This window comes from Xanthomonas protegens, assembly GCF_038442435.1.
Taxonomy (GTDB): domain Bacteria; phylum Pseudomonadota; class Gammaproteobacteria; order Xanthomonadales; family Xanthomonadaceae; genus Xanthomonas_A; species Xanthomonas_A sontii.
Genome location: NZ_JAQJCQ010000010.1, coordinates 114,315 through 171,985, shown reverse-complemented (window position 1 = coordinate 171,985; position 57,671 = coordinate 114,315). Strand labels below are relative to the sequence as shown.

At 69.2% G+C, this 57,671-nt stretch carries 45 protein-coding genes, 2 tRNA genes and 2 pseudogenes (1 of these 49 only partly in view); 41 read left to right on the top strand and 8 right to left on the bottom strand.

Annotated features, from left to right (window positions below; translation table 11 throughout):
• From PIQ37_RS13080 to pnp, 22 genes are all read left to right on the top strand, one after another.
• Positions 1-310, top strand: the 3' portion of a protein-coding gene (locus PIQ37_RS13080) for an NADH-quinone oxidoreductase subunit A (protein ID WP_010343005.1). It extends 47 nt beyond the left edge of the window; only the last 310 of its 357 coding nucleotides appear in the window; its start codon lies off the left edge, out of view; its stop codon occupies positions 308-310.
• Complete coding sequence (locus tag PIQ37_RS13075) at positions 301-855, top strand: NuoB/complex I 20 kDa subunit family protein (protein ID WP_010343006.1); 555 nt, start codon at positions 301-303, stop codon at positions 853-855. The genes PIQ37_RS13080 and PIQ37_RS13075 overlap by 10 nt, the downstream gene beginning before the upstream one ends.
• A 32-nt stretch (positions 856-887) precedes the next feature.
• Positions 888-1,637, top strand: a complete 750-nt coding sequence (locus PIQ37_RS13070; RefSeq protein WP_342073811.1) for an NADH-quinone oxidoreductase subunit C — start codon at positions 888-890, stop codon at positions 1,635-1,637.
• On the top strand, positions 1,634-2,941 hold the full coding sequence (locus PIQ37_RS13065; RefSeq protein ID WP_342073810.1) for an NADH-quinone oxidoreductase subunit D: 1,308 nt from the start codon (positions 1,634-1,636) through the stop codon (positions 2,939-2,941). The genes PIQ37_RS13070 and PIQ37_RS13065 overlap by 4 nt, the downstream gene beginning before the upstream one ends.
• A complete protein-coding gene (gene nuoE / locus PIQ37_RS13060; RefSeq protein WP_010343009.1) occupies positions 2,938-3,465 on the top strand; it encodes an NADH-quinone oxidoreductase subunit NuoE in 528 nt (175 codons plus the stop codon). The genes PIQ37_RS13065 and nuoE overlap by 4 nt, the downstream gene beginning before the upstream one ends.
• A 5-nt stretch (positions 3,466-3,470) precedes the next feature.
• Positions 3,471-4,814 carry an NADH-quinone oxidoreductase subunit NuoF gene (gene nuoF / locus PIQ37_RS13055; RefSeq protein WP_342073809.1) on the top strand — a complete coding sequence of 448 codons (1,344 nt, stop codon included), beginning with the start codon at positions 3,471-3,473 and terminating at the stop codon, positions 4,812-4,814.
• Positions 4,811-7,060 (top strand): NADH-quinone oxidoreductase subunit NuoG, encoded by a 2,250-nt coding sequence (gene nuoG / locus PIQ37_RS13050; protein ID WP_342073808.1) that lies wholly within the window; start codon positions 4,811-4,813, stop codon positions 7,058-7,060. The genes nuoF and nuoG overlap by 4 nt, the downstream gene beginning before the upstream one ends.
• Positions 7,057-8,148, top strand: a complete 1,092-nt coding sequence (nuoH, locus tag PIQ37_RS13045; RefSeq protein ID WP_017908129.1) for an NADH-quinone oxidoreductase subunit NuoH — start codon at positions 7,057-7,059, stop codon at positions 8,146-8,148. The genes nuoG and nuoH overlap by 4 nt, the downstream gene beginning before the upstream one ends.
• Positions 8,149-8,151: 3 nt before the next feature.
• Positions 8,152-8,640, top strand: a complete 489-nt coding sequence (nuoI, locus tag PIQ37_RS13040; protein WP_012915532.1) for an NADH-quinone oxidoreductase subunit NuoI — start codon at positions 8,152-8,154, stop codon at positions 8,638-8,640.
• A gap of 9 nt (positions 8,641-8,649) precedes the next feature.
• On the top strand, positions 8,650-9,297 hold the full coding sequence (locus PIQ37_RS13035) for an NADH-quinone oxidoreductase subunit J (RefSeq protein ID WP_017908130.1): 648 nt from the start codon (positions 8,650-8,652) through the stop codon (positions 9,295-9,297).
• Positions 9,294-9,599, top strand: coding sequence for an NADH-quinone oxidoreductase subunit NuoK (nuoK, locus tag PIQ37_RS13030; protein WP_017908131.1), 306 nt, complete (start codon positions 9,294-9,296; stop codon positions 9,597-9,599). The genes PIQ37_RS13035 and nuoK overlap by 4 nt, the downstream gene beginning before the upstream one ends.
• A gap of 7 nt (positions 9,600-9,606) precedes the next feature.
• Positions 9,607-11,778: an NADH-quinone oxidoreductase subunit L gene (gene nuoL / locus PIQ37_RS13025; RefSeq protein ID WP_043092567.1), complete on the top strand. Its 2,172-nt coding sequence runs from the start codon at positions 9,607-9,609 to the stop codon at positions 11,776-11,778.
• 20 nt (positions 11,779-11,798) lie between these two features.
• On the top strand, positions 11,799-13,301 hold the full coding sequence (locus PIQ37_RS13020) for an NADH-quinone oxidoreductase subunit M (protein WP_043092566.1): 1,503 nt from the start codon (positions 11,799-11,801) through the stop codon (positions 13,299-13,301).
• Between the two features lie 36 nt (positions 13,302-13,337).
• Positions 13,338-14,813, top strand: a complete 1,476-nt coding sequence (gene nuoN, locus PIQ37_RS13015; RefSeq protein ID WP_342073827.1) for an NADH-quinone oxidoreductase subunit NuoN — start codon at positions 13,338-13,340, stop codon at positions 14,811-14,813.
• 207 nt (positions 14,814-15,020) lie between these two features.
• Positions 15,021-15,097 (top strand) — tRNA-Met (locus tag PIQ37_RS13010).
• Positions 15,098-15,303: 206 nt separating this feature from the next.
• On the top strand, positions 15,304-15,909 hold the full coding sequence (gene rimP / locus PIQ37_RS13005) for a ribosome maturation factor RimP (RefSeq protein WP_342073807.1): 606 nt from the start codon (positions 15,304-15,306) through the stop codon (positions 15,907-15,909).
• Positions 15,906-17,417, top strand: coding sequence for a transcription termination factor NusA (gene nusA, locus PIQ37_RS13000; protein ID WP_017908136.1), 1,512 nt, complete (start codon positions 15,906-15,908; stop codon positions 17,415-17,417). Before rimP ends, nusA begins: the two co-directional genes overlap by 4 nt.
• 95 nt (positions 17,418-17,512) lie before the next feature.
• A complete protein-coding gene (gene infB, locus PIQ37_RS12995; protein WP_342073806.1) occupies positions 17,513-20,224 on the top strand; it encodes a translation initiation factor IF-2 in 2,712 nt (903 codons plus the stop codon).
• A 114-nt stretch (positions 20,225-20,338) separates the two neighbouring features.
• Positions 20,339-20,752, top strand: a complete 414-nt coding sequence (gene rbfA / locus PIQ37_RS12990; protein WP_342073805.1) for a 30S ribosome-binding factor RbfA — start codon at positions 20,339-20,341, stop codon at positions 20,750-20,752.
• 207 nt (positions 20,753-20,959) lie between these two features.
• Entirely contained in the window at positions 20,960-21,886 is a 927-nt protein-coding gene (truB, locus tag PIQ37_RS12985) for a tRNA pseudouridine(55) synthase TruB (RefSeq protein ID WP_342073804.1), read from the top strand.
• Between the two features lie 203 nt (positions 21,887-22,089).
• Positions 22,090-22,350, top strand: coding sequence for a 30S ribosomal protein S15 (gene rpsO / locus PIQ37_RS12980; protein WP_003467392.1), 261 nt, complete (start codon positions 22,090-22,092; stop codon positions 22,348-22,350).
• 164 nt (positions 22,351-22,514) lie between these two features.
• On the top strand, positions 22,515-24,623 hold the full coding sequence (pnp, locus tag PIQ37_RS12975; RefSeq protein ID WP_342073803.1) for a polyribonucleotide nucleotidyltransferase: 2,109 nt from the start codon (positions 22,515-22,517) through the stop codon (positions 24,621-24,623).
• A 371-nt stretch (positions 24,624-24,994) separates the two neighbouring features.
• Here the strand turns inward: pnp and PIQ37_RS12970 are convergent, their stop codons facing one another.
• On the bottom strand, positions 24,995-26,344 hold the full coding sequence (locus tag PIQ37_RS12970) for a sensor domain-containing phosphodiesterase (RefSeq protein ID WP_342073802.1): 1,350 nt from the start codon (positions 26,342-26,344) through the stop codon (positions 24,995-24,997).
• A gap of 114 nt (positions 26,345-26,458) precedes the next feature.
• Positions 26,459-26,779 (bottom strand): DUF3175 domain-containing protein, encoded by a 321-nt coding sequence (locus PIQ37_RS12965; protein ID WP_342073801.1) that lies wholly within the window; start codon positions 26,777-26,779, stop codon positions 26,459-26,461.
• 545 nt (positions 26,780-27,324) lie between these two features.
• Here PIQ37_RS12965 and PIQ37_RS12960 point away from each other — a divergent pair.
• From PIQ37_RS12960 to PIQ37_RS12940, 6 genes and pseudogenes are all read left to right on the top strand, one after another.
• A complete protein-coding gene (locus PIQ37_RS12960; protein WP_342073800.1) occupies positions 27,325-31,668 on the top strand; it encodes a DEAD/DEAH box helicase in 4,344 nt (1,447 codons plus the stop codon).
• Between the two features lie 441 nt (positions 31,669-32,109).
• Positions 32,110-33,777 carry a methyl-accepting chemotaxis protein gene (locus PIQ37_RS12955; protein WP_342073799.1) on the top strand — a complete coding sequence of 556 codons (1,668 nt, stop codon included), beginning with the start codon at positions 32,110-32,112 and terminating at the stop codon, positions 33,775-33,777.
• Between the two features lie 81 nt (positions 33,778-33,858).
• A pseudogene (locus PIQ37_RS20680) lies at positions 33,859-34,341 on the top strand (CHASE3 domain-containing protein); the annotation flags it as partial.
• 282 nt (positions 34,342-34,623) lie between these two features.
• Positions 34,624-35,541 (top strand): annotated as a pseudogene (locus PIQ37_RS20675) (methyl-accepting chemotaxis protein); the annotation flags it as partial.
• A gap of 11 nt (positions 35,542-35,552) precedes the next feature.
• Positions 35,553-36,074: a chemotaxis protein CheW gene (locus PIQ37_RS12945; protein WP_342073797.1), complete on the top strand. Its 522-nt coding sequence runs from the start codon at positions 35,553-35,555 to the stop codon at positions 36,072-36,074.
• A gap of 84 nt (positions 36,075-36,158) precedes the next feature.
• Entirely contained in the window at positions 36,159-36,344 is a 186-nt protein-coding gene (locus tag PIQ37_RS12940; RefSeq protein ID WP_342073796.1) for a hypothetical protein, read from the top strand.
• 192 nt (positions 36,345-36,536) lie between these two features.
• Here the strand turns inward: PIQ37_RS12940 and PIQ37_RS12935 are convergent.
• Positions 36,537-36,612, bottom strand: a tRNA-Ala gene (locus PIQ37_RS12935).
• 230 nt (positions 36,613-36,842) lie between these two features.
• On the opposite strand from PIQ37_RS12935, the gene PIQ37_RS12930 reads away from it, so the two are divergent.
• Positions 36,843-37,247, top strand: a complete 405-nt coding sequence (locus PIQ37_RS12930; RefSeq protein ID WP_010344215.1) for an H-NS histone family protein — start codon at positions 36,843-36,845, stop codon at positions 37,245-37,247.
• Positions 37,248-37,351: 104 nt separating this feature from the next.
• Here PIQ37_RS12930 and rnd read toward each other — a convergent pair whose 3' ends face one another.
• On the bottom strand, positions 37,352-38,437 hold the full coding sequence (gene rnd, locus PIQ37_RS12925; protein WP_342073795.1) for a ribonuclease D: 1,086 nt from the start codon (positions 38,435-38,437) through the stop codon (positions 37,352-37,354).
• A gap of 151 nt (positions 38,438-38,588) precedes the next feature.
• On the opposite strand from rnd, the gene PIQ37_RS12920 reads away from it, so the two are divergent.
• The 3 genes from PIQ37_RS12920 (at position 38,589) to PIQ37_RS12910 (ending at position 41,985) form a co-directional block, all read left to right on the top strand.
• On the top strand, positions 38,589-40,442 hold the full coding sequence (locus PIQ37_RS12920) for a formylglycine-generating enzyme family protein (RefSeq protein WP_342073794.1): 1,854 nt from the start codon (positions 38,589-38,591) through the stop codon (positions 40,440-40,442).
• A 57-nt stretch (positions 40,443-40,499) separates the two neighbouring features.
• A complete protein-coding gene (locus PIQ37_RS12915) occupies positions 40,500-41,411 on the top strand; it encodes a M48 family metallopeptidase (protein WP_342073793.1) in 912 nt (303 codons plus the stop codon).
• Positions 41,412-41,526: 115 nt separating this feature from the next.
• A complete protein-coding gene (locus PIQ37_RS12910; protein ID WP_342073792.1) occupies positions 41,527-41,985 on the top strand; it encodes a DUF6491 family protein in 459 nt (152 codons plus the stop codon).
• A 313-nt stretch (positions 41,986-42,298) separates the two neighbouring features.
• Here the strand turns inward: PIQ37_RS12910 and PIQ37_RS12905 are convergent, their stop codons facing one another.
• From PIQ37_RS12905 to PIQ37_RS12890, 4 genes are all read right to left on the bottom strand, one after another.
• Complete coding sequence (locus PIQ37_RS12905) at positions 42,299-42,577, bottom strand: oxidative damage protection protein (protein WP_342073791.1); 279 nt, start codon at positions 42,575-42,577, stop codon at positions 42,299-42,301.
• Between the two features lie 41 nt (positions 42,578-42,618).
• On the bottom strand, positions 42,619-43,680 hold the full coding sequence (gene mutY, locus PIQ37_RS12900) for an A/G-specific adenine glycosylase (protein ID WP_342073790.1): 1,062 nt from the start codon (positions 43,678-43,680) through the stop codon (positions 42,619-42,621).
• Positions 43,681-43,845: 165 nt separating this feature from the next.
• Complete coding sequence (gene ftsY / locus PIQ37_RS12895; RefSeq protein WP_342073789.1) at positions 43,846-45,210, bottom strand: signal recognition particle-docking protein FtsY; 1,365 nt, start codon at positions 45,208-45,210, stop codon at positions 43,846-43,848.
• A gap of 347 nt (positions 45,211-45,557) precedes the next feature.
• A complete protein-coding gene (locus PIQ37_RS12890) occupies positions 45,558-46,265 on the bottom strand; it encodes an AraC family transcriptional regulator (protein WP_017911046.1) in 708 nt (235 codons plus the stop codon).
• Positions 46,266-46,437: 172 nt separating this feature from the next.
• On the opposite strand from PIQ37_RS12890, the gene PIQ37_RS12885 reads away from it, so the two are divergent.
• From PIQ37_RS12885 to PIQ37_RS12845, 9 genes are all read left to right on the top strand, one after another.
• Positions 46,438-47,379 carry a 4-hydroxyproline epimerase gene (locus PIQ37_RS12885; protein ID WP_342073788.1) on the top strand — a complete coding sequence of 314 codons (942 nt, stop codon included), beginning with the start codon at positions 46,438-46,440 and terminating at the stop codon, positions 47,377-47,379.
• Positions 47,376-48,476 carry an NAD(P)/FAD-dependent oxidoreductase gene (locus tag PIQ37_RS12880; protein WP_342073787.1) on the top strand — a complete coding sequence of 367 codons (1,101 nt, stop codon included), beginning with the start codon at positions 47,376-47,378 and terminating at the stop codon, positions 48,474-48,476. Before PIQ37_RS12885 ends, PIQ37_RS12880 begins: the two co-directional genes overlap by 4 nt.
• Positions 48,473-48,721, top strand: coding sequence for a (2Fe-2S)-binding protein (locus tag PIQ37_RS12875; protein ID WP_010343411.1), 249 nt, complete (start codon positions 48,473-48,475; stop codon positions 48,719-48,721). Before PIQ37_RS12880 ends, PIQ37_RS12875 begins: the two co-directional genes overlap by 4 nt.
• On the top strand, positions 48,714-50,084 hold the full coding sequence (locus tag PIQ37_RS12870; RefSeq protein ID WP_342073786.1) for an FAD/NAD(P)-binding oxidoreductase: 1,371 nt from the start codon (positions 48,714-48,716) through the stop codon (positions 50,082-50,084). The genes PIQ37_RS12875 and PIQ37_RS12870 overlap by 8 nt, the downstream gene beginning before the upstream one ends.
• Positions 50,081-50,986 (top strand): dihydrodipicolinate synthase family protein, encoded by a 906-nt coding sequence (locus tag PIQ37_RS12865; RefSeq protein WP_342073785.1) that lies wholly within the window; start codon positions 50,081-50,083, stop codon positions 50,984-50,986. The genes PIQ37_RS12870 and PIQ37_RS12865 overlap by 4 nt, the downstream gene beginning before the upstream one ends.
• A gap of 1 nt (position 50,987) precedes the next feature.
• Positions 50,988-52,580 (top strand): aldehyde dehydrogenase family protein, encoded by a 1,593-nt coding sequence (locus PIQ37_RS12860; RefSeq protein WP_342073784.1) that lies wholly within the window; start codon positions 50,988-50,990, stop codon positions 52,578-52,580.
• Positions 52,577-53,785 carry a M24 family metallopeptidase gene (locus PIQ37_RS12855; RefSeq protein WP_342073783.1) on the top strand — a complete coding sequence of 403 codons (1,209 nt, stop codon included), beginning with the start codon at positions 52,577-52,579 and terminating at the stop codon, positions 53,783-53,785. The genes PIQ37_RS12860 and PIQ37_RS12855 overlap by 4 nt, the downstream gene beginning before the upstream one ends.
• An 82-nt stretch (positions 53,786-53,867) precedes the next feature.
• Complete coding sequence (locus tag PIQ37_RS12850) at positions 53,868-55,700, top strand: DUF885 domain-containing protein (RefSeq protein WP_342073782.1); 1,833 nt, start codon at positions 53,868-53,870, stop codon at positions 55,698-55,700.
• On the top strand, positions 55,697-57,529 hold the full coding sequence (locus PIQ37_RS12845) for a DUF885 domain-containing protein (protein WP_342073781.1): 1,833 nt from the start codon (positions 55,697-55,699) through the stop codon (positions 57,527-57,529). Before PIQ37_RS12850 ends, PIQ37_RS12845 begins: the two co-directional genes overlap by 4 nt.
• The last annotated feature ends 142 nt before the right edge of the window (positions 57,530-57,671 follow it).

Below are 57,671 nucleotides of genomic sequence, written 5' to 3'. Positions count from 1 at the left end.
CGGTATCGGCGTCGCGCTGATGCTGGTGGGGCGGTTCCTCGGTCCCCGGCGTCCCGACCTGAAGAAGCTCTCGCCGTACGAGTGCGGCTTCGAGGCCTTCGAGGACGCGCGCATGAAGTTCGATGTGCGCTACTACCTGATCGCCATCCAGTTCATCGTCTTCGATCTGGAAATCATCTTCATCGTGCCGTGGACGCAGGTGTTCATGGACCTGGGTGCTCGCTCCCTGGTCACCATGGGCCTGTTCGTCGGCATGCTGTTCCTCGGTTTTGTTTACGTGTGGAAGAAGGGAGCGCTGGAATGGGAGTGATTCAGACCCTGGATCGCCTGATGACCAACCCGATCCCGGAAGGGCGGGTGGACGACATCCTGCGTCCCGAAGGCGAAAACCCGCTGCTGGAAAAGGGCTACGTCACCACCAGCGTCGACGCGCTGCTGAACTGGGCGCGCACCGGCTCGATGTGGCCGATGACCTTCGGCCTGGCCTGCTGCGCGGTCGAGATGATGCACGCCGGCGCCGCGCGCCTGGACCTGGACCGCTACGGTGTGGTGTTCCGTCCGTCGCCGCGCCAGTCAGACGTGATGATCGTCGCCGGCACCCTGGTCAACAAGATGGCCCCGGCGCTGCGCAAGGTCTACGACCAGATGCCGGACCCGAAGTGGGTCATCTCGATGGGCAGCTGCGCCAACGGCGGCGGCTACTACCATTACTCGTATTCGGTGGTGCGCGGCTGCGACCGCATCGTGCCGGTGGACGTCTACGTCCCGGGCTGCCCGCCGACCGCCGAGGCCCTGGTCTACGGCATCCTGCAGTTGCAGAAGAAGATCTGGCGAACCCAGACCATCGCGCGCTGATTCCTCTTTCCTCGAGAGCACGCCAAGCCCCCATGGCAGAGCAAGCATCTTCCTTTAGCGACCGACTCGGCGCCCGTTTTCCCGGCAGCCAGGTCTTCGTGGCCCTTCCGCGCGGCGAAGTCACCCTGGAAGTGCCGGCCGACGCCTGGCACGCCACCTGCCTGGCGCTGCGCGACGAGTTCGGTTTCGAACAGCTGTCCGACCTGTGCGGCGTCGACTATCTGGGCTACGGCAGCGACGAGTGGGATACCTCGGACGTGTCCTCGCACGGCTTCAGCCGTGGCGTCGAAGGCAAGGCCGTGGGCCGTTTCGCCTGGGGCGAGTTCCCCAGCGCCGAGACCAGCGCCGGCGTGCAGCCGATGCCGGTCCCTCAGCAGCGCTATGCCGTGCTGGCGCAGCTGATCTCCTACCGTCATAACCAGCGCCTGCGCGTGCGCTGCTACGCGCCGAACGAAGACCTGCCGGTGGTGGCCTCGGTCACCGACATCTGGCCGGGCGCGAACTGGTTCGAGCGCGAGGCGTTCGACCTGTTCGGCGTGGTCTTCGCCGGGCACCCGGATCTGCGCCGCATCCTCACCGACTACGGCTTCGTCGGCCATCCGTTCCGCAAGGATTTCCCGCTGATCGGCAACGTCGAGGTGCGCTACGACGAAGAGAAGCAGCGCGTGATCTACGAGCCGGTGACCTCGGTGGAGCCGCGCGTGGGCGTGCCGCGCGTGATCCGCGACGATGCGCGCTACCAGACCGCGGCGGGCGAAGCACAGAAGGAGTCCGCCAAGTGAGCGAGTACCACCAGGCGCACGACGGGTTCGCCAGCAATCCTGCAGAAGCCAAGCAGGAAATCCGCAACTACACGATGAACTTCGGCCCGCAGCATCCGGCCGCGCACGGCGTGCTGCGCCTGATCCTGGAGATGGACGGCGAGACCGTGGTCCGCGCCGATCCGCACATCGGCCTGCTGCACCGTGGCACCGAGAAGCTGGCCGAGTCCAAGCCGTTCAACCAGTCGATCGGCTACATGGATCGCCTGGACTACGTGTCGATGATGTGCAACGAGCACGCCTACGTGCGCGCGATCGAGACCCTGATGGGGATCGAGGCGCCGGAGCGTGCGCAGTACATCCGCACCATGTTCGACGAGATCACCCGCATCCTGAACCACCTGATGTGGGTCGGTTCCAACGGCCTGGATCTGGGCGCGATGGCGGTGATGCTGTACGCGTTCCGCGAGCGCGAAGAGCTGATGGACGTCTACGAGGCGGTGTCGGGCGCGCGCATGCACGCGACCTACTACCGTCCGGGCGGCGTCTACCGCGACCTGCCGGACCGCATGCCGAAGTACCAGGAATCGCGCTGGCACAAGGGCAATGCGCTGAAGCGGCTCAATGCCGCGCGCGAAGGCTCGATGCTGGACTTCCTGGAGGAGTTCACCAATACCTTCCCGGCGCGCGTCGACGAGTACGAGACCCTGCTCACCGACAACCGCATCTGGAAGCAGCGCACCGTCGGCATCGGCGTGGTCACCCCGGAGCAGGCCTATGGCTGGGGCATGACCGGCGTGATGCTGCGCGGCTCGGGCATCGCCTGGGACCTGCGCAAGAAGCAGCCGTACGCCAAGTACGACAGCGTCGATTTCGACATTCCGCTCGGCACCAACGGCGACTGCTACGACCGCTACCTGGTGCGCGTGGCCGAGATGCGCGAGTCCAACCGCATCATCAAGCAGTGCGTGCAGTGGCTGAAGGCCAACCCGGGCCCGGTCATGGTCGAGAACTTCAAGGTGGCGCCGCCCAAGCGCGCCGACATGAAGGACGACATGGAAGCGCTGATCCATCACTTCAAGCTGTTCAGTGAAGGCTACTGCGTGCCGGCCGGCGAGACCTATTGCGCGGTCGAAGCGCCGAAGGGCGAGTTCGGCTGCTACCTGATGTCCGACGGCGCCAACAAGCCGTTCCGCGTGCACCTGCGCGCGCCGGGCTTCGCCCATCTGTCGTCGATGGACGCGATCGTGCGCGGCCACATGCTGGCCGACGTGGTGGCGATGATTGGTACCTATGATCTGGTGTTTGGTGAGGTCGACCGATGAAGGCGACAGGTAATTTCGAAGCGGCGCGCGACGTCGATCCGATGGTGGTGCTGAGCGACAAGACGCGCGCGCACATCGATCACTGGCTGAGCAAGTTCCCGCCGGACCGCAAGCGTTCGGCGGTGCTGCAGGGCCTGCACGCCGCGCAGGAGCAGAACCAGGGCTGGCTGACCGACGAACTGATCGCCGGCGTCGCCAAGTACCTGGAGCTGCCGCCGGTGTGGGCCTACGAGGTCGCCAGCTTTTACTCGATGTTCGAGACCGAGAAGGTCGGCCGCAACAACGTCGCGTTCTGCACCAACATCAGCTGCTGGCTGAACGGCGCCGAGGATCTGGTCGCGCATGCCGAGAAGAAGCTCGGCTGCAAGCTGGGCCAGTCCACCGCCGACGGCCGCGTCTACCTCAAGCGCGAGGAAGAGTGCCTGGCCGGTTGCGCCGGCGCGCCGATGATGGTCATCAACGGCCACTACCATGAGCATCTGACCAAGGACAAGGTCGACGAATTGCTGGACGGGTTGGAGTAACGGCAATGGCACAGCATCCCCACGCTCCCACCGGTCCGGTCGGCCCCGCGCCGCAGCCGCACCAGGTGGTGTACACCACGCTGCACTACGACACCCCGTGGTCCTACGAGAGCTACCTGAAGACCGGTGGCTACGCCGCGCTGCGCAAGATCCTCGAAGAGAAGATCCCGCCGGAGCAGGTGATCGAGATGGTCAAGCAGTCGAACCTGCGCGGCCGTGGCGGCGCAGGCTTCCCGACCGGCCTGAAGTGGTCGTTCATGCCCAAGGGCGCGCCGCAGAAGTACATCCTGTGCAACTCGGACGAGTCCGAGCCGGGCACCTGCAAGGACCGCGACATCCTGCGCTACAACCCGCATTCGGTGGTGGAGGGCATGGCCATCGCCTGCTACGCCACCGGCTCCTCCGTGGGCTACAACTACCTGCGCGGCGAGTTCCACCACGAGCCTTTCGAGCATTTCGAGCAGGCCCTGGCCGATGCCTACGCCAATGGCTGGCTGGGCAAGGACATCCTCGGCAGCGGCATCGACATCGACATCTACGGCGCCCTCGGTGCCGGCGCCTACATCTGCGGCGAAGAGACCGCGCTGATGGAGTCGCTGGAAGGCAAGAAGGGCCAGCCGCGCTACAAGCCGCCGTTCCCGGCCAACTTCGGCCTGTACGGCAAGCCGTCGACGATCAACAACACCGAGACCTACGCGTCGGTGCCGGCGATCATCCGCAACGGCCCGGAATGGTTCCTGGGGCTGAGCAAGACCAAGAACGGCGGCCCGAAGATCTTCTCGGTGTCCGGCTGCGTGCAGAAGGGCGGCAACTTCGAAGTGCCGCTGGGCACCACCTTCGACGAGCTGCTGGAAATGGCCGGCGGGCTGAAGCCGGGCCGCACCCTCAAGGGCGCGATCCCGGGCGGCGTGTCGATGCCGGTGCTGAAGGCCGAGCAGCTCAAAGACCTGCAGATGGACTACGACACCCTGCGCGCGCTGGGCACCGGCCTGGGGTCGGGGGCGATCGTGGTGCTCGACGACAGCGTGTGCTGCGTGAAGTTCGCCTGCCGCATCTCGCAGTTCTTCCACAAGGAGTCCTGCGGCCAGTGCACCCCGTGCCGCGAAGGCACCGGCTGGATGCACCGCGTGCTGGAGCGCATCGTCGCCGGCAAGGCCACGATGGAAGACCTGCACCAGCTGCGCACCGTCGCCGGGCAGATCGAAGGCCACACCATCTGCGCCTTCGGCGAAGCGGCGGCCTGGCCGATCCAGGGCTTCCTGCGCCAGTTCTGGGACGAATTCGAGTACTACATCGTCAACGGTCATTCGATGGTTGACGGCAAGAAGGTGGAGGCAGCCGCCGCATGAGCGCGCAACCCAACAATCCCGGCGCGACCCCCGCGGTCGTGCCGGAAGGCCATGTGACCGTCGAGATCGACGGCCAGTCGCTGGTCGTGCCGAAGGGCTCGATGATCATCCAGGCCGCCGACAAGGCCGGCATCCCGATCCCGCGCTTCTGCTACCACGAGAAGCTGCCGATCGCCGCCAACTGCCGCATGTGCCTGGTCGACGTCGAGAAGTCGCCCAAGCCGTCGCCGGCCTGCGCCACGCCGGTCATGGACGGCATGAAGGTGCAGACGCGCAGCGACAAGGCGCTGAAGTACCAGCGCAGCGTCATGGAATTCCTGCTGATCAACCATCCGCTGGACTGCCCGATCTGCGATCAGGGCGGCGAATGCGAGCTGCAGGACGTGTCGCTGGGCTATGGCCGCTCGGTCAGCCGCTTCAACGAGCGCAAGCGCGTGGTGCCGGACGAGGACATCGGGCCGCTGGTCGCCACCGAGATGACCCGCTGCATCCAGTGCACCCGCTGCGTGCGCTTCACCGCGGACATCGCCGGCACCTACGAGCTGGGCGGCATGTACCGCGGCGAGAACCTGCAGATCGGCACCTACGACGGCAAGCCGCTGACCACCGAGCTGTCCGGCAACGTGGTCGACGTGTGCCCGGTCGGCGCGCTGACCAACAAGGTGTTCCAGTTCCGCGCGCGTCCGTGGGAACTGGTGGCGCGCGAGTCGCTGGGCTACCACGACGCGATGGGCTCCAACCTGTTCCTGCACGTGCGCCGCGGCGAAGTGCTGCGCACCGTGCCGCGCGACAACGAAGCGGTCAACGAGTGCTGGCTGTCCGACCGCGACCGCTACTCGCACCAGGGCCTGTACGCCGAGGACCGCGCACTGCGGCCGATGCGCAAGGTCGACGGGCAGTGGCGCGAGGTGTCGTGGGCGGAAGGGTTGTCCGCCGCGAGCGAGATCCTCAAGGCCAACCGCGGCGACGCGCTGGGCGTGCTCGCGCATCCGTCCACCTCCAACGAGGAGGGCGCGCTGCTGGCGCGCCTGGCCGAGGGCCTGGACAGCGGCAACCTCGATCACCGCGTGTACAACCGCGACTTCTCCGATGCCGCGCTGGCCGAGCCGTTCGCGCTGCCGCTGGCGGAGATCGAGCAGGCCGACGTGGTGGTGATCCTGGGCAGCAACCTGCGCCATGAACTGCCGCTGCTGCATGCACGCCTGCGCAAGGCGCGGATGCAGCGCCAGACCAAGCTGTATTCGATCAACCCGGTCGATTTCGACGTGGCCTTCGACCAGGCCGGCCGCCAGATCGTGGCGCCGTCGAAGTTCGCCGAGGCGCTGGCCGACGGCGCGCTGCGCGCCGCGGTGCAGGGCGCCGGCCGTGCGGTGCTGATCGTCGGCGCGCTGGTCGAGAACCATCCGCAGGCCGCTGCGCTGCGTGCGGCCGCGCGCGACTTCGCCGCCGCCACCGGCGCGGCGCTGTGCCGCATCCCGCAGGGCGCCAACGCGCTCGGACTGGCGCGCTACGGCGTGCTGCCGCGCGGCCGCAACGCCGCGGCGATGCTGGCCGAACCGCGCAGCGCCTACGTGCTGTATGGCCTGGAGCCGGGTCTGGACTTCGCCGACGCCGCCGCCGCGCGCAGCGCGCTGGCCGGCGCCAAGGTGGTGGCGTTCAGCCACTTCGCCTGCGCTTCGACCCGCGACGTGGCCGACGTGATCCTGCCGATCGGCGCGCTGCCGGAAATCGAGGCGACGCTGACCAACCTCAACGGCAGCGACCAGCGCACCCGCGCCGGCGGCAAGCTGCCGGGCGAGGCCCGCGAGGGCTGGCGCGTGCTGCGCGCGCTCGGCGGCGAGCTGGGCCTGCAGGGCTTCGAGTTCATCGACCTGGCCGGGCTGCGCGACGGCCTGCAGCCGCGCGAGGTCGCCGCGGCGAGCTCGGCGCAGCCGGCACGCCAGGACGAGGGCCTGGAACTGGCCGCCAGCCCGGCGATCTACCGCACCGATGCGGTGGTGCGTCGTGCGCAGGCGCTGCAGCAGCATCCGCTGAACCGCGCGCCGGGCATCGCGCTGCATCCGGACGAGGCGGCGCGCCTGGGCCTGAGCGACGGGCAGATGGTCAAGGTCGGCACCGCGGCGGGTAGCGCCACGTTGCCGCTGGCGACGGACAAGCGGGTCGCGCCGGGCGCGGCCTGGATCGAAACGGGCCACGGCGCGACCGCGCCGCTGGGCGCCGGTCGGGTGACGGTGGTGGCTGCATGAACGAGATGCTGTTGAACGTGGTCGACCCGCTGCACCAGTGGTTCCTCGGCCTGGGCGCCCTCGGCGTGGTCCTGTGGATCGTGCTGAAGATCCTGCTGATCGCCATGCCGGTGATCATCGCGGTGGCGTTCTACGTGGTCTGGGAGCGCAAGCTGATCGGCTGGATGCACGTGCGCCACGGGCCGATGTACGTGGGCATGGGCATCTTCCAGGCCTTCGCCGACGTCTTCAAGCTGCTGTTCAAGGAAATCATCCAGCCCAGCAGCTCGCACAAGGCGATGTTCGTGATCGCGCCGCTGATCACCCTGGCGCCGGCCTTCGCCGCCTGGGCGGTGGTGCCGTTCGACGCCAAGCTGGTGCTGTCCAACGCCAACGCCGGCCTGCTGTACCTGCTGGCGATGACCTCGCTGGGCGTGTACGGCATCATCCTGGCCGGCTGGGCGTCCAACTCCAAGTACGCCTTCCTGGGCGCGATGCGCTCGGCGGCGCAGGTGGTCAGCTACGAGATCGCGATGGGCTTCGCCCTGGTCGGCGTGATGATCGCCGCCGGCAGCCTGAACCTGAGCACGATCGTGCAGGCGCAGGCGGGCAGCTCCGGGTTCTTCGACTGGTTCCTGATCCCGCTGTTCCCGCTGTTCATCGTGTACTGGGTGTCCGGCGTGGCCGAGACCAACCGCGCGCCGTTCGACGTGGTCGAAGGCGAGTCGGAAATCGTCGCCGGCCACATGGTCGAGTATTCGGGCGGTGCGTTCGCGCTGTTCTTCCTGGCCGAATACGCCAACATGATCCTGGTCAGCTTCCTGGTCTCGATCTTCTTCCTGGGCGGCTGGCTGAGCCCGATCCAGGGCTGGGTCACCGCGGACATCTCGCCGTGGGTCAACTGGATCTGGACCGGCGGCTGGCCGTGGCTGCTGATGAAGGTGCTGTTCTTCGCCAGCGCGTACATCTGGTTCCGCGCCAGCTTCCCGCGCTACCGCTACGACCAGATCATGCGCCTGGGCTGGAAGGTGTTCATTCCGCTGACGATCGTGTGGATCGCGGTGACGGCATTGATGGTGTTCTACGGCGTGATCCAGAAGGGCGTGTAAGCGATGAATAAAATCACCCATTACTTCAAGAGCCTGCTGCTGCTCGAGTTGCTCGGCGGCCTGTGGCTGACCTTGAAGTACACGTTCCGTCCCAAGTACACCGTGCTGTACCCGATGGAGAAGTTCCCGCAGTCGCCGCGCTTCCGCGGCCTGCACGCGCTGCGCCGCTATCCCAACGGCGAAGAGCGCTGCATCGCCTGCAAGCTGTGCGAGGCGGTGTGCCCGGCGCTGGCGATCACCATCGACTCGACCAAGCGCGAGGACGGCACCCGCCGCACCACCCGCTACGACATCGACCTGTTCAAGTGCATCTACTGCGGCTTCTGCGAGGAAAGCTGCCCGGTGGATTCGATCGTGGAGACCCAGGTGCTGGAGTACCACTTCGAAAAGCGCGGCGAGAACATCGTCACCAAGCCGCAGTTGCTGGCGATCGGAGACCGGCTCGAGGCCGAGATCGCCGAGCGCCGCGCTGCCGACGCTCCCTTCCGCTGAGGTTCCGAAATGGATTGGGTCAATATCGCTTTCTGGATCTTCGCCACCATCGCCGCGGTCGCCGCCGGCGCGGTGATCAGCGTGCGCAACCCCGTGTACGCGGTGCTGTGCCTGATCCTGACGTTCTTCTCCATCGCCTGCGTGTGGCTGCTGGTGGGCGCCGAGTTCCTCGGCGTGACCCTGGTGCTGGTCTACGTCGGCGCGGTGATGGTGCTGTTCCTGTTCGTGGTGATGATGCTGGACATCGACACCGCCCGCATGCGCGAAGGCTGGGTGCGCTACCTGCCGGTGGGCCTGGTGGTGGCAGTGGCGATGCTGGTGCAGATGGTCACCCTGATCGGCGTGAAGGCGCGCAGCGCGGCGCCGTTCCCGGCCGACAACGCCGCGGCCCAGGCCGCCGACACCTCCAACATCACCTGGCTGGCCAAGACCCTGTTCACCCAGTTCCTGCTGCCGTTCGAGTTCGCCGCGATCATCCTGACCGTGGCGGTCGTGGCCGCCGTGATGCTGACCCTGCGCAAGCGCACCGGCATCAAGACCCAGAACCCGGGCGACCAGTCGCGGGTCAAGGCCGGCGACCGTCTGCGCATGGTCAAGATGGCCGCCGAAAAGCCCACGCTCCACACTCCGCCGGCATCGCAGGAGGGCCAGCCATGATCTCCCTAGGCCATCTGCTGGCGCTCGGCGCGGTGCTGTTCTGCATCGCCCTGGCCGGCATCTTCCTCAACCGCAAGAACGTCATCGTGCTGCTGATGTCGATCGAGCTGATGCTGCTGTCGGTCAACATCAACTTCGTCGCCTTCTCGCGCGAGCTCGGCGACGCCGCCGGCCAGTTGTTCGTGTTCTTCATCCTGACCGTGGCCGCGGCCGAAGCCGCCATCGGCCTCGCGATCCTGGTGACGCTGTTCCGTACCCGCCACACGATCAACGTGGCCGAAGTCGATTCGCTGAAGGGCTGACCTGCAGATGGAAATTACGCTCTCCAAGAGTCTGCTGATCGCGGTGGTGCTGGCCCCGCTGGTCGGCAGCATCATCGCAGGCCTGTTCGGCCGTCAGGTCGGCCGCAAGGGCGCGCAGTTCGCCACCATCCTCGGCGTCGCGGTCAGCTGCGCGCTGTCGTGCTGGACCCTGTACCAGCTGGTCGGGCAGGGCGCCTCGCCGTTCAACCAGAACCTCTACACCTTCTTCGAGGTCGGCCATTATTCGGCCCACGTCGGCTTCATGGTCGACCGCCTGACCGCGATGATGATGGTGGTGGTGACCTTCGTGTCGCTGCTGGTGCACATCTACACCATCGGCTACATGGCCGACGATCCGGGCTACCAGCGCTTCTTCAGCTACATCTCGCTGTTCACCTTCTCGATGCTGAGCCTGGTGATGAGCAACAACTTCCTGCAGCTGTTCTTCGGCTGGGAAGCGGTGGGCCTGGTGTCGTACCTGCTGATCGGCTTCTGGTTCAAGCGTCCGACCGCGGTGTTCGCCAACATGAAGGCGTTCCTGGTCAACCGCGTCGGCGACTTCGGTTTCATCCTCGGCATCGCCGGCGTGCTGCTGTGGTTCGGCACGCTGGACTACGCCAGCGTGTTCGCCAACGCCACCGCGGTGCTGGGCAGCGATGCCGCCGGCGGTCTGGCCCAGGTGCAGCTGTTCCAGGGTCATGCCTGGAACGTCTCCACCATCATCTGCGTGTGCCTGTTCATCGGCGCCATGGGCAAGTCGGCGCAGGTGCCGCTGCACGTGTGGCTGCCGGACTCGATGGAAGGCCCGACCCCGATCTCGGCGCTGATCCACGCCGCGACCATGGTCACCGCCGGCATCTTCATGGTGGCGCGCATGTCGCCGCTGTTCGAGCTGTCGCAGACCGCGCTGAACTTCGTGCTGGTCGTCGGTGCCACCACCGCGTTCTTCACCGGCCTGATCGGCATCGTGCAGAACGACATCAAGCGCGTGGTCGCCTACTCGACGCTGTCGCAGCTGGGCTACATGACCGTGGCGCTGGGCGTGTCGGCGTACTCGGCCGCGGTGTTCCACCTGATGACCCACGCCTTCTTCAAGGCGCTGCTGTTCCTGGCGGCCGGCTCGGTGATCATCGGCATGCACCACGAGCAGGACATGCGCAAGATGGGCGGCCTGCGCAAGTACATGCCGATCACCTACTGGACCAGCGTGATCGGTACCCTGGCGCTGGTCGGCACCCCGTTCTTCGCCGGCTTCTATTCCAAGGACACCATCATCGAGGCGGCGCAGCACCACGCGCACACCTCGCATGGCTGGATTGCGACCTACGGCTACTGGGCCGTGCTCGGCGGCGTGCTGATCACCAGCTTCTACAGCTTCCGCCTGCTGTTCCTGACCTTCCACGGCCAGGAGCGCTTCCGCGATGCGCATGCGCACGACGTGCACGCCCACCACGACAGCGCGCACACCGACGCCGAGGCGCAGGCCCATGCACACGATGCGCACGACGCGCATGCGCATGACGATCACCACGGCCATCATGGCGCGCACGAACCGCACGAGTCGCCGTGGGTGGTGACGGTGCCGCTGATCCTGCTGGCGATTCCGTCGATCGCGATCGGTTTCTTCACCATCGGCCCGATGCTGTTCGGTACCGACTGGGCGGGGCACCATGCCGCGGCGGCGATCAAGGGCCAGGCGGTCAGCTTCTTCACCGGCATCGTCGATTTCTACGATCCGGCGCGCGACACCGTCGGTGCGCTGGCCGAGGAGTTCCACGGCCCGGTTGCGTTCGCCCTGCACGGCCTGACCCAGCCGCCGTTCTTCCTGACCCTGGCCGGCTTCGCCCTGGCCTGGATCCTGTACCTGTGGAAGCCGGAGCTGGCGGCGAAAGCGCGCAAGACCTTCTCGGTGCCGGTGTGGATCCTCGAGAACAAGTACGGTTTCGACAAGCTCTGGATCGGCGGTTTCGCCGGCGGCGGCGTGCGCCTGGGCAAGGTGTCGCGCGCGGTGGACACGCATGTCGTGGACGGCGTCATGGTCAACGGCACCGCACGCGTGATCGACCTGGCGGCCAATCTGCTGCGTCGCACGCAATCCGGTTTCCTCTATCACTACGCCTTCGCGATGATCGTCGGTCTCATTGCCCTGCTGGGCGTGCTGATGCATTTCTGGCGTTGACCTGTACGGAATAAGAACACGTGTCGAACTGGCCTCTACTCTCCATCCTGATCTGGCTGCCGATCATCGGCGGCGCCCTGGTGCTCGCCCTGCGTGATGCGCGTGCGGCGCGCTGGGCGTCGCTGCTGGTGGCGTTGCTGACCTTCGCGCTCAGCCTGCCGCTGCTCACCGGTTTCGACTACGCCAGCGACGCGCTGCAGTTCGTCGAGACCCATGCCTGGATCCCGGCATACGACATCGGCTACAACCTCGGCGCCGACGGCATCGCGGTGGCGCTGATCGTGCTGACCACGCTGGTCACGGTGCTGGCGCTGATCGGCGCGTGGACCTCGATCGACAAGCGCGTCAACCAGTACGTGGCCGCGTTCCTGATCCTGGAAGGCGTCACCGTCGGCATCTTCTCCGCCACCGACGCGATGCTGTTCTACGTGTTCTTCGAGGCGATGCTGATCCCGATGTTCCTGATCATCGGCATCTGGGGCGGCCCGCGCCGCATCTACGCCGCGGTCAAGTTCTTCCTGTACACCTTCCTCGGCTCGGTGCTGATGCTGGTCGGGTTGATCTACCTGTACCTGAAGGGCGGCAGCTTCCAGCTCGCCGACCTGTACCAGCTGTCGCTGACCTCGAAGGAACAGACCTGGCTGTTCTTCGCCTTCCTGATCGCCTTCGCGGTCAAGGTGCCGATGTTCCCGGTGCACACCTGGCTGCCGGACGCGCACGTGGAAGCGCCGACCGCCGGTTCGGTGATCCTGGCGGCGATCGCGCTGAAGATCGGCGGTTACGGCTTCCTGCGCTTCAACCTGCCGATCCTGCCCGACGCCAGCAACGAGTGGGCGTGGCTGGTGATCGCGCTGTCGTTGATCGCGGTGATCTATGTCGGCCTGGTCGCCCTGGTCCAGGACGACATGAAGAAGCTGATCGCCTACTCGTCGATCGCGCACATGGGCTTCGTCACCCTCGGGACCTTCGTCGCCTTCGCCCTGGTCGGCTTCGGCAGCACTGATGCCGCCAGGTTGGGCCTGCAGGGCGCGATGGTGCAGATGATCTCGCACGGCTTCGTGTCCGGCGCGATGTTCTCCTGCGTCGGCGTGCTCTACGACCGCATGCACACCCGCCGCATCGCCGACTACGGCGGCGTGGTCAACGTGATGCCGTGGTTCGCGACCTTCGCGATGCTGTTCTTCATGGCCAATGCGGGCCTGCCGGGCACCAGTGGCTTCGTCGGCGAGTTCATGGTCATCATGGCCAGCTTCCAGGCGCATCCGCTGCTGGCGTTCGGCGCGGCGACCACCCTGGTGATCACCGCCGCCTACACCCTGTGGCTGTACCGCCGCGTGTTCTTCGGCGAGGTCGCAAATGCGCATGTGGCCGAGCTGAAGGACATCAACGGCCGCGAGGCGCTGGTGCTGGGCGTGTTCGCGCTCGGCGTGCTGGCCCTGGGCCTGTATCCGAAGCCGTTGACCGACCTGATGGAGCCCTCGATCGCGAAGCTGGCGGCGCAGATCGCCACCAGCAAGCTGTAAGCGGCCGTCGAGCGTATTGATTCCAGAGATTTGATGATGACCACCCCTGCGCTGCTGCCTCTGACCACCGTCGACCTGCCGCCCCTGCTGCCCGAGCTGGTGCTGACCGCCGGTGCCTTCTTCCTGCTGATGCTCGATCTGTTCATCAGCGAGCGCAACAAGGCCTGGACCCACATCGTCTCGGTGGCGATCCTGGTCGCGGTGTTCGCGATGCTGCTGGCCGGCGTGGGCGGGCAGGGCGAGGTGTTCAACGGCATGTTCGTGCGCGATGCCGCCGCCGACGTGATGAAGACGGTGATCGTCGGCCTCAGCGCGCTGACCCTGATCTACGGCTGGAGCTACCTGCGCGAGCGCAAGCTGTACCAGGGCGAGATCCCGGTGCTGGTGCTGTTTGCCACGGTCGGCATGATGATCCTGGTCTCGGCCGGCAGCCTGCTGATGGTCTACCTGGGCCTGGAACTGCTGGCGCTGTGCTCCTACGCGCTGGTCGCCTCCAATCGCGACAACGGCATGGCCACCGAAGCGGCGATGAAGTACATCGTGCTCGGTTCGCTGGCCTCGGGCCTGCTGCTGTACGGCATGTCGCTGATCTACGGCGCCACCGGCACGCTGAGTCTGAGCGGCATCCACGAGGCGATCGGCAACGGCCGCGAGCACATGCTGCTGCTCACCGGCACGGTGTTCATGATCGCCGGCGTCGCCTTCAAGCTCGGCGCCGCGCCGTTCCACATGTGGCTGCCGGACGTGTACCAGGGCGCCCCGGCGCCGATCGCGCTGTTCATCAGCTCGGCGTCCAAGCTGGCCGCGTTCGGCATGGCCTACCGCCTGCTGGAAGTGGGCGTGGGTCCGCTGGCGGCGCAGTGGCACTGGGTGATCGGCGGCCTGGCGGCGCTGTCGCTGGTGGTCGGCAACCTGATGGCGGTGGCGCAGAGCAACCTCAAGCGCATGCTGGCGTACTCCACGGTCTCGCACATCGGCTTCCTGCTGCTGGGCGTGGCCGGCGGCGGCGAGCGCGGCTATGCGGCGGCGCTGTTCTACGCGATCTGCTACGCGGTGATGTCCACCGCCTCGTTCGGCGCGATCATCGCACTGTCGCGCAAGGGCTTCGAGGCCGAGAACATCGACGACTTCAAGGGCCTGAACGCGCGCAACCCGTGGATGGCCCTGCTGGTCCTGTGCATCATGGCCTCGCTGGCCGGCGTGCCGCCGTTCCTGGGCTTCTGGGCCAAGCTGGCGGTGCTGGGCGCGGTCGTCGCTGTGCCCGAGCAGAACCTGTGGTGGACCGGCCTGGCGGTGCTGTCGGTGCTGTGTGCGGTGATCGGCGCCTTCTACTACCTGCGCGTGATCAAGGTGATGTATTTCGACGAGCCGGTCGGCACGCCGCTGCCGGCCAACGACGACCGCGTGCTGGGCGTGGCGCTGGGCGTCAACGCGCTGGGCCTGCTGGCCTTCGGCCTGGCCTGGAGCCCGCTGATGGCGTGGTGCCAGCGCGCCTTCGCGCACCTGGCCTGATCGCGAAAGGGCGGTTTTCCCGCTGTTTCCCGCCAACGCCGCCGCAAGGCGGCGTTGGCGTTTCTGCATTTGGCGATGCGATTGGTGTTTCGTTTTCCATCGTGTGCGGTTATCATGGCGTCCTTCGAACGGCAGCGTCGCTACCGCATCGAGATGAAAATCAGGGCTTGCAATTGACGCGCTGATTCTTCATAATTCCGCTTCTGCTGCGGGGTGGAGCAGTCTGGCAGCTCGTCGGGCTCATAACCCGAAGGTCGCAGGTTCAAATCCTGCCCCCGCTACCATCTTTGTCTGCAGCGGCAACCAGTGCATCGGTTGTCTGCGGCAGGGAAGTTTGGGCTTCGCGATGACGCATGTTCCCGTCGTCGCAACCGGAATCCAGCGTGACCGGAGTTTTACCGGACAAGGGGCCCAGAGGGCCCTTTGTCGTTTCCGGGGTCCGGGAAATGCACGTTACCGACTCTTCAACCCTTCAGATGCAAGGCAGGCTGTGAGCGACAAGGCAAACGAAATCGCGACTCTGCTGGGCCCGACCGTGGATGCGTTGGGCCTGGAACTGCTGGGCGTGGAATATCTTCCGGCCCCCGGCGGCGCCACGCTGCGCCTGTATATCGACGTGCCGCTGGCCGAGCAGCCCGAGCGCATCGTCAACATCGACGATTGCGAGCGGGTCAGCCGCGAGGTATCGGCACAACTGGACGTGGAAGACCCGATCAGCGGCAACTACACGCTGGAAGTGTCCTCGCCGGGCGTGGACCGGCCGCTGTTCAGCGCCGAACAGTTTTCCCGCCATGTGGGCGAATCGGCCAAGGTGGTGCTGAAGTTGCCGCAGCAGGGCCGTCGGCGCCTGCAGGGGCGCATCGTGCAGGCCGACGCCGCTGCCGGCCGCATCACTTTCGAGGTCGACGGCGCCGAACTGGCGGTGGACTTCGACAACATCGACAAGGCGCGGATCATGCCCGACTGGGCGGCGCTGGGTCTGGCGCCGACCAAGCCGGGCAAGGGCCCGAAGCCGGCCGGCAAGAACGCAAAATCCAATAAGAAACCATCCAACGAACCGGCGGCCGACGAGGCTGCGCGCGGAGCGAAAGAATGAGCAAGGAACTGTTGCTGGTAGTCGACGCGGTGGCCAACGAGAAGGGCGTGCCGCGCGAAGTGATCTTCGACGCGATCGAGGCCGCATTGGCGTCGGCGGCGAAGAAGCGCTACCCCGACCAGGACGTGCTGACGCGCGTCACCATCGACCACAAGGACGGCACCTACGAGACCTTCCGGCGTTGGGAAGTGGTGGCCGACGACGTGGTGATGGAATCGCCGGACCGGCAGATCCGCCTGATGGACGCGGTCGACGAGGCCGAGGGCGTGGACGTCGGCGACTACATCGAAGAGCAGATCGAGAATCCGGACTTCGGCCGCATCGCCGCGCAGGCCGCCAAGCAGGTGATCGTGCAGCGCGTGCGCGAGGCCGAGCGCCAGCAGGTGGTGGACGCGTGGAAGGATCGCGTCGGCGAACTGGTCACCGGCGTGGTCAAGCGCGCCGAGCGCGGCAACATCTACGTGGACCTGGGCGGCAACGCCGAGGCCTTCATTCCCAAGGACAAGGGCATCCCGCGCGACGTGCTGCGCGCCGGCGACCGCGTGCGCGGCTACCTGGCCGAGGTGCGTTCGGAGCCGCGCGGCCCGCAGCTGTTCATCAGCCGCGCCGCGCCGGAATTCATGATCGAGCTGTTCAAGCTGGAAGTGCCGGAAGTGGGCCAGGGCCTGGTCGAGATCAAGGCCTGTGCACGCGATCCGGGCGACCGCGCCAAGATCGCGGTGCTGGCGCACGACACCCGCACCGATCCGATCGGCGCCTGCATCGGCATGCGCGGTTCGCGCGTGCAGGCGGTGTCCAACGAGCTCAACGGCGAGCGCGTGGACATCGTGCTGTGGAACGACAACCCGGCCAATTTCGTCATCAACGCGATGGCGCCGGCCGAGGTGCAGTCGATCATCGTCGATGAAGAAAAGCATTCGATGGACCTGGCGGTGGCGGAAGACCGCCTGGCCCAGGCGATCGGCAAGGGCGGCCAGAACGTGCGCCTGGCCAGCCGCCTGACCGGCTGGCAGCTCAACGTGATGACCGCCGAGCAGGTCGCGGCCAAGTCCGAGGCCGAGCAGGCCGTGGCCCGCCAGCTGTTCATGGACAAGCTGGAAGTGGACGAGGAGATCGCCGCGATCCTGGTCGCCGAGGGCTTCAACTCGGTCGAGGAAATCGCCTACGTGCCGGTCGGCGAGTTGCTGGCGGTGGAAGGCTTCGACGAGGACATCGTCGAGGAACTGCGCGCGCGTGCCCGCGACGCGCTGCTCAACGAGGCGCTGGCCGCCGAGGAGAGCGACGACGACGGCGTGCCGGCGGCGGACCTGCTGTCGTTGCCGGGCATGGACGAAGCCACCGCCTACGCGCTGGCCGGCCATGGCGTACGTACCAGCGAGGACCTGTCGGATCTGGCTGCCGACGAAATCCTCGAGTTCGGCATCGAGGACCTGGACAAGGACCGCGCCGCGGCCCTGATCCTGGCCGCCCGCGCCGAGGAGATCGCCCGCCTGGAGCGCGGCGAATGAGTCAGCGATGAATGCCGCCCTGACCCGATCAGGGCTTAGAATCCGCGCTACCTTCGCACGCGGCGAGGGGGCGCCAACCAGATCATAGGATCCGAATGTCGCAGCAAACCACCATCCGCAAGCTGGCCGAACTGGTGAACACGCCGGTCGAGAAACTGCTGGTTCAACTGGCTGACGCCGGGATGAAGTTCAGCGGTCCCGACCAGGTCGTCACCAGCACCGAAAAGATGAAGCTGCTGGGCTTCCTGCGCCGTACCCACGGCAAGACCGACAAGCCGGTCGAGGAAGAGGCCCAGGCGGCGCCGAAGAAGATCACCCTGAACCGGCGCAAGCTGCAGGAAGTGACGGTCAGCGCCGGGCGCAGCAAGACCACGGTCAACGTCGAGGTCCGGCAGAAGCGCACCTACGTGAAGTCGGCCGAGGATCTGGCCGCCGAGCGTGCGGCGCCGTCCGCGGGCGGACGGGTGGACGACGAGCGCGCCGAGATCCTGCGCAAGCTGGAGGAATCCAAGCAGCGCAATCTGGCCGAGCAGCAGAAGCTCGCCGAGCAGGACCGTGCGCGCGCCGAGGAAATCGAGCGCAAGCGCAAGGCCGAGCAGGAAGCGCGCGAGCGCGCCGAGGCCGAGCAGCGTGCGGCCCAGGCCGCGCTGGACGCCGAGTCGGCGCCGCCGGCTGCGGCGCCGTCCGCGCCTGCCGCCGACCGCAACGCCACCGCCGCCGCGCCCCGCGCGCCGCGTCCGCCGATGGCGCCGCGTCCGGCCGGTGCCGCGCATCCGGCCAAGCCGGCCGCGCCGCGCAGCGACGACCGCAACAATGCCAACAACAAGCACAAGACCCGCGGCTCGCACGTGATGGTCGCCGGGGTCGAGGACGACGACAGCACCAGCCGCTTCGCCGGCCAGCTGCATCTGTCCGCGGCCGACCGCGCGCGCCGTTCCAACGTGCGCGGCAAGCCGCGTGGCGGCAGCCACAGCGGTGGCCGTCGCCAGGCCGAACCGTCGCGCAGCGGCGGCGGCGCGCACGGCTTCGAACGTCCGACCGCACCGGTGGTGCGTGAAGTGGCGATCGGCGACACCATCACCGTGGCCGACCTGGCGCAGAAGCTCGCGCTGAAGGGCGGCGATGTGGTCAAGGCGCTGTTCAAGATGGGCGTGATGGCCACCATCACCCAGTCCATCGACCACGACACCGCGGCGCTGGTGACCGAGGAACTCGGCCACAAGCCGGTGCGTGCGGGCAGTGCCGACGCCGAGGACGCGCTGCTGGCGCACACCGAGGACGCGCAGGGCGAGAAGCTGCCGCGGCCGCCGGTGGTCACCATCATGGGCCACGTCGACCACGGCAAGACCTCGCTGCTGGACTACATCCGCCGCACCAAGGTCGCCTCGGGCGAAGCCGGCGGCATCACCCAGCACATCGGCGCGTACCACGTCGAGACCGACCGCGGCGTCATCAGCTTCCTGGACACCCCGGGCCATGCCGCGTTCACCTCGATGCGCGCACGCGGCGCCAAGCTCACCGACATCGTGGTGCTGGTGGTCGCGGCCGACGATGGCGTGATGCCGCAGACGGTCGAGGCGGTCAAGCATGCGAAGGCGGCCGGCGTGCCGCTGATCGTGGCGGTCAACAAGATCGACAAGTCCGGTGCCGATCCGCTGCGGGTCAAGAACGAGCTGCTGGCGCAGGACGTGGTCGCCGAAGAATTCGGTGGCGACACCCAGTTCGTCGAACTCTCGGCCAAGACCGGCCAGGGCATCGACGTGCTGCTGGACGCGATCTCGCTGCAGGCCGAAGTGCTGGAACTGCGGGCAGTGGCCGAAGGCCGCGCCAGCGGCGTGGTGATCGAGTCCTCGCTGGACAAGGGCCGCGGCCCGGTGGCGACGGTGCTGGTGCAGCAGGGCGCGCTGAAGAAGGGCGACTACCTGGTGTGCGGCATCCAGTACGGCCGCGTGCGTGCGCTGTTCGACGAGACCGGCAAGCAGCCGGATTCTGCCGGCCCGTCGATCCCGGTGCAGGTGCTCGGCCTGTCCGGCGTGCCGGATGCCGGCGACGACTTCGTGGTCGTCGACGACGAGCGCCTGGCCAAGGACGTGGCGCAGCAGCGCGAGACCAAGCGCCGCGAGTCGCGCCTGGTGTCCTCGGCGGGCAGCCGCATGGAAGACATCATGTCGCAGCTCGGCAAGGGCGAAGGCCAGCTGTCGCTGAACCTGGTGATCAAGGCCGACGTGCAGGGTTCGGTGGAAGCGCTGAAGCAGTCGCTGACCGCGCTGTCCAACGAGCAGATCCGCATCAACGTGATCCACTCCGGCGTGGGCGGCATCACCGAGTCCGACGCGAATTCGGCGCTGGCCTCCAAGGCCACGGTGATCGGCTTCAACGTGCGTGCCGACGCCTCGGCGCGGCGCATCATCGAGACCAACGGCATCGACCTGCGGTACTTCTCGATCATCTACGACGTGATCGACCAGGTGAAGCAGGTGGCGTCCGGCCTGCTGGGCGTGGAGATCCGCGAAGAGATCATCGGTATCGCCCAGGTGCGCGACGTGTTCCGCAGCTCCAAGTTCGGCGCCGTCGCCGGCTGCATGGTCGTGGAGGGCGTGGTCAAGCGCAACAAGCCGATCCGCGTGCTGCGCGACAACACCGTGGTGTTCGAGGGCGAGCTGGAATCGCTGCGTCGCTTCAAGGAGAACGTCGACGAAGTGCGCAACGGCACCGAGTGCGGTATCGGCGTGAAGGCCTACAACGACGTCAAGGCCGGCGACCAGATCGAGTGCTTCGAGCGCATCGAAGTGCAGCGTACGCTGTAAGAGCCGGGATTCGGGAATCGGGATTGGGGAATGGGAAGAGCGGGGCGCTGCAGGTGCGTCGCTCGTCCCAGACCCTTCCCGGTTTTTTTTATTCCGAACAGAGAGATTTTCGCTATGCCCACCAAATCCTTTCACCGTACCGATCGCGTGTCCGCGCAGATCCGTCGCGACCTCGGCACGATCGTGCATGCGGCCGTGCGCGATCACGGCCTGCCGTCGGTCAGCGTGTCCGACGTCGAAGTCACCCGCGATCTGGCCCATGCCAAGGTGTTCGTCACCGCACTGATGCAGGAGCGCTCGGCCGAGGCGGTCAAGGGCCTGAAGGAACTGGCGCCGCAGCTGCGCAGCGAACTGGCGCGGGCGATGAAGCTGCGCCATGTGCCCGAACTGCATTTCCACTACGACGATTCGGTCGATCGCGGCGAGCGCATCGACAATCTGCTGCGCGACATGCCGGAACTGCAGCAGGAGCAAGGCGACGACGGCCATGCCGCCGACGACGCCGAAACGGCGCCGCGCAAGGACTGAGTCCGCTGCCGACGCCGCGGCGTCGGCGTCGGCGTCCATTGTTTGAGTGCGGGCGCCGAACGCGAGCGTCCGTTTCGCAGTCGCGATCGCGGCGCTCTTTCATCCGTCTGGCGTCACGCTGTTCCATGCGTGCCGTTCGCCCGCGCCATGCCGGGGCCGGATCCGCCAATCCCGACTCTCCAATCCCCAATCCCGCCCGCTCCCCCCATGCCTGTCTTCGGCCCGCGCCTGCCCCGTATCGTCTTCCGTCGCCTCGACGGCATCGTGCTGCTCGACAAGCCGATCGGCATGAGTTCCAACGCGGCGCTGCAGGCGGCGCGGCGGCTGTTCCGTGCGGAGAAGGGCGGCCACACCGGCAGCCTGGATCCACTCGCCACCGGGCTGCTGCCGCTGTGCTTCGGCGAGGCGACCAAGCTGGCCGGGCTGCTGCTCGGCTCGGCCAAGGCCTACGAAGCGGAGGTCGTGCTCGGCGTCACCACCGACAGCGACGATGCGGAGGGCGCGGTGCTGCGGACCCGGCCGGTGCCGCCGTTGGACGCGGCCGCGTTGGAGGCGGCGCTGGCGCCGCTGCGCGGGCGCATCCGCCAGCGTGCGCCGATCTATTCCGCGCTCAAGCAGGGCGGCGAGCCGCTGTACGTCAAGGCGCGCCGCGGCGAGGCGATCGAGGCGCCGGAGCGCGAGGTCGAGGTGCATGCGATCGATGTGCTCGCCCACGCCGGCGACCGCCTGCGCCTGCACGTGGCCTGCGGGTCCGGCACCTATATCCGCAGCCTGGCCCGCGACCTGGGCGAGGCGCTGGGCTGCGGCGCGCATATCGCCGCGCTGCGGCGGCTGTGGGTGGAGCCGTTCCGGACGCCGCAGATGGTCACCCTGGAGCACCTGCAGCACCTGGCCGCGCAGGATCCGGCGGCGCTGGAGGCGCTGGTGCTGCCGCTGGCCTCCGGCCTGGCCGATTTCCCGCCGCTGCGCCTGGAGCATGCTGCGGCGCAGCGCTTCCGCATGGGCCAGCGCCTGCGCGATCCGGCCTGGGCGCCCGGCCTGGCCGCGGTGTTCGACGCCGACGGCGTCCCGCTGGGCCTGGGCCAGGTCGATGCGAGCGGGCTGCTGGCGCCGCAGCGCATGTTCAATCCGTGACCGTTCAGCGGTCGCGCGGGGTGTTACCTGACTGTCGTTCAGTCATGACGCCGTCTTAACGCCTTGTTCCTCCGGGCCGAGGCCGGTACAATTTCGCGGCCTTTCCGGCACGCTGCGCTCCGGCGCAATCCTTCGCAATCGGCGAGCCAGGCGGTGCGTCCTCTGCACGTTCCTGCCGGCCCCGCATCTCAGAGAAAAATCCCATGTCTATCGACACCCAGAAAGTCATCGAAGAAAACAAGCGCGGCGCTGCCGACACCGGTTCGCCGGAAGTCCAGGTCGCCCTGCTGACCGCCCGCATCGAACTGCTGACCGGCCACTTCAAGACCCACAAGAAGGATCACCACAGCCGCCGCGGCCTGCTGCAGATGGTCAACCGCCGCCGCAGCCTGCTCGACTATCTGAAGAAGAAGGATGGCGAGCGCTACAAGGCGCTGATCGAGAAGCTCGGCCTGCGTCGCTGAGTCAACGAACCCCACCGCGGCGCAGCGATGCGCCGCGGTTTTGTTTTGGGTAGTACCGTGGCCCGGGGATCGCTCCGCGCCACTGGCCGGATCCTCCCGGCCACCCGCCAGCGGCATGGGCCGTCAGCGGTCCATTTGCAGACAGCATCATCCAAGGAAACCCCGTGGCAAAAATCACCAAAACCTTCCAGTACGGCAAGCACACCGTCACCCTCGAAACCGGCGAGATCGCCCGCCAGGCTGGCGGTGCCGTCATCGTCAAGATGGACGACACCGTACTGCTGGTCACCGCCGTCGCCGCCAAGAGCGCGCGCGAAGGTCAGGACTTCTTCCCGCTGACGGTCGACTATCAGGAGAAGTTCTACGCCGGCGGCCGCATCCCCGGCGGCTTCTTCAAGCGCGAGGGCCGTGCGACCGAGAAGGAGACGCTGATTTCGCGTCTGATCGACCGTCCGATCCGTCCGCTGTTCCCGGAGGATTACAAGAACGAAGTGCAGATCATCGCCACGGTGATGTCGATGAACCCGGACATCGACGGCGACATCGCCGCGCTGATCGGCGCCTCGGCCGCCCTGTCGCTGGCCGGCACCCCGTTCAAGGGCCCGATCGGCGCCGCCAAGGTCGGCTACAAGAACGGCGAGTACATCCTCAACCCGACCGTGTCGGATCTGAAGGACTCGCAGCTGGAGCTGGTCGTCGCCGGTACCGCCAACGCCGTGCTGATGGTCGAATCCGAAGCCGCGCTGCTGTCGGAAGAAGTGATGCTGGGCGCGGTCACCTTCGGCCACCGCGAGATGCAGAAGGTCATCAACGCGATCAACGAGCTGACCGTCGAAGCCGGCACCAAGCCGTCCGACTGGGTTGCCCCGGCCAAGAACGAGGCCATGATCGCCGCGCTGAAGGAAGCCGTCGGCGAGCAGCTGGCCGCTGCGTTCCAGGTGCGCGACAAGCTGCAGCGCCGCGATGCGATCTCGGCGATCAAGAAGGACGTGCTGGCGCAGCTGGCGCCGCGCGCCGCCGCCGAGAACTGGGTCGCTGCCGACCTGGCCAAGGAATTCGGCGAGCTGGAATACCAGACCATGCGCGGTTCGGTGCTGAGCACCAAGGTGCGCATCGACGGCCGTGCGCTGGACACCGTGCGCCCGATCAGCGTGCAGGCCGGCGTGCTGCCGCGCACCCACGGCTCGGCGCTGTTCACCCGCGGCGAGACCCAGGCGATCGTGGTCACCACGCTGGGCACCGCCCGCGACGGCCAGGTGATCGACGCGGTCTCCGGCGAGTACAAGGAAAACTTCCTGTTCCATTACAACTTCCCCCCGTACTCGGTGGGCGAGTGCGGCCGCTTCGGCGCGCCCAAGCGTCGCGAGATCGGCCACGGCCGCCTCGCCAAGCGCGGCGTGCTGGCGGTGATGCCGACCATGGAAGAGTTCCCGTACACCATCCGCGTGGTCTCGGAAATCACCGAATCCAACGGTTCCTCGTCGATGGCCTCGGTCTGCGGTTCGTCGCTGGCGCTGATGGACGCCGGTGTGCCGGTGAAGGCGCCGGTGGCCGGTATCGCCATGGGCCTGGTGAAGGAAGGCAACGACTTCGTGGTGCTGTCGGACATCCTGGGCGATGAAGATCACCTCGGCGACATGGACTTCAAGGTCGCCGGTACCGCCGATGGCGTGTCCGCGCTGCAGATGGACATCAAGATCGAAGGCATCACCGAGGAGATCATGAAGCAGGCCCTGGCGCAGGCCAAGGCCGGCCGCCTGCACATCCTCGGCGAGATGGCCAGCGCGCTGACCACCCCGCGTGCGGAGCTGAGCGACTACGCGCCGCGCCTGCTGACGATCAAGATCCACCCGGACAAGATCCGCGAAGTGATCGGCAAGGGCGGTTCGACCATCCAGGCGATCACCAAGGAAACCGGCACCCAGATCGACATCCAGGACGACGGCACCATCGTCATCGCCTCGGTCAATGCGATCGCCGCGCAGGCCGCCAAGTCGCGCATCGAGCAGATCACCTCGGACGTCGAGCCGGGTCGCATCTACGAAGGCAAGGTCGCCAAGATCATGGACTTCGGCGCGTTCGTGACCATCCTGCCGGGCAAGGACGGCCTGGTGCACGTCTCGCAGATCTCCAGCGAGCGCGTGGAGAAGGTCGGCGACAAGCTGAAGGAAGGCGACGTGGTCAAGGTCAAGGTGCTGGAAGTCGACAAGCAGGGCCGCATCCGCCTGTCGATGAAGGCCGTGGAAGAAGGCGAGGGCGCGTCGGCCGAATAAGCCGCACGCTGTCAGCGTCGTCTCAGGAAAAAGCGGGCTTCGGCCCGCTTTTTTCTTGCCTGGCGTTTGCGCAGGCGCGACGGGGCGTCAACGGTGACGTCCCGTCGCGGCTGAAGCCGCTCCTGCACAGGATGATGGAGCGTTTGGCCGCGACGTAGCCGGGGCTGTCAGCGATCGCTGGAGAGCATCTGCAGGTGCGCTGACAGCGGCCCAGGGCCGGCGAGAGCGGTGTCGCGCGTCCGTAGCGCACGCTTCCGTCGCTTCCGTAGGAGCGGCTTCAGCCGAGACCAGGCCGGCATGGCGATCTATTTGGAATGCCTGGAGCGGTGATCCCGAACCAGGGACCAGCGCCGCGCCTGCGGTGGACGCACTCAGCCGTTGCCGCCGCCGTCGCCGATCGCCGGATAGCGCGCCAGATGCGCCGACAGCGGCCCGGGATGGGCCAGCTGGTAGCCCTGGCCATAGCGCGCGCCCAGCGCCTGCAACGTCGCCAGTTCGCTCTCGGTCTCGATGCCTTCGACGACCACGTCGGCGTTGGTTTCCGCGGCGAAGGAGAGGATCGCCATCGCCAGCCGCTGCCGGCGCGGTTCGGCGTCGATGCCGCGGGTCAAGGTCAGGTCCAGCTTGATGATGTCCGGCGCCAGGTGCAGCGGATGGCGCAGGCTGGCGAAGCCGGTACCGGCGTCGTCCAGGGCGATGCGCAGGCCCTGCCGCTGCAGCAGGCCGATGTGCTCGGACAGGCGTGGATAGTCCGGCGCCTGCAATTGTTCGGTGATTTCCAGCACGATCCGCGACAGGTCGTGGCCGTGCAGCAGCGCCTGCAGTTGCGGATGCAGCAGCGTGGGTGCGGACACGTTGATCGCCAGATACAGCGGCGCCGGCAAGTGCGCCAGCAACTCCAGCGCCTTGCGCGCGGCGGCCAGCTCCAGTTCCAGTCCCAGCCCGACCCGGCTGGCATCGTCGAACCAGCGCAGTGGCGGCAGCGCCGGATTGGCCGGAAAGCGCGACAGTGCCTCCACGCCGACGATGCGTTGCGATGCCAGTGCCAGCACTGGCTGGGTCACGATCTGCAGGCGCGTATCGGCGATGGTTTCGCGGATGCGGGTGGCGATCGCCGCCTTCTCGCGGAATGCGTGTTTCTCCATGTCCTGGCGGCGCGCGATGTCGGTCTGCAGTGCGGCGCGGTCCATCGCCAGCGCCAGCGTCGCGCCGACCAGGGTCGCCAGCAGTTCCAGCGTGCGCACGTCCTGCGCGCTGTAGGCGTTGGGTTGCGGCGCGAGGACCTTGAGCACGCCGATGCTGCGGTCGCCGTAGCGCAGCGGCACCACCAGCATCGAGCGCAAACCGATGCGCCGGCAGGCCGCGCGGTCGACCCTCGGATCGACTTCCGAATCGTCGCAGCGCAGGACCTCGCCGGTCCGCATGCACAGCCCCGACAGGCTGCCGTTGCTGGGCAGGCGCAGGCCGAGGTGGCGCTCGGCGACGCCGCTGGCCGACCAGTACAGCATGTCCTTGCCGTCGCACATCTCCACCACGGCGCCGTTGGAGCGGGTCAGCTCCTGCGCGCGGCGGGTGACCACGTCGACCACCTGCAGCGGATCGCCGCCGGCCGCGGCGATTTCGCCCTGCGCCAGGATGATGCGCGACAGCAGCGCCGCGTCGTCCTGGGTCGCGGCGGCGGCGTGCTGGATGAGGTCCGAAATGTCGGATGCCTTGGCCATGTCCGCATCATGTGGCAGTGCGTCGGAGGACGGCAATCGCGCGGCGCGCGCCTCGCCTAGGCAGCGTGCGGAACTGATCGCTCCATCACGCTGCGCGTGTGTGCGTGTGCGTGCTCAGTCGCCAGCGCCACCCTTGCGCGGCTTGCCGTACAGGCTGCGCAACTCGTCCTTGGCCTGCTCCAGGATCTGGCGGCGCTGCGCCGGCAACTGGTCGCCGGCGCGATTGATGTAGAAGGTCAGCATCGACATGGCCGAGCGATACGGACCGGTGCGGCGGCGGGCGTGCAGGTCGGCCGACTGCTTGAGCGCGCGCGCGATCGCGGCCGGGTCGTTGCCTTCGAACACGTTCGGCGCGACGCCGAGCGACTGTTGCGCGTCGCTGCCGCGGCGCTGGCTGAGGTCGGTGCTGGAGAGCGAAGGGCTGCTCTGTGCCATTGGTGATGCTCCTTGGCGATGGCGTGTGGAGAGGTACAACGCATGCGCAGTCCCACAGTGCAGGACCCGATGGCGGATGCCGCCGCCATCGCTGCCGCACGCCGCGAGGCGACGGCAGTTCGACGTCGATGGGAGACGAAGGCGGACGCTGCGCGAACGCGCGCCGCCGCGATCGCGTGCGCGGGGCGTGAAGCGTCCCGCGCGCGTGATGGGCGATGCCGTTGTTCGCTGGTGTTGCCGTGCCGCATTCCGTTCCCAGAGGCGAAGCTTGTGCGTGATGCGCAAACGCTAGGCCTGGATACGTGACGCCGTCGACAACATAACCGCGCTACGCGGAGCGAGTGGTAGACATTATCTCGTTCGATGAACGCTTAATGGAAAAACCCCTAAAAACAGGGCTCGCGCGAGGTTGCGCTTGATTGCCTGGATAACGTCACCATTTTCATTGCCGAGAAAATGGCGCGAGACATTCATCCGGACAATCCGCACAGGCGGCATCGTCGGCGCGCCCCATGTTCGTTGCGACGCTGACACCCGGAGATCGCATGTCGTTGGCGCAGGCGCGCTTCCATCCTGCCGTTGCACGCTGGTTCGAGCGGCGTTTCGCGGCGCCCACGCCGGCGCAGGCGGCGGCGTGGCCAGCGATCCAGGCCGGACGGCATACGCTGGTCGCCGCGCCGACCGGCTCTGGCAAGACCCTGACGGCATTTTTGGCTGCGCTGGATGCGCTGGTACGCGAAGGCCTGCGTGAAGGCGGCCTGCAGGACCGTACCCAGGTGCTGTACGTGTCGCCACTGAAAGCGCTTTCAAACGATATCCAGCTCAATCTCGAGGCGCCGCTGCAGGGCATTCGCGCCGAACTGGCGGCGCTGGGTTTGCCGGATGTGTCCATTCGCACCGCGGTGCGCACCGGCGACACCCCACAGCGCGAGCGCGCGCAGGCGCGGCGGCGCCCGCCGCATGTGCTGGTGACCACGCCGGAGTCGCTGTACGTGCTGCTCGGATCGGTGTCCGGGCGCGAGACGCTGCGCCATGTGCGCACGGTGATCGTCGACGAGATCCATGCCCTGGCGGCGAACAAGCGCGGCAGCCATCTGGCGCTGTCGCTGCAGCGCCTGCAGCATCTGTGCGAGGTGCCACCGCTGCGCATCGGCCTGTCGGCCACGCAGAAGCCGATCGAGGCGGTGGCGCGTTTCCTGGTCGGCAGCGCGGCGGTGCACGACGGCGAGGCGGACTGCGCCATCGTCGACATCGGCTACGCGCGCGCCCGCGACCTGGCACTGGAGGTGCCGCCGACGCCGCTCAGCGTGACCATGTCCGCCGACCAGTGGCAGCAGGCGTATACGCGCCTGGCCGAGCTGGTGCGCGCGCACCGCACGACCCTGGTGTTCGTCAATACCCGGCGCATGGCCGAGCGCACCGCACGGCACCTGGGCGAACTGCTCGGCACGCAGGCGGTGGCGGCGCATCACGGCAGCCTGGCGCGCGAGACCCGGCTGCTCGCCGAGCGCCGGCTCAAGGCCGGCGAGCTGCAGGTGCTGGTGGCCACCGCCTCGCTGGAACTGGGCCTGGACATCGGCGACGTCGACCTGGTCTGTCAGCTCGGCTCGCCGCGTTCGATCGCCGCGTTCCTGCAGCGCGCCGGCCGCTCCGGGCATGCGGTGGGCGGCACGCCGAAGGCGCGGTTGTTTCCGCAGTCGCGCGACGACCTGGTCGAGTGCGCGGCCTTGCTGGATTGCGTGCGCCGCGGCGAACTGGATGCGCTGCGCATGCTCGATGCGCCGCTGGACGTGCTCGCCCAGCAGCTCGTCGCCGAGGTGGCCTGCCAGGAGTGGGAGGAAGACGCGCTGTACGCACTGGTGCGTGGCGCCTGGCCGTATGCGGCGTTGCCGCGCGCGCAGTTCGACGCGGTGCTGCGCATGCTCAGCGAAGGCTTCAGCACGCGGCTGGGGCCGCGCGCCGGCTACCTGCATCGGGATGCGGTGCGTCGCCGCGTGCGCCAGCGCCGCGGTGCGCGGATGGCGGCACTCACCTCCGGCGGCACCATCCCCGAGACCGGCGACTACAGCGTGGTGCTGGAGCCGCAGGCGCAGACCATCGGCACGGTCAACGAGGATTTCGCGGTGGAGAGCCTGGGCGGCGACGTGTTCCAGCTCGGCAACGCCAGCTACCGCATCCTGCGCGTGGAAGCGGGGCGGGTGCGGGTGGAGGACGCGCGCGGCGCACCGCCCAACATCCCGTTCTGGATCGGCGAGGCGCCCGGGCGCAGCGACGCGCTGTCGCTCGGCGTGTCGCGGCTGCGGGCCGAGGTCGAACAGGCGCTGGAGCAGGGCGGGGCGGCGCAGGCGCTGCAGTGGCTGTGCGGCCCGCTGGCGCTGGACGCCGCTGCCGCGCAGCAGATCGTCGACTACCTGGGCCGCGCGCATGCGGCGCTGGGCGCCTTGCCGACCCAGCAATGCATCGTGCTGGAACGCTTCTTCGACGCCACCGGCGGCACCCAACTGGTGATCCACAGCGTCTACGGCAGCCGCATCAACCGCGCCTGGGGCCTGGCCCTGCGCAAGCGCTTCTGCCGCACCTTCAATTTCGAGCTGCAGGCGGCCGCGACCGAGGACGCGATCGTGCTGTCGCTGTCGACCCGGCACAGCTTCGCCCTGGACGAGGTGGCGCGTTACCTGCGTGCGGCGTCGGCGCTGGACGTGCTGGTGCAGGCGCTGCTGGACGCGCCGCTGTTCGGCGTGCGCTGGCGCTGGAATGCCACCAACGCGCTGGCGCTACCGCGCTTCACCGGCGGGCGCAAGGTCGCGCCGCAGCTGCAGCGTATGAAGTCCGAGGATCTGCTGGCCACGGTGTTTCCCGACCAGGTGGCCTGCGCGGAGAACCTGGTCGGCGAGCGCGAGATTCCCGAGCACCCGCTGGTGGCACAGACCTTGCGCGACTGCCTGGACGAGGCGATGGACAGCGATGGCTGGCTGCAGCTGCTGCGCGGCATCGAGGCCGGCGAGGTGCGCGTGCTGGCGCGCGAACTGACCGCGCCCTCGCCGCTGGCGGCCGAGGCGCTGGACGCGCGGCCCTATGCCTTTCTCGACGACGCCCCCCTGGAAGAGCGGCGGACCCAGGCAGTGCACAGTCGCCGCTATCAGGATCCAGACAGCGCCGACGATCTCGGCCAGTTGGACCCGCAGGCGATCGCCGCGGTGCGCGAGGAGGCCTGGCCGCAGCCGCGCAGCCGCGACGAGATGCACGAGGCGCTGCTCACGCTCGGGGTGGTGAGCGCGGCCGAGGCCGCCGCGCAGCCGCAGTGGCGGCAGTGGTTGGATGAACTGGCGGCCGACGCGCGCGCCACCTGCCTGCACGGCGTCGACGGCGCCGCTGCGGGGTTGTGGGTGACGGCCGAAGCGCAGGCGGCGGTGGCGCCGCTGTATCCGCAGGCCAGCGCGCAGCCGGCCATTGCCAGTCCCGAGGGCTACGCGGTGGCCGATTGGGAGCGCGACAGTGCGTTGCGCGAGGTGCTGCGCTGGCGGTTGGCAGGCCTGGGGCCGGTCACTGCGGCCGCGCTGGCCGCGCCGCTGCACCTGCCGCTGCGCGAGGTGCAGGCCGGGCTGCTGGCGCTGCAACAGGACGGCTATGTGCTGGCTGGCCGGTTCAGTGCCGACGCCGATGCCGAGGAGTGGTGCGAGCGGCACCTGCTGGCACGCATCCACCGCTACACCCTCGGCCGCCTGCGCCGCGAGATCGAGCCGGTGGCGCCGCGCGACTACGCGCGCTTCCTGTTCCGTTGGCAGCATCTGGACGCACAGGGCCAGGTGGAGGGCGCCGAAGCGCTGGCCGCGGTGCTGGCGCAACTGGAGGGCGTGGAGGCCGCGGCGCCGCTGTGGGAGGCGGAACTGTTGCCGGCGCGGGTGCGCGACTACCGCCCGGCCTGGCTGGACGAGGCCTGCAGCGCCGGACGCACGCTGTGGACGCGGTTGCGCCCCGGCGCGAGCGGCGCCGCGCCGACGCTGCGCAGCACGCCGATCCTGCTGCTGCCGCGGCGCAGCGCCGGGCAGTGGTCGCGGCTGTCGCCAGTGCCGGAAGCCGATGCGCTCGGTTCGCGGGCACGCAAGGTCGCCGACCATCTCGCGGCGCATGGCGCCTCGTTCTTCGACGAAATCGCCGCGGCCACCCGCCTGCTCTCCACCGAACTGGAGGCGGCGCTGGCCGAACTGGTCGCCGCCGGTCGGGTCCATTGCGACAGCTACGCCGGCCTGCGCGCCTTGCTGGTGCCGGCATCGAAGCGCCCGTCGGCGCTGTCGCGGCGGCGGCCGCGCATGGCGCTGTACGGCGGCATCCAGGATGCCGGGCGTTGGGCGCTGTTGCGGGCGGGCGCCGAGGCCGACGACCCGGCCGCGCGCAGCGAGGCGGTCGAGCACGTTGCGCTGACGCTGCTGCGCCGCTACGGCGTGGTCTGCTGGCGCCTGCTCGAGCGCGAGGCGGCATGGCTGCCGCCGTGGCGCGAACTGTTGCGGGTCTACCAGCGCCTGGAGGCGCGTGGCGAGATCCGCGGCGGGCGCTTCATCGATGGCCTGTCCGGCGAACAGTTCGCCCTGCCGGAGGCGATCGGTCTGCTGCGGCAACTGCGCCGCCAGCCTGGCGACGGCACCTGGGTGTGCGTGGCCGCCGCCGATCCGGCCAATCTGCTCGGCAGCGTGCTCCCGGGCACGCGGCTGCCACGCGTGGCGGGCGCGCGCGTGCTGTACCGCGACGGCGTGCCGATGGCGAGCTGGGTCGGCGAGCGTTTCGAGGCGCTGCAGGATCTGGATGCCGAGGAGCGCGTGCGCGCGCAGCGGTTGTTGCGCGGAGCCACCGCGGCGGAACGACGCACGGTCGCGGCGCTGCCGATGGTGTGAAGGCGCGGCGCCATGCACGCGCTCGCGCACTGCGAGGGCGGACATATCGGCGCCGCTTTCACATTCTGTCTACAAATTAAAGGGGTTGGTATCCCACTTCGCCTTCGGTGCAAAACCGGGGTCATCTGCCATTGCAGAACAACTGCGGCATCCGCGCCGCAGATGCCAAGACCGCTTCTTCACGCGCGTCGAGTGCTGCGCCGCAATGCCCGTTGCGCATTCATGCAACGCCGCCGCAGCGCTCGCGCTATGCGGAATTCCGCAGTTTTCACGCGATTTAAAGGCGCTGTCGATGGCGCCGATAGCCCTCACGCACAGACGTTGCGGCGCAGCGTCCTCGCTCTCCTCAGAGCGAGTGTGTCCACTCCGCGAGGCGCTGCGGAAGACGGCCGGAGGCGCTGACTGGCGCAACCGGACGCACACAAAGAATCGGGGTACACCATGTTGGGCAATATGAAAATCGGAGTCAGGCTGACGGCGGCGTTCCTGATCGTGGCGGCGATCGGCGCCTGCATCGGCTGGGTCGGCATCCGCAACTCGGGCCGGATCAACGACTACGCCACGGTGCTGTACGAGCGCGAGCTGCTCGGCCTGTCGCACCTGAAAGAGGCCAACATCAATCTGATCAACGCCGGCCGGTCGCGCGCCAACCTGCAACTGGCCAGTACGACGGAAGATCGCGCCAAGCACATCGCCAGTCTCGACAAGTACACCGCCAAGGTGGTCGAGCACATGGACAAGGCCAGGACCTCGTTCGACGACCCGGCCACGCTGGCCAAGCTGGCCCGCTTCGACCAGGTGTGGAAGACCTACCTGGAGCGGCGCGGCCAGTTCGTCGACTCGGTGATGCGCGAGCCGCTGCCGCAAGGCGATGCGCAGCTGGCGGACCTGTCGAAGGGCGTGCGCAGCAGCTCCGACGAACTGGATGCGCTGATGTCCGAACTCAGCGAAACCAAGGAAGCCAATGCGGCGCGTGCCAACGACGCCACCGACGAGATCTATGCCAGCAGCACCCGCACCATGCTGGCCATCGTGATCGGCGGCGTGCTGCTCGGCGTGGGCCTGGGCGTGTTCATCAGCCGCAGCGTGACCCGGCCGATCGGCAAGGCGGTCAGCGTGGCCAATGCGCTGTCCGAGGGCGACCTGAGCATGTCGATCGAGGTGCGCGGCCGCGACGAGACCGCGCAGCTGCTGCTGGCGATGCAGCGCATGGTCGAGAAGCTGCAGCAGGTGGTCGGCGAGGTCAACGCCAGTGCGCAGAGCCTGGCCGGCGCGTCGGAAGAAGTCAGCGCCACCGCGCAGTCGCTGAGCCAGGCCTCGACCGAACAGGCCGCCGGCGTGGAAGAGACCAGCGCCTCGCTGGAACAGATGACCGCTTCGATCGCGCAGAACACCGACAACGCCAAGATCACCGACGGCATGGCCGCGCAGGCGGCGCGGGAAACCCTGGAGGGCGGCGAGGCGGTGGTGGCCACGGTCGCGGCGATGAAGCAGATCGCGCACAAGATCGGCATCATCGACGACATCGCCTACCAGACCAACCTGCTGGCATTGAACGCGGCGATCGAGGCCGCGCGCGCCGGCGAGCACGGCAAGGGCTTTGCGGTGGTGGCGGCGGAAGTGCGCAAGCTGGCCGAGCGCAGCCAGGTGGCCGCGCAGGAGATCGGCGAGGTCGCCGGTTCCAGCGTGGAACTGGCGGAGAAGGCCGGTCAGCTGCTGGAGACCATCGTGCCCAGCATCAAGAAGACCTCGGACCTGGTGCAGGAGATCGCTGCCGCCTCGCAGGAACAGTCGTCCGGCGTCACCCAGATCAACGCGGCGGTGGTGCAGCTGAGCCAGATCACCCAGCAGAACGCGACCGCCTCCGAAGAGCTGGCGGCGACCGCCGAATCGATGAGCACGCAGGCCGTGCAGTTGCAGGACAGCATGGCGTTCTTCCAGTTGTCCGCCGGCACGCGCCGCGCCACGCACGCGCTGGACGACGGCGAGGCGGTGGCGCCGCTGCGTGCGGCTGGCTCGCGCTGGGCGCCGCGTGCGCCATCCGCCGCCGCGCGCCGTTCCGTTGCAGGTAATCGCGACCGCAGCGAAGCGCTGCTGGGCCGCGCCTGATCCATTCCCTGGCGGCGCCTGCCGCGCCGCCAGTTCCGTGTCGCTGTCGTTGTCACAACTGCCCATTGTCGGGAGAGTGCCGTGCTGAAGAATCTCAAAATCGCAACCAAGCTCTACGGCGGCTTCGCCGTGGTCCTGTGCATCCTGCTGGCCCTGGCCGGCGTGGCCTACTTCAACGTGTCCGCGTTGTCGCAGGCCAATTACTGGAACACTCACACCTACAAGGTGATCGCCGAAGTCGATGCCGCGCTCAGCAGCCTGATCAACATCGAGACCGGCACGCGCGGCTTCTCGTTGACCGGCGAGGATGCGTTCCTGCAGCCTTATCGCGACGGCGTCGCCAGCTTCGACAGCCACCTGCGCACGGCGCAGGAGCTGACCGCCGACAACCCCAAGCAGCAGGAGCGCCTGAACGCGCTGAAGCAGACCCAGGCGCAATGGCTCAGCCAGGCGGTGCATCCGCAGATCGCGCTGCGCAAGAACGTCAACGATGGCCAGGCGACGATGGAGGCGCTGACCGCTGCGGTGCGTGCCTCCAAGGGCAAGGCCTACATGGACGCGATGCGCGACCGCATGTCCGAGGTGCGTCGCGCCGAGAGCGAGTTGCTCGCTGCGCGCGCCTCCGAGGCCGAGCAGTTGCAGCAGCGCACCAACCTGACCCTGATCGTCGGCAGCCTGGTCGCGGCGCTGTGCGCGTCGCTGATCGGTTTCCTGATCGCACGGTCGCTGATGAGCGAACTCGGCGGCGAGCCGAGCACGGTGATGGAAGTCGCCTCGCGGATCGCGCGCGGCGATCTCACCGTGCAGGTGCCGACCCGTTCCAACGACAGCACCAGTGCGATGGTGGCGCTGCGGGCGATGGTGGAGCGACTGGCGGAGGTGGTGGGCGAGGTCAATGCCAGCGCGCAGTCGCTGGCCGGTTCGTCCGAGGAAGTCAGTGCCACCGCGCAGTCGCTGAGCCAGGCGGCCACCGAGCAGGCCGCCGGCGTGGAGGAGACCAGCGCCTCGCTGGAGCAGATGACCGCCTCGATCTCGCAGAACACCGACAACGCCAAGGTCACCGAGGGCATGTCGGCGCAGGCGGCCAAGGAAGCGGTGGAGGGCGGCGACGCGGTGCTGGCGTCCACCCAGGCGATGAAGCAGATCGCGCAGAAGATCGGCATCATCGACGACATCGCCTACCAGACCAACCTGTTGGCGCTGAACGCGGCGATCGAGGCCGCGCGCGCCGGCGAGCACGGCAAGGGCTTTGCGGTGGTGGCGGCGGAAGTGCGCAAGCTGGCCGAGCGCAGCCAGGTGGCGGCGCAGGAGATCGGCGAGGTCGCCGCCAGCAGCGTGGGCCTGGCCGATCGCGCCGGCAGCCTGCTCGGCACCATCGTGCCCAGCATCAAGAAGACCTCGGATCTGGTGCAGGAGATCGCCTCGGCCTCGCAGGAGCAGTCCTCCGGCGTCACCCAGATCAACCTGGCGGTGTCCCAGCTCAGCCAGGCCACGCAGCAGAACGCGGCGGCCTCCGAGCAACTGGCGGCGACCGCCGAACAGATGAGCACCCAGGCCGAATCGCTGCAGCAGGCGATGGGATTCTTCCGCCTCAGCCGCGAACAGGACCTGGCCGCACCGCGCCGTGCCGCGCCGGTGGCGCCCAGGCCGGCCGCCACCCGGCCGCTGCGCAACGCCGGCAAGGCCCTGCGCCCGCGTGCGCGCCCGGTGCCGGCCTACGCGCTGGCGGATGCGCCGGACGAAGGCCAGTTCGTCAACTTCTGAAGGGGAACACCATGCACAACGATCGCTACGAGAGCGCGGCCGAGCACGCGCCGCAGGGTGGCTGGCAGTTCCTGACCTTTCAGCTGGACCGCGAACTTTTCGGGCTCAACATCGCCGGCATCCACGAGATCATCGAGTACCGTCCGCCCACCCCGGTGCCGACCATGCCGGCCTGCGTGCGCGGGGTGATCAACCTGCGCGGCGCGGTGGTGCCGGTGGTGGACCTGCAGTCGCGGCTCGGCCGCGGGCCCAGCGAGGTCACCCGGCGCAGCTGCATCGTCATCGCCAGTGCCGCCACCGACGAGGGCGGTGGCGCGCAGTCCTTCGGCCTGCTGGTGGATGCGGTCAACGAGGTGCTGGAATTGCCGCCGCAGCAGATCGAGGCGCCGCCGGCCTTCGGCAGCAATATCCGCCGCGACCTGCTGCAGGGCATGGGCAAGCTGGAGGATCGGCTGGTGATCCTGCTGGACCGCGCGCGGCTGCTGCGCAGCGACGACATCGCCGAGGCCGGGGCGCCGGCGCTGGCGGCGTGACGCCGGGTACGCCGTGATCCATGCATCACGGCGGCCTCGTTAGGGTGGCGGCGAACGGGCATCCGCCCCAGCGAGGTGCAGACCATGGCAAAAGACGAGACCACCCAGTCCGGCAAGCAGCAGGGCATCCACGAGGGCCAGCAGGACCGTGCCCAGGACGACACCGCCAAGCAGCGGCCGGGGCTGGAAGACCAGAAGCTGCGCGAGGCGCACGAGCGCGGCCCGCGCTCCGGCCAGGGCGAGGCGGCGCAGGACGAGCAGCACGACTGAGCGATGCGGCGGGAAGGAGCGGAGTGCATCCGCTTCCCGTTCCGCCAGGACCACGGCCAAGGACTGCCTGGCGCGCCAGCGGATGGCGCACCCCGCGCGATCGAGCGCGGCCAGGCCCAGGATCGGCCAACAAAAAAGGCCAGAGAGCCTGCTGGCTGTCTGACCTCGTTTGCACCGTCGAAGACGGCAAGATGGTGGAGCGGAAGGGGATCGAACCCTCGACCTTCGCATTGCGAACGCGACGCTCTCCCAGCTGAGCTACCGCCCCACATCAGACGCGTAGTGTAACTGGGCACGGGGCCGCGTGCCAAGGGGGCAGTGCAACATCGGCGGCGCCGGGGCAGGGGGCCGCTCGTGCCGGGAAACGCGTTCGCCTTTTGTCTACAGCGCTCGCATGGAGTCGATATACTCGACGGCCGAAATCCCCCGCGGTGATTTCGTTCCGGACGAAATATACCGTCCGCTTCACACTTTTTACTAAAGACAGGTCTTTTACACATGACGGAAGTTCGCAACTTGCAACAGATCGCCGAAGCCAAGGCCAAGCTGCAGGAAGAAATGCGCAAGCTGGAAGAGCAGGAGCGGCAGGCGCGCGAGGGCGAAACCAATGCGGCGCATGCCAACGTGCTGTCGCTGCTGGAGCAGTTCGCCGAGTTCTTCAGCGCCAAGCAGCGCAACGAGATCGCCGCGTACGTGACCAGCGCAGCGCCCAAGCCGGCCAGCAGCAAGTCCGCCGGCGGCCGCAGCGAGGTCAAGCCGAAGTACCAGTTGCCGCACACCGGCGAAACCTGGTCCGGCCGCGGTCGTACGCCGAAGGCATTCGCCGCCTGGGAAGGCACCGCTGCCTACAACGAATGGAAGGCGCGCCATCCGGATCTGAAGTTCCCGCTCTTCAAGTATTGAGCGAACGAAAAAAGGCCAGGAATTCCTGGCCTTTTTTTATACCCGATCGTTGCCCCGATCGCGCTGCGCCGACGGGGCGGCGCGATCGGCCCGGCCGCGCCCGCTCAGCGCGTGGCCGCCAGCAGCGGCTGCAGCCGCGGTTCCAGCTCGCGCCGGCGCCAGCCCGCCAGCGGCGCCGGCCATTGCGCGCTTTCCAGCAGGGCTTCCAGATGCTTGCGCGAGGCGAGCAGGCCGTCGGGCAGGCCGAGTTCGGCGCTGCGCGCGGCCACCGCGTCCTGCAGCCGCTTCAGCGCGGCCTTGTTGTCGTCGTTGGCGGCCAGCGCCTGCGGGGCGTCGGTTTCGTCGGCCAGCGGGGTTATCAGCGCCTGCCAGACCGCATCGCTGAGCTTGCGCGGCGCCTTGGGGTGTTTATCGAACAGCGCCAGCATGGCCGGTTGGTCCTGCGGCGGGAAGCGCGCCAGGGTGGCGGCCAGTTCGTTGTCCAGGATCCAGCTGCGCGGTTTGTCGCTGTGCCGGGCCTGCGCGTCGCGCCAGCGCAACAGGCGCAGCAGGCGCAGTTGCGCTGGGCGGTCCATGAACTGCGCCGAGCGCATGCCCAGGTGGGGCCAGCGTTCGCCGTCGTCGTGCTCGACGGTGCCGAGCAGGCGTTCGCCGTCCTCGTGCAGCCAGTCGCCGCGCTCCAGCGTCTGCAACCGCGCCTGCAGGTTGTCGTGCAGCGCGAACAGATGGCGCACGTCGTCGGCGGCGTACTCCAGCTGCGCCGGCGACAGCGGGCGGCGCAGCCAGTCCGAGCGGGTCTCGCCCTTGGCCAGGTGCACGCCGGTGATCTCCAGCACCAGCTTCTGGTAGCCCATGCCGGCGCCGAGCCCGGCCAGGCCGGCGGCGATCTGGGTGTCGAACAGCGGCCGCGGCAGGGTGCCGCAGGCGCACTTGAAGGCGACCAGGTCTTCGCTGGCGCTGTGCATGATCTTGAGGATGCCCGGGTCGCTCAGCCACGGCGCCAGCGCCTGCGGCATGCCCGGGATCAGCGGGTCGATCAGCAGGATTTCGTCGCCCACCGCCATCTGCACCAGCGCCAGTTGCGGCCAGTAGGTCCGTTCGCGGACGAATTCGGTATCCAGGCCGATGCGGGCCGGCCGCTGCGCAAGCCGTTCGCTCAGCTCGGCGGGTTGCTTGATCCAATAAGGCACGTGATTTCCGTTGACTGCAGGGTTTGCTCAGGCAGGCGAGAATAGCCTAACGTCGCTCCGCCGGCCGCACGGCGCGCCGGACGGGATGGTGTCGCAAGGTCCATGGGTCGGAGGAAAAGTGCGCAGCAGCGGCGTTGTGATGGTCTGGAGCATGCTTGCGGCAGCGCTGGTCGGCTGTGCGCGGCAGCCGTCGGCGCCGGCCGCCGAGACCGCGCCTGCGACCGCCGCTGCCACCGCTACGGCGCAGTCGGCGCCGGCCAAGCCGGTGCAGGCGCCCAGCGTGACCATCGGCGGCGAGGATGCCGCCGAGACCGTGGCGCGCTGGCAGCCGCCGTTGCCGACCCTGACGCGCAGCGGCCTGCCGCAGGCGCGGCGCCAGGCGGCGCGCGCGCTCGCCGAGGATCGCCTGTTCGAGGATGCGCAGTCGGCGATTCCGCTGTACCTAGCGATCCGCAGCCTGGCGCCGAACGATCGCGTCGCCCAGGACGGCCTGCGCAAGGCGCGGCGGCGGTTGCTGCAGCTCGGCGCGCAGGCGCTGGGCGATCCGGAGCGCTCCGAACGCACGCTCGAGCAGGCCGCGCGCATCGCCATGGTGGCGCTGTGGCTGGATGCCGAGGACCCGGCGGTGCGGCGCCTGCAGCAGCGGGTGGAGACCGCGTCGCGGGTGCTGGCCTACAACCGCGCCGGCGAGGACGACCTGCGCGGCGGCCGCCTGGGCGAGGACGGCAACGGCGCCCTGGCCAATTTCCGCGAGGCGTTGCTGCTGGATGCGGACGATGCGCGCGCGCGGCAGGGCGTGGCGGCGGTGGAAAGCGCGCTGATCCGTCGCGCCGAGACGGCCGCGGCGGCCTCGGATTTCGCCGCCGCCGGCAGTTGGCTGGCGCGCGCGGCGCGGGTGCGCGAGGACGCGCCCACGGTGCACGACGCGCGCGAGCGCGTGGAGCAGGTTCGGGTGGCGCGCATCGCCGCCTTGCGCGATGCCGGCCTGCGCGATCTGTCCACCCCGGCCGGATTGAAGTCGGCGCGCGAGCGCCTGGGCGACGTGCTGCGCATCGCCGATCCCGGCGACCCGGTGGCGGCGATGCTGCGCGAACGCATCGACCTGGCCACCCACTACGGCAGCTTCCGCCCCGGCCAGGTGTTCACCGACGGCATGCACGACGGCGGGCGCGGCCCGCAGATGATCGTGGTGCCGCATGGCGGCTTCCGCATGGGCGCGGCCGAGACCGAACCCGGCGCCTCGCCGGCGGAAATGCCGCAGCATTACGTACGCTTCGACCGCGGTTTCGCCATGTCGATCACCGAGGTCACCGTGGCCGAGTTCCGCCGTTTCGTGGAGGCCACCAATGCGCGTCCGCGCGCCACCCGCCGCGGCCATTCGACTGTCTACGACGAACGCAGCGGCAACTTCGTGCGCCGCAACGGCGTGGACTGGCAGTCCGACTACCAGGGCGCGCGGGCGGCGCCGAACAGCCCGGTGATGCACGTCAGCGTGCGCGACGCCGAGGCCTATGCGGCCTGGCTGTCGCAGCAGACCGGGCGGCATTACCGGCTGCCCAGCGAGGCCGAGTTCGAATACGCCCTGCGCGCCGGCGGCCGCGGCCGCTATCCCTGGGGCAACGCCGGCACGCCGCCGCGCGGCAGCGGCAACTTCACCGGCGGCGGCGACGTCTCGCCCAGCGGGCGGCACTGGCGCAACGCCTTCGTCGGCTACACCGACGGCTTCTGGGGTCCGGCCCCGGTCGCCAGTTTCTCCGCCAACGCCTGGGGCCTGCACGACATGGCCGGCAACCTCAGCGAGTGGGTTGCAGACTGCTGGCACGCCAGCTATCGCCGCGCGCCGGCCGACGGCGCGGCCTGGTACAACCCGGGCTGCCGTTCGCGGGTGGTGCGCGGCGGCAACTGGGCCAATGCGCCGGAGCAGACCCGCGCGGCCTGGCGGCTGATGCAGGACTCGGACAGCACCAGCGCACGCGTCGGCTTCCGCCTGGTGCGCGGCATTTGACGCCGCCGCGCCGGTGCCGGCGCTAGATTGCCTCACCAGTCAGCGAGGGGGAGTGCGATGAACCAAGTCTTCGGCCGCCAGGGCGGCGAACCGGGCGGCGGCCGCCGTGGACCGCTGGGCGGGGTGCGCTGGCTGGTACTGCTGGGCTTTGCCGTGTATGCCGGGTTCTACTGGTTCTCCAACCGCAGCGAGGATCCGTACACCGGCGAACAGGTGCTGATCGACCGCTCGTTGAATGTGGAGGACGAGAAGGCGCTGGGTCTGCAGGCGTACCGGGAGATCCTGGCGCAGGAACATCCGGTCGATCCGCAGTCGCAGGTGGCGCAGCAGGTGCGTGCGATCGCGCAGCGGCTGATCGCCAAGGTCGACGTGGTCGAGGACGCGCTGGCCGCCGAGCACGGCATGCAGGCCAAGCATTACGCGCGCGGCTTCGACTGGGACGTCAACGTGATCGAGTCCGAACAGGCCAATGCGTTCTGCCTGCCCGGCGGCAAGATGGCGGTCTACACCGGGCTGCTGCCGGTGGCCAAGAACGCCGACGCGATGGCGGTGGTGATGGGCCACGAGATCGCGCATGCGCTGCTGCGGCATGGCGCGCAGCGCATGGCGCAGCAGAAGCTGACCCAGATCGGGCAGATGGCCGGCGCCGCCGGCGGCCTGGATCCGCAACAGCAGCAGATGGCGATGGCGGCGATGGGCTATGGCTACCTGCTGCCGTACGCGCGCAGCCACGAGACCCAGGCCGACGAAGTGGGCCTGATGCTGGCAGCGGCGGCCTGTTTCGACCCGCGCGAGGCGGTGCCGCTGTGGGAGCGGATGAGCGCCAGCAGCGGCGGCCAGGCGCCGCCGGAGTTCGCCTCCACCCATCCCAATCCGGGCACCCGCATCCAGAACCTGCAGGCGCTGATGCCCAAGGCGCTGGAGTACCGGCAGCGCTTCTGCGAGTCCGCGCGTGGTGCTTCGCAGTAAGCGCTGCCTTCGTCGCACTCGCTGGCTGCCTTGTCGCTGAACGCGGCGCGCGCATCCACGCTCGCGTGCACGGCGGCGGGCGCATGATGCGCTCCACACCATCAGGAGCACTGCCATGAAACGCCTGCTGCTGTCCTCGCTCCTCGCCACGGCCGTGCTGGCCGGCTGCGCCACCAACCGGCTCAGCGACGACGAGCGTCTGACCCTGTACCGCGCCCACGCCGGTGCGCCGGTGCGCGACTTCCAGTACTTCAACCGTCTCAGCGGCTGGACCGCACTCGGCGACAGCGCGCTGGCGGTGTGGACGCGCCCGAACCAGGCCTATCTGCTGGAATTCGCCGGCACCTGCCAGGACCTGGATTTCGCCCCCAGCATCGCCATCACCCATTTCGGCAGCCAGGTCTCGGCGAAGTTCGACGACGTGCTGGTGCTCGGCGGCGGACCCGCCGCGATTCGCCTGCCGTGCCGCATCGACAGCATCCGCCCGCTCGACGTCAAGGCGCTGCGCACCTCGGAGAAGGAATTGCGCGAGGCGAAGGTGCAGGAACGGGCGCAGCAGGTGCCGGGGAGCTGACGTAGTGCCGTGATTCGGGATTTGGGATTCGAGATTCGCGAGGCGGCGCGCGTGGTGGTGCGGCTAGTGTGATGTCGCACCGTCGATTGCTGGTGCAGCCTGTCGCGTTTGGTGCGGCCGCATGCGGTGTGCGGCAAGGCCAAATAGCCCCAGGGCGTACGCGTAGGAGCGGCTTCAGCCGCGACGGGTGTTACCGGTAAGGCCCTGTCGCGGCTGAAGCCGCTCCTACGAGATCGGGTGAGGCGCGACGAACGCAGGCGCTTGGCGGTGCTGAACGTCGCTGTGCGCCCGTGACGCAGCGACGCGGTGGTGCTCAGGAGGTCTGGTCGGGCGCCACGTAGCCGTCGGGCTTGTCGGCGCCGCCCTGGAACAGGAACTTCTCCAGTTCCGCTTCCAGGAACGCGCGGTGCTTGGGATCGCGCGGCGACAGCCGGTTCTCGTTGATCAGCATGGTCTGGTGCGCCAGCCAGGCCTGCCAGCCGGCCTTGCCGATGTGCGCGAACACGCGCTTGCCGAGCTCGCCGGGATAGGGCACGTAGTCGAGCCCTTCGGCGTCGCGTTGCTGGTACTGGCAGAAGACGGTGCGGGACATGGCAATTCCTGGCGGTGCGTGCGGCGGCGCGCGCTGGCGCGCTAGAGGCCGTCGAGCAGTTTGCGGATCGGTGCGGGCAGGCCCAGCGTCGACAGGTCGGCGCGCGCCACCCAGCGCAGGTCGCCATTGTCGCCCAGCGCATCGCCCATGGCGACCTTGCGCAGGCGCAGCGGCTGCAGATGCAGGCGGTAATGGCTGAAGGTGTGCACGATCGGCGGCAGCGCTTCGGCGTCGTCGTAGGCGCGCCCGCGCATCCTGCGCGCGTACCAGGCGCGCAGTTCGCTATCGGTGTCGGCCTGCGGCAGGGTCCACAGCGAGGCCCAGATGCCGGTCGGCGGACGCCGCTGCAGCAGCAGCTCGCCGTTGGCGTTCTCCAGCAGCAGCGCCAGCGCCTCGCGCTCGGGCAGGGTCTTGCCCGGCTTGGGCGTGGGCAGCGCCTCGACCAGGCCGTCGCGGCGTGCCACGCAGTCGTCCTGCAGCGGGCACAGCACGCAGGCCGGGTTGGCGCGGGTGCACAGCGTGGCGCCGAAATCCATCTGCGCCTGGGTGTAGTCGGCCATGCGCCCGTCGGGCACCGCGTCCACATGCGACTGCGCGAGCGTCCACAGCGGCTTTTCCACCGCCGGCAGGCCGGGGTAGCCGGCGATGCCGTGGTAGCGGGTCAGCACGCGCTTGACGTTGCCGTCGAGGATCGGGAAGCGGTCGTTCCAGGCCTGGCTGAGGATCGCGCCGGCAGTGCTGCGGCCGATGCCGGGCAGCGCATGCAGGGCATCGAAATCGCGCGGCAGGTCGCCGCCGTGCAGTTCCACGCAGCGCTTGGCGGCGGCGTGCAGGTTGCGCGCGCGGGCGTAGTAGCCGAGCCCGGCCCATTGCGCCATCACCGCGTCGTTGTCGGCGGCGGCCAGTGCCGGCAGGGTCGGGAAGTGCTGCAGGAAGCGCAGGAAGTAGGGGATGACCACCGCCACCTGGGTCTGTTGCAGCATGATTTCCGACAGCCACACCCGGTACGGACTGCGCGGATGCTGCCAGGGCAGGTCATGCCGCCCGTGGCGGTCGAACCAGGCGAGCAGGCGGGCGGGGAAGGTGTCAGAGGGCTGGCGCATGCTGGCAGGAAATCGTTCCTTCTCCCTCCGGGAGAAGGTGGCCCGAAGGGCCGGATGAGGGTACGGGCGAAGCCTAGTGCGGTTTGGGTAGCGCCAGTGCCGGCGTGGCGGGCTCCGCCATACCCTCACCCCAACCCCTCTCCCGGAGGGAGAGGGGCTTAGGCGTCACGCACCCAGCGCCTCTGGCAGCAACGCGTCGACGAAGGCCTCAGCGTCGAACACGCGCAGGTCTTCGGGGCGTTCGCCGATGCCGGCGAAGCGGATCGGGATGCCGAACTCGCGTGCCAGGGCGAACACCACGCCGCCCTTGGCGGTGCCGTCGAGCTTGGTCACCACCAGGCCGGTGACGCCGACCGCGGCGTGGAACTGGCGCAGCTGCGACAGCGCGTTCTGGCCGGTGGTGCCGTCGATGACCATCAGCACTTCGTGCGGGGCGCTGGGGTCGAGCTTGCCGAGCACGCGGCGGATCTTGCCCAGTTCGTTCATCAGTCCTGTCTGGGTGTGCAGGCGGCCAGCCGTGTCGGCGATCAGCACCTCGGTGCCGCGCGCCTTGCCGGCCTGCAGCGCGTCGAAGGCCACCGAGGCGGCGTCGGCGTTCTGGCCCTGCGCGATCACGCTCACGCCATTGCGCTCGCCCCAGGCCTGCAGCTGCGCCACCGCGGCGGCGCGGAAGGTGTCGCCGGCCGCCAGCATCAGGCTGTGGCCCTCGTCCTTGAAGCGCTTGGCCAGCTTGCCGATCGTGGTGGTCTTGCCGACGCCGTTGACGCCGACGGTCAGCACCACGAAGGGCTTGGCATTGCGGTCGATCTGCAGCGGCTTGGCCACCGGCTGCAGGATCGCCAGCAGGTCGGCGCGCAGCGCCTGCTGCAGCGCCCTGGCATCGGCGAACTCGCGCGCCTTCATGCGCTTGCGCAGGCTTTCGATCAGCGCGGTGGTGGCGGGGATGCCGACGTCGGCGGTGATCAGCGCGGTCTCGATTTCGTCGAGCAGGTCGTCGTCGAGCTTGGGGTTGCGCGAGAACAGGCTGCCGACGCTGCGCGCGAAGCTGCTGTTGCGCAGACGCTCGCGCCAGCCGGGCTTGCCGGCCGGCGCGGCGGGTAGCGCGTCGCTGCGGACCAGGTCGGCGTCGGTGGCAGGCACGGACACCGCGACGGGCGGCTGTGCAGGGGCGGGCGTCGGCTGCGGCACGCTTGGCGCCGGCGCGGCGGCCGGCGTCGGCACATAGGCCTGCGGCGGGGGCGTGGGCGCTGTGGGCGGCAGCGGCGCGGGTTGCGGCTGCGGGACCGCGACCGGGGCGGGCGCCTGCACGTTGCGTTCGGCGACCGGCGCGGGCGTCGGCTCCGGGGTGGCGGCGGGTGCGGGAGCGGCGGGCGCTGTCTCAGCGACGGGCGGCGCCGACGGCGCCGGTGCAGCGGGTTCGGCACTTGCCGGCTTGGGGAAGGCGGCGGCCAGTTCCTCGATGCTGTAGCGCTGCGTGCGGCTCTCGCCGGCGTTGTCCTGGGGCTTGTTGCGGCGGAATAGGCTGACCATGGATGACGCGTGGACCGGAAACGAAGAATGCTACCACTTGCGACCTGAGCGGCCGGTGCAGCAGGGGCGAGTTGGGATGGTTGGCGGGATGGGATTTGTGGGGCGTGAACGCGTGTGCGTAGATAGGCACGTTTCTTCAGTCGCGATCGGGCGCTCCCGGTGAGCCAGCCTCTCATCAAGGGCAAGCGCGGATTTGTCATGGTAGTTCGACGCAATGGCTGCGCCTTACCCTCACCCCAACCCCTCTCCCGGAGGGAGAGGGGCTCTTGCTTGCGCAGCGCAGCGATCTCAACGCCCGCATTCAGCCAAAAACGAATCCCCAATCCCGAATCCCCACTCCCGGCCCCTCACAGCTTGCCCTTCATCGACCGGTAGTCGCGCGGGGTCATGCCGACGGTGGCCTTGAACTGGCGGGCGAAGGCGCTCTGGTCGGCGAAGCCGCACAGCTGGCCGATGCTGGCGATGCTGTCGTCGCCGTGCAGCAGGCGCATCGCCGCTTCGATGCGCATCTTGGTCAGCAGTTGCTGCGGGGTCAGCTGGAACACGCGGCGGAAGTGCCGCTCCAGTTGCGCCACCGACAGCTCGGCCAGGTCGGCCAGGGTCTGCACGCGCAGGTTGTCGCCGTAGTGCGCCTGCATGTGCTCCATGGCGCGGCTGATGCGCTCGTAGGCGGAATGGCGGCTGTCCGGCTGGCCCAGGTCGCGGGAGATGCCGACCACGCCGATCACCTCCTCGCCCTCGCACAGCGGGCGCTTGAAGGTCAGGCACCAGCCCGGGGTGCGGTTCGGGAACAGGTGCACCTCCAACTGGTTCTCGATCACCTCGCCGCACAGCACGCGCCGGTCCTGCATCAGGTAGCTGCCACCCAGCGGCAGCGGGAACACGTCCGCGGCCGATTTGCCGATCAGGTCGGCGCGGTACTTCTTGCCCAGCCGCCGCACCAGGGTCAGGTTGACGTGGGTGTAGCGGCCGTCGCGGTCCTTCACGAAGAACACCACGTCCGGCAGGGCGTCGAACAGCGTCTGCAGTTCCAGTGCCGAAATCAGAGTGTCCATGGCGTTCACCTGCGGGAGTGGGCGGCGGTGCGGGCGCGCCGTCGCGCGTCCCCTGAATGCCGATGCTAGCCTAAGTCGACGCCCTGGGGCGTCGCCGGGTTGTGCGAACTTCCGCATTGGCGACAGGCAAACGCTGCTAGCCGGCGGCGGTGCCGAATGTGAGCATGGCCCCATGCATACACTCGATGTCATCGACTCGCACAGCGCCGGCGAACCGACCCGTGTCGTCGTCTCCGGCTTCCCCGATCTGGGAACCGGTTCCCTGGCCGAGCGCCGTGAGCTGTTCCGCACGCGCTTCGACCGCTGGCGCAGCGCCATCGCCTGCGAGCCGCGCGGCTCGGACACCATGGTCGGCGCGCTGCTGCTGCCGCCGGTGGCCGCCGATGCCTGCGCGGCGGTGATCTTCTTCAACAACGTCGGCTACCTGGGCATGTGCGGCCACGGCACCATCGGCCTGGTGCGCACGCTGGCCGAACTGGGCCGCCTGAGCGCAGGCACGCACCGCATCGAGACGCCGGTGGGCACGGTCGGCGTGGAACTGCACGCCGACGGCCGCGTCTCGGTCGACAACGTCGAAAGCTACCGCCATGCCACCGGCGTCGAAGTGCAGGTGCCCGAATACGGGCGGGTGCGCGGCGACGTCGCCTGGGGCGGCAACTGGTTCTTCATCACCGAACAGACCCCGTGCGCGCTGGAATTGCGCCACCAGCGCGCGCTGACCGCCTACACCGAGGCGGTGCGGCTGGCGCTGGAGGCGGCGGGCATCCGCGGTGCCGACGGCGGCGAGATCGACCACATCGAGATCAACGGGCCGGCGCCGGACGCCAGCGCCGATGCGCGCAACTTCGTGCTGTGCCCGGGCCTGGCCTACGACCGGTCGCCGTGCGGCACCGGCACCAGCGCCAAGCTGGCGTGCCTGGCCGCCGACGGCAAGCTGGCGGCGGGCCAGGTGTGGCGCCAGCAGGGCATCCTCGGCAGCGTGTTCGAGGGCAGCTATGCGGCCGGCACCCGCGGCGTGCTGCCGCGCATCACCGGGCAGGCCTACATCACTGCGCGCGCGCAGTTGTCGATCGATCCGCAGGATCCGTTCGCCTGGGGCATCGACGCCGCATGAGCGGTTTCGACCTGATCGTCGTCGGCGCCGGCATCGTCGGCGCGGCCTGCGCCGATGCGGCGGCGGCCGCCGGCCTGCGCGTGGCGATCGTCGAGTCGGGCAGCATCGGCGGCGGTTCCACCGCCGCGGCAATGGGTCACCTGGTGGCGATGGACGACGATCCGGCGGAACTGGCCTTGTCGGCGTACTCGCTGCGCCTGTGGGAGGAATTCGCGCCGCTGCCGGAGGCCGAGTTCAGCCGTTGCGGCACGCTGTGGGTGGCGCGCGAGGCGCGCGAACTGGAGGCGATTCCGGCCAAGATCCAGCGCCTGGCCGCGGCCGGCGTGCACGCCGAAGCGCTCGATGCACAGCGTTTGTACCAACTGGAGCCGGCGCTGGTGCCGGGCCTGGCCGGCGGCATGCGCGTGGCCGCCGAGGCGGTGGTGTATCCGCCGCGGATGGCGCGCTACCTGGTCGAGCGCGCCTGCGCCGCCGGTGCGCAGCTGTACGCCGGGCGCCGCGCCACTGCGCTGGCTGATAGCGGTGTGCGGCTGGACGATGGCAGCACGCTGCACGGTCCGGTGCTGGTCGCCACCGGCTGCGCGTTGCCGGAGCTGTTGCCGGAACTGCCGATGCGCGCGCGCAAGGGGCAGTTGGTGATCACCGACCGCTACCCGGGCTTCGTCGCCCATCAATTGCTGGAACTGGGCTATGCCGACAGCGCGCACGGCAGCGACGGCAGCAGCGTGGCGTTCAACGTGCAGCCGCGGCCGACCGGACAGATTCTGATCGGCTCCTCGCGCGAATTCGACGCGATCGACCGCACGGTGTCGATGCCGATGCTGCAGCGGATGCTGGAGCGCGCCTTCGCGTTCCTGCCGGGCCTGCGGCAATTGCAGGCGATCCGGGTGTGGACCGGCCTGCGTCCGGCCACGCCGGACGGGCGTCCGTACCTGGGCGCGGTGCCGGAGCGGCGCGACGTGTGGGTCGCGGCCGGCCACGAGGGCCTGGGCGTGACGACGGCGCTGGGCAGTGCACGCCTGCTGCTGGATCAGTTGCTGCAGCGGCCGGCGGCCATCGACCCGGCGCCGTACGCGCCGGCGCGGGTGCTGGCATGAGCGCGCGCATGCTGCGCCTGCAGGTCGATGGCCGCGATGTCGAAGTGCTCGACGGCAGCAGCGTGGCCGCGGCGGTGGCGCAGGTGGCCACGCATTTCCGCCGCTCGCGTAGCGGCCAGCCGCGCGCGCCGCTGTGCGGCATGGGCGTGTGCGCCGAGTGCCGGGTGCGCATCGACCGCGTCGGCCAGTTGCGCGCCTGCATCACCCCGGCGCGCGACGGCATGCAGGTGTGGACCGATGGCTGAGCCGCGCGCCCACTACGACGTGCTGGTGATCGGCGCCGGCCCGGCCGGGCTGGCGGCGGCGCTGGCCGCGGCCGGGCATGGCCGCCGCGTCGGCCTGGTCGATCTGCAGGCGCGTGCCGGCGGCCAGATCTGGCGCCACGACGTGGCCCAGGCGCCGCCGCGCCTGGCTGCGCGCGCGCTGGCGCAGCTGGCGGCCAGCGCGGTGACCTTCCTGCCGCAGACCCAGGTGCTGCTGGCGCAGGACCGGCAACTGCTCACCGATGGCCCCGATGGCCCGCGCTGGCTGGGCTACGACGCGCTGGTGCTGGCCACCGGCGCGCGCGAATTGCTGTTGCCGTTCCCGGGCTGGACCCTGCCCGGGGTGACCGGCGCCGGTGGCGCCCAGGCGCTGGCCAAGCAGGGCTGGCCGCTGACCGGTCGGCGCGTGCTGGTCGCCGGCAGCGGGCCGCTGCTGCTGGCCTCGGCGGCGACGCTGCAGCGCCACGGCGCACAGGTGCTGGGCATCGTCGAACAGGCGCCGTGGCGCGCGCTGGCCGCATTCGCCGCGCAGTTGCCGCTGCGCTGGCCGGACAAGGCGCTGCAGGCGCTGGCGCTGCGCACGCAACTGGCCGGGGTCGGCTACCACGCCGGCAGCGTGGTGCTGGCCGCGTATGGCGAGGGTCGCGTGCAGGAGGTGGAACTCGACGGCCCGCGCGGCCGCCGCCGTCTCGCCTGCGATCAGCTGGCAGTGGGCTACGGCCTGGTGCCGAACGTGGAACTGGCGCAACTGCTCGGCTGCCGCCTGGGCGGCAGCGGCGCGCATCCGTGCGTGGCGGTGGATGCGCAACTGCGCACCAACGTCGACGGCGTCTACGCCGCCGGAGAAGCGCTGGGCATCGGCGGGCGCGATTGCGCGCGCGTCGAAGGCGCGATCGCCGGCCATCTGGCCGCCGGCCAGGACGCCGATGCGCAGGCGCTGCAACCGCAGCGACGCCGCGCGCGCGCCTTCGCTGAACTGCTGCAGCGCCAGTTCGCGCTGGACCCGCGCCTCCACGCGTTGGCCGCGCCGGACACGCTGGTGTGCCGCTGCGAGGACGTGCCGCTGTCCGCGCTGCAGGGCCATACCGACCTGCGCGACGCCAAGCTGGCCTCGCGCTGCGGCATGGGCGCCTGCCAGGGCCGCATCTGCGGCAGCGCGCTCACCGAATTGGGCCTGGCCGCGCGCGCCGCCGATTTCTCCGACGACGGCCGCCGGCCGCCGCTGTTCCCGGCGCGGCTGGATGCGCTGGCCCATCCCTGTCCGGACCCCGGTCCGGACACCGCTTGCGCCGCGCCGTCGCGCGCGGCATCCCTTCGCAACTCTCCACAAGGTGTACATCCATGAGCAAGGCTTCCTTCTGGTACGGCGTGCTGCCGGCCATCACCACCCCGTTCAACGCCGACGGCAGCATCGACCACGCGTTCCTGGCCAAGCATGCGAAGCTCATGATCGACGCCGGCTGCACCGCGATCGTGCCGCTGGGTTCGCTGGGCGAAGCGGCCACGCTGAGCTTCGACGACAAGCTGGCGATCCTGAAGACCCTGGTGCAGGCGGTCGACGGCCGCATCCCGGTGGTGCCGGGCATCGCCGCGCTGTCCACCGACGAGGCCGTGCGCCTGGCGCAGGCGGCCAAGCAGGTCGGCTGCGGTGGCCTCATGGTGCTGCCGCCGTACGTGTATTCCACCGACTGGCGCGAGATGGGTGCGCACATGCGCGCGGTGATCGCCGCCACCGACCTGCCGGCGATCCTGTACAACAACCCGATCGCCTACAAGACCGATTTCAGCCCGGCGCAGATCGCCGAGTTGGCCGCCGAATTCCCGAACCTGCAGGCGGTCAAGGAATCTTCCGGCGACGTGCGCCGCTTCGCCGCGCTGGGCGAGCTGCTCGGTGACCGCCTGGTGCTGCTGGTGGGCATGGACGATGCGATCGTCGAAGGTCTGAGCATGGGCGCCAAGGGCTGGATCGCCGGCCTGGTCAACGCCTACCCGAAGGAGTCGGTGAAGCTGTTCGAGCTGGCCCGCGACGGCGGCTACCCGGCGGCCAAGGCGCTGTACGACTGGTTCCTGCCGCTGCTGCGCCTGGACACCGTGCCCAAGTTCGTGCAGCTGATCAAGCTGGTGCAGGAGAAGGTCGGCCTGGGCAGCGAGCGCGTGCGCGCGCCGCGGCTGGTGCTGGAAGGCGCCGAGCGCGAGGCCGCGCTGAAGGTCATCGACCACGCCATCGCCACCCATCCCGGGCACTGAGATGAGCACGCAACCGCTGTTGCTGGCCGGCCATTGGCAGGCCTCGCTGGAGGAGCGCGGCAGCTTCCGCGCCGAGGACCCGCGCGACGGGAGCGAGTTCGGTCCGTCGTTCCCGATCAGCGGCGCCGCCGACCTGGAAGCGGCGCTGAGCGCGGCGGCGCTGAGTGCCGACGCGCTGGCCGCGGCCGCTCCGGAACGCATCGCCGCGTTCCTGGATGCGTATGCGGACGCGATCGACGCCGACGTCGAGCGTCTGGTGGCGCTGGCCCACGCGGAAACCGGCCTGCCGGTAGAGCCGCGCCTGGCCAAGGTGGAACTGCCGCGCGCCAGCGGGCAGTTGCGCCAGGCCGCGCAGGCGGCGCGCAGCCACAGCTGGGCGCAGCCGGTGATCGACACCGCGGCCGGCCTGCGCGCGCAGCTGGGGCCGCTGCACAAGCCGGTGCTGGTGTTCGGCCCGAACAATTTCCCGTTCGCGTTCAACGCGGTGGCCGGCAGCGATTTCGCCTCGGCCATCGTCGCGCGCAATCCGGTCATCGCCAAGGCGCATCCTTCGCATCCGGCCACCAGCCAGCGCCTGGCCCAGCTCGCGCACCAGGCGCTGCTGGCCAACGACCTGCCGGCGGCGACGGTGCAGTTGCTGTATCACTTCGACACCACGCTGGGCCTGGAACTGGCCGGCGATCCGCGGCTGGGGGCGATCGGCTTCACCGGCAGCCGTGCCGGCGGGCTGGCGCTGAAGGCCGCCGCCGACCGTGCCGGGGTGCCGGCCTACGTCGAGCTGTCCAGCGTCAATCCGGTGTTCCTGCTGCCGGGTGTGCTGGCCGAACGCGGCGCGGCGCTGGCGCAGGAGTTCTTCGCCTCCTGCACCATGGGCAGCGGCCAGTTCTGCACCAATCCGGGCATCGTGGTGGTGCCCGAGGGCGAGGCGGGCGATGCCTTCGTCGCCGCGGCCACCGCGCATTTCGCCGCGGCTGCGCCGGCGCTGCTGTTCTCGCGCGGCGTGCTGGAGCACCTGCAGCGCAGCGTGGGCACGCTGCGCGATGCCGGCGCCGCGGTGCTGGCCGGCGGCGAGGCCGATGCCGGCCCCGGCTACCGGCATGCGCCGACCCTGCTGGAAGTGTCGGCCGAGGCGTTCCTGCAGCAGCCCGAGGCGCTGCAGACCGAGGCGTTCGGCCCGGTCAGCCTGATCGTGCGCGGCGGCGGGCTGGGGCAGTTGACCGCCCTGGCGCGCAGCTTCGAAGGCAATCTCACCGGCACCCTGTATCGCGCCGCCGACGGCAGCGACGATCTGGCCTTCGCCGCGCTGGCCGCGGCGCTGCGCCCGCGGGTCGGCCGCCTGATCTGCAACAAGATGCCGACCGGCGTGGCGGTGAGCCCGGCGATGAACCATGGCGGCCCGTATCCGAGCACCGGCCATCCGGGCTTCACTGCCGTCGGCATGCCCGCGGCGATCCGCCGCTTCGCCGCGCTGCACAGCTACGACGGCGTGCCCGACGCGTTGCTGCCGCCGTTGCTGCGCGACCGCAATCCTGGCGGCGTGCAGCGCTTGATCGACGGCTGCTGGAGTACCGCCGACGTGGAGCGCAGCGCATGAGCGAGCAGTCCCAGATCGGCGGGCTGACCCTGGAGCAGGCGCACGCGCAACTGGCGCCGTGGCCGCACCGCGCGCCGGCGATCCAGGAGCAGGAGTACCGGCAGCGCCTGGCCAACGCGCGCGCGCTGATGCGCGCGCACGGCGCCGACGCGTTGCTGATCGGTGCTGGCGCTTCGTTGCGCTACTTCACCGGCGTGCCGTGGGGCGCCAGCGAGCGCCTGGTGGCGATGCTGCTGACCGCCGAAGGCGATCCGCTGCTGATCTGCCCGGCGTTCGAGGAAGGCTCGCTGGACGCGGTGCTGGCGGTGCCGGTGCGCAAGCGCCTGTGGCAGGAGCACGAGGATCCGCACGCGCTGGCCGCCGAGGCCTTGCTGGAACTGGACGCGCAGAGCCTGGCGCTGGACCCGGGTGTGGCCTTTGCGGTGCACACCGGGCTGACGGCGGTGCTGGGGCGGATCGCGATCCGCGATGCGGCGGCCATCGTCGACGGCTGCCGCATGCGCAAGTCGCCGGCGGAACTGGCGCTGATGCAGCAGGCCTGCGACATGACCCTGCACGTGCAGCGGCTGGCCGCCGGGCTGATCCACGAAGGCATCACCACCGCGGAACTGACCCGCTTCATCGACCAGGCACACCGCGCGCTCGGCGCCGACAACGGCTCGACCTTCTGCATCGTGCAGTTCGGCCACGCCACCGCGTATCCGCACGGCATTCCCGGCGTGCAGGCGCTGCGCCCGGGCGAACTGGTGCTGATCGACACCGGCTGCACGGTGCAGGGCTACCACTCCGACATCACCCGCACCTACATCTTCGGCGAGCCCAGCGAGAAGCAGCGGCGCATCTGGCAACTGGAGCACGACGCACAGGCGGCGGCCTTCGCCGTGGTGCGGCCGGGCGTGGCTTGCGCGGTGGTGGACGAGGCGGCGCGCAAGGTGCTGCAGCGTGCCGGGCTCGGCCCGGACTACCAGTTGCCGGGGCTGCCGCACCGCACCGGCCACGGCTGCGGCATGAGCATCCACGAGGCGCCGTACCTGGTGCGCGGCAATGCGCTGGCGCTGGCTCCGGGCATGTGCTGCAGCAACGAGCCGATGATCGTGGTGCCGGGCGAGTTCGGCGTGCGCCTGGAGGATCATTTCTACGTCACCGAAGACGGCGCGCAGTGGTTCACGCCGCCGTCGCCGGCGATCGACCGGCCGTTCGCCTGATGCGCAGGGCGGCCGCCTCCAACGTCTGCGCGGCGGCCGCCGCTGTGTGTCACGGGCGCGTGCCGCCCTGTGGGGTGCCACGATGAAACACATGCGTCTGCCCGTCGTCAGCATGCTGGCGCTGGTCCTGCTGAGCGCTTGTCAGCGGTCTGCACCGTCGGCGCCTTCCACGCCGGCGGCAACAGCGCCGGGCAAGGCTGCCGCCTCGCCATCGCAGGCCTTCGCCGCGCTGCTCGACGCGCAGTGGCAGTACCAGCTCGAACACCATCCGGAGTTCGCCAGCATCATCGGCGACAGCCGCTACAACGATCGCTGGAGCGATTATTCGCTCGCCGCGCTGGAGGCCGAACGCCAGGCCACCATCGCGTTCCTGGCGCGTTTCGATGCGGTCGATGCCAAGGCGCTGTCGGCGCAGGAGCGGTTGAGCCTGCAGATGATGCAGCGGCAGTTGCGCGACCGGCTGGAGGCGATCGCGCTGAAGAACGACGAGATGCCGCTGGAGCCGGTCGGCGGCATCCAGGTGGCGTTGCCGGGCTACGCGCAGGCGTTCCCGTTCGCCAGCGTCAAGGACTACGAGGACTACATCAAGCGCCTGCAGGCGATCCCGGCGCTGCTGGACCAGGTGGTGGCGCTGTCGCGCGCCGGCGCCAGGGACGGGTTGGTGCAGCCGAAGTACCTGCTCGAGCGCATTCCCGCGCAGGTGCGCGAGATCGCCGCGCCGGCCGGGGCCGACAGTCCGTTCGCCGCGCCGCTGCAGCAATTCCCCGCGGCCGTGCCCGATGCGGAGCGGCCGCGCCTGCGCGCGGCGATGATCGCGGCGATCGACCAGCAGGTGCGCCCGGCCTATCGCAAGCTCGCCGACTTCGTCGCCGACGAATACGCGCCGCAGGGCCGTGCCCACGAAGGCCTTTGGTCGCTGCCCGATGGTGCGCGCCGCTACCGCTTCGCGATCCACACCCAGACCACCACCGATCAGTCGCCCGAGCAGATCCATCAGACCGGCCTGGCCGAGGTCGCGCGCATCGAAGGCGAGATGGGCGCCATCGCCAAGCAGCTCGGCTATGCCGACCTGGCTGCGCTACGCAAGGCGGTGGCCCATGACCGCAGGTTCTTCGCCACCTCGCCCGAGCAGATCCTGCAGCGCTACCGCGACGACATCGCGCAGATGCAGCCGAAGCTGCCGACGTTGTTCGGCACGCTGCCGAAGACGCCGCTGGAGGTGCGCGCGATGCCCGCGTTCCGCGCCACCGCCCCCGGTGCCGAGTACTGGCAGAGCGATGCGCAGGGCAGCAAGCCGGGGCTGGTGATGGTCAACACCAGCGACTACGCGCACCGCACCCTGGTCAACATCGAGGCCACCGCGTATCACGAGGGCGTGCCCGGCCATCACCTGCAGATCTCGTTGGCGCAGACCCTGCCGCTGCCGCCGTTCCGCCAGCAGTCGAGCTACAACGCCTACGTGGAAGGCTGGGCGCTGTACGCCGAGCGGCTGGGCAAGGAGGTGGGCTTCTACCGCGATCCGTATAGCGACTACGGCCGACTGGCCGGCGAACTGCTGCGCGCCAACCGGCTGGTGCTGGATACCGGCGTGCACTACAAGCGCTGGACGCGGCAACAGATGATCGATTTCTTCCACGCGCATCCGTCCGACGACGAACCCAGCATCCAGTCCGAGACCGACCGCTACATCGTCTGGCCGGGCCAGGCGTTGGGCTACAAGCTCGGCGAACTGGACATCCTGGCGTTGCGCGAGAAGGCCAGGCGCGTGCTGGGCGACCGCTTCGATATCCGCGCCTTCCACGATGTCATCCTCGGCGGCGGCGCGATGCCGCTGGACCTGCTGAACGCGCGCATCGACGCCTGGATCGCCCAGGTCCAGGCCGGCACCCCCGCCACTTCGGAGACTTCGCGATGACCTCCCGTTCCCGACTGCGCACGGCGCTGGCCCTGGCCATCGCCTGCACCCTGGCCTGGCAGGGCGCTGCCGCCGCCGCGCCGGCAAAGACCGCCGCGCCGGCCTCCGCTGCCCCCGCGGGCGATGCCGGCGCGCGCTTCAAGGCGCTGTACCAGCGCGAGTGGAAATGGCGCCAGGAACAGTTTGCCGGCGCCGACGACGAGGACGCGCAGGGACAGGCCGCCGATCACCTGCCCAAGGTCGATCCGGCCACCCAGGCGCAGCGCACCGCCTACTGGCAGCAGACGCTGCATGACCTGGATGCGATCGACCCGGCGCAGTTGTCGGCGCAGGACCAGGTGAACTACCAGGTCTATCGCCAGCAACTGCAGGTGCTGCTCGACCAGCAGCGGTTCCGCGCCTGGGAAATGCCGTTCAACAGCGACACCGCGTTCTGGAGCGACCTGGGGTTCACCGCGCGCGCCACCCTGCGCAACCGCGAGGACTACCAGCGCTATCTCGGACAGCTCGCCGACATCCCGCGCTACTTCGACGAGCAGATCGCCAACATGCGCGCCGGCCTGGCGCGCGGTTTCGCTCAGCCGACGGTGACCCTGCAGGGCCGCGACCAGTCGATCGCCGAGGTCGCGCAAGCGCCGGGCGAGAGCAATCTGTTCTACACCCCGTTCAAGCAGATGCCGGCGACGATCCCGGCGCCGCTGCAGGCGCAGTTGCGCGCGCAGGCGCGCACTGCGATCGCCCAACAGGTGGTGCCGGCCTACGCCAAGCTGCTGCGTTTCATGCGCGAGGAATACCTGCCCAAGGCGCGCCCGGCGCTGGCCGCCGAATCGTTGCCCGACGGCGCCGCGTATTACCGCGCGCAGATCCGCGAATACACCACGCTTGATCTCAGCCCCGAGCAGATTCATGCGGTGGGCCTGAAGGAAGTGGCGCGGCTGCGCAAGGAGATGGACCAGGCGATCGCCGACAGCGGCTTCAAGACCCCGCCCGGGCAGCAGACCTTCCCGGCGTTCCTGCACTACCTGCGCACCGATCCGAAGTTCTACGCCAAGACCCCGGAAGAACTGCTCAAGGACGCGGCGTGGATCGCCAAGCGCGTGGACGGCAAGATCGGCGACTACATCGGCCGGCTGCCGCGGCAGCGCTTCGCGATCGAGCCGGTGCCGGCGGACCTGGCGCCGTTCTACACCGGCGGCCGCGGTGGCCCGGGTATCTACCTGGTCAACACCTACGACCTGCCGTCGCGGCCGCTGTACAACCTCGCTGCGCTGACCCTGCACGAGTCCTCGCCCGGTCATGCGCTGCAGATGCCGCTGGCGGCCGAGCAGGACAACCTGCCGGATTTCCGCCGCTACACCTTCATTTCCGCGTATGGCGAGGGCTGGGCGGTGTACTCGGAATACCTGGGGCAGGAGATGGGGATGTACGACACCCCGTACGACCGCTTCGGCTACCTGACCTACCAGATGTGGCGTGCGTGCCGGCTGGTGATCGACACCGGCATCCACCACGACGGCTGGACGCGGGAGCAGGCGCAGGCGTTCCTGCGCGACAACACCGCGCTCAGCGAGCACGAGGTGACCACCGAGGTCGACCGCTACATCGCCTGGCCCGGACAGGCGCTGTCGTACTACCTGGGCGAGCTGAAGATCCTGGAGCTGCGGCGCAAGGCGGAACAGGCGCTGGGCGAGAAGTTCGACCTGCGCGCCTTCCATGATGCGGTGCTGGAAACCGGCTCGGTGCCGTTGCCGGTGCTGGAGCAGCGCATTGATCGGTTCATTGCCGAGGGTGGGAAGTCGCCTTGGTCGAAGGAGGCGGCGAAGCAGTAAGCCCCTCTCCCTTCGGGGCGAAAGGGCACGGTTTGCGCGCCACTGGCGCGCGTGCCCTTGAGCGCCCGCGCCGCAAGCGCGGGCCGGGGCGCGGAGCGGGGGGTTGGGGTGAGGGTCGGGCGCGAAGCGCATGCGGTGTTTC

What these genes read in the sequence shown, in the direction of transcription:
- PIQ37_RS12905 (WP_342073791.1), bottom strand. Translation starts at nt 42,577, where the DNA reads ATGTCCCGCACCGTCTTCTGCCAGTACCAGCAACGCGACGCCGAAGGG.
- PIQ37_RS12920 (WP_342073794.1), top strand. Translation starts at nt 38,589, where the DNA reads ATGCTTGCGGCAGCGCTGGTCGGCTGTGCGCGGCAGCCGTCGGCGCCG.
- PIQ37_RS12960 (WP_342073800.1), top strand. Translation starts at nt 27,325, where the DNA reads ATGTCGTTGGCGCAGGCGCGCTTCCATCCTGCCGTTGCACGCTGGTTC.
- PIQ37_RS13070 (WP_342073811.1), top strand. Translation starts at nt 888, where the DNA reads ATGGCAGAGCAAGCATCTTCCTTTAGCGACCGACTCGGCGCCCGTTTT.
- nusA (WP_017908136.1), top strand. Translation starts at nt 15,906, where the DNA reads ATGAGCAAGGAACTGTTGCTGGTAGTCGACGCGGTGGCCAACGAGAAG.
- PIQ37_RS12890 (WP_017911046.1), bottom strand. Translation starts at nt 46,265, where the DNA reads ATGGACACTCTGATTTCGGCACTGGAACTGCAGACGCTGTTCGACGCC.
- nuoE (WP_010343009.1), top strand. Translation starts at nt 2,938, where the DNA reads ATGAAGGCGACAGGTAATTTCGAAGCGGCGCGCGACGTCGATCCGATG.
- PIQ37_RS12875 (WP_010343411.1), top strand. Translation starts at nt 48,473, where the DNA reads ATGAGCGCGCGCATGCTGCGCCTGCAGGTCGATGGCCGCGATGTCGAA.
- infB (WP_342073806.1), top strand. Translation starts at nt 17,513, where the DNA reads ATGTCGCAGCAAACCACCATCCGCAAGCTGGCCGAACTGGTGAACACG.
- nuoI (WP_012915532.1), top strand. Translation starts at nt 8,152, where the DNA reads ATGAATAAAATCACCCATTACTTCAAGAGCCTGCTGCTGCTCGAGTTG.
- PIQ37_RS12860 (WP_342073784.1), top strand. Translation starts at nt 50,988, where the DNA reads ATGAGCACGCAACCGCTGTTGCTGGCCGGCCATTGGCAGGCCTCGCTG.
- PIQ37_RS13075 (WP_010343006.1), top strand. Translation starts at nt 301, where the DNA reads ATGGGAGTGATTCAGACCCTGGATCGCCTGATGACCAACCCGATCCCG.
- PIQ37_RS12915 (WP_342073793.1), top strand. Translation starts at nt 40,500, where the DNA reads ATGAACCAAGTCTTCGGCCGCCAGGGCGGCGAACCGGGCGGCGGCCGC.
- rbfA (WP_342073805.1), top strand. Translation starts at nt 20,339, where the DNA reads ATGCCCACCAAATCCTTTCACCGTACCGATCGCGTGTCCGCGCAGATC.
- PIQ37_RS12930 (WP_010344215.1), top strand. Translation starts at nt 36,843, where the DNA reads ATGACGGAAGTTCGCAACTTGCAACAGATCGCCGAAGCCAAGGCCAAG.
- nuoG (WP_342073808.1), top strand. Translation starts at nt 4,811, where the DNA reads ATGAGCGCGCAACCCAACAATCCCGGCGCGACCCCCGCGGTCGTGCCG.
- PIQ37_RS12970 (WP_342073802.1), bottom strand. Translation starts at nt 26,344, where the DNA reads ATGGCCAAGGCATCCGACATTTCGGACCTCATCCAGCACGCCGCCGCC.
- PIQ37_RS13035 (WP_017908130.1), top strand. Translation starts at nt 8,650, where the DNA reads ATGGATTGGGTCAATATCGCTTTCTGGATCTTCGCCACCATCGCCGCG.
- nuoN (WP_342073827.1), top strand. Translation starts at nt 13,338, where the DNA reads ATGACCACCCCTGCGCTGCTGCCTCTGACCACCGTCGACCTGCCGCCC.
- PIQ37_RS12845 (WP_342073781.1), top strand. Translation starts at nt 55,697, where the DNA reads ATGACCTCCCGTTCCCGACTGCGCACGGCGCTGGCCCTGGCCATCGCC.
- PIQ37_RS12955 (WP_342073799.1), top strand. Translation starts at nt 32,110, where the DNA reads ATGTTGGGCAATATGAAAATCGGAGTCAGGCTGACGGCGGCGTTCCTG.
- PIQ37_RS12850 (WP_342073782.1), top strand. Translation starts at nt 53,868, where the DNA reads ATGAAACACATGCGTCTGCCCGTCGTCAGCATGCTGGCGCTGGTCCTG.
- PIQ37_RS12945 (WP_342073797.1), top strand. Translation starts at nt 35,553, where the DNA reads ATGCACAACGATCGCTACGAGAGCGCGGCCGAGCACGCGCCGCAGGGT.
- PIQ37_RS12870 (WP_342073786.1), top strand. Translation starts at nt 48,714, where the DNA reads ATGGCTGAGCCGCGCGCCCACTACGACGTGCTGGTGATCGGCGCCGGC.
- nuoF (WP_342073809.1), top strand. Translation starts at nt 3,471, where the DNA reads ATGGCACAGCATCCCCACGCTCCCACCGGTCCGGTCGGCCCCGCGCCG.
- PIQ37_RS12965 (WP_342073801.1), bottom strand. Translation starts at nt 26,779, where the DNA reads ATGGCACAGAGCAGCCCTTCGCTCTCCAGCACCGACCTCAGCCAGCGC.
- truB (WP_342073804.1), top strand. Translation starts at nt 20,960, where the DNA reads ATGCCTGTCTTCGGCCCGCGCCTGCCCCGTATCGTCTTCCGTCGCCTC.
- PIQ37_RS12910 (WP_342073792.1), top strand. Translation starts at nt 41,527, where the DNA reads ATGAAACGCCTGCTGCTGTCCTCGCTCCTCGCCACGGCCGTGCTGGCC.
- PIQ37_RS12865 (WP_342073785.1), top strand. Translation starts at nt 50,081, where the DNA reads ATGAGCAAGGCTTCCTTCTGGTACGGCGTGCTGCCGGCCATCACCACC.
- mutY (WP_342073790.1), bottom strand. Translation starts at nt 43,680, where the DNA reads ATGCGCCAGCCCTCTGACACCTTCCCCGCCCGCCTGCTCGCCTGGTTC.
- nuoL (WP_043092567.1), top strand. Translation starts at nt 9,607, where the DNA reads ATGGAAATTACGCTCTCCAAGAGTCTGCTGATCGCGGTGGTGCTGGCC.
- ftsY (WP_342073789.1), bottom strand. Translation starts at nt 45,210, where the DNA reads ATGGTCAGCCTATTCCGCCGCAACAAGCCCCAGGACAACGCCGGCGAG.
- nuoH (WP_017908129.1), top strand. Translation starts at nt 7,057, where the DNA reads ATGAACGAGATGCTGTTGAACGTGGTCGACCCGCTGCACCAGTGGTTC.
- rpsO (WP_003467392.1), top strand. Translation starts at nt 22,090, where the DNA reads ATGTCTATCGACACCCAGAAAGTCATCGAAGAAAACAAGCGCGGCGCT.
- PIQ37_RS12880 (WP_342073787.1), top strand. Translation starts at nt 47,376, where the DNA reads ATGAGCGGTTTCGACCTGATCGTCGTCGGCGCCGGCATCGTCGGCGCG.
- PIQ37_RS12885 (WP_342073788.1), top strand. Translation starts at nt 46,438, where the DNA reads ATGCATACACTCGATGTCATCGACTCGCACAGCGCCGGCGAACCGACC.
- PIQ37_RS12940 (WP_342073796.1), top strand. Translation starts at nt 36,159, where the DNA reads ATGGCAAAAGACGAGACCACCCAGTCCGGCAAGCAGCAGGGCATCCAC.
- nuoK (WP_017908131.1), top strand. Translation starts at nt 9,294, where the DNA reads ATGATCTCCCTAGGCCATCTGCTGGCGCTCGGCGCGGTGCTGTTCTGC.
- PIQ37_RS12855 (WP_342073783.1), top strand. Translation starts at nt 52,577, where the DNA reads ATGAGCGAGCAGTCCCAGATCGGCGGGCTGACCCTGGAGCAGGCGCAC.